58 protein-coding genes, 2 tRNA genes and 1 other RNA gene (2 of these 61 cut by a window edge) are annotated in these 57,671 nt (G+C 54.7%); 26 read left to right on the top strand and 35 right to left on the bottom strand.

The annotated features are described in order from the left end of the window. Positions 1 to 32: the 3' end of a hypothetical protein gene (locus UF64_RS09345; RefSeq protein ID WP_152630652.1), read on the top strand. 259 nt of this gene lie to the left of the window's left edge; 32 of the gene's 291 nt are visible here — the last part of the coding sequence; its start codon lies beyond the left edge, outside the window; the stop codon is at positions 30 to 32. A 131-nt stretch (positions 33 to 163) separates the two neighbouring features. Here UF64_RS09345 and UF64_RS09340 read toward each other — a convergent pair whose 3' ends face one another. The 5 genes from UF64_RS09340 to UF64_RS09320 form a co-directional block, all read right to left on the bottom strand. Then, on the bottom strand, positions 164 to 1,501 hold the full coding sequence (locus UF64_RS09340; protein WP_044828925.1) for an RsmB/NOP family class I SAM-dependent RNA methyltransferase: 1,338 nt from the start codon (positions 1,499 to 1,501) through the stop codon (positions 164 to 166). 466 nt (positions 1,502 to 1,967) lie between these two features. Then, complete coding sequence (gene guaB, locus UF64_RS09335; protein ID WP_044828353.1) at positions 1,968 to 3,434, bottom strand: IMP dehydrogenase; 1,467 nt, start codon at positions 3,432 to 3,434, stop codon at positions 1,968 to 1,970. Positions 3,435 to 3,641: 207 nt separating this feature from the next. Beyond that, positions 3,642 to 4,166: a PAS domain-containing protein gene (locus tag UF64_RS09330; RefSeq protein ID WP_044828924.1), complete on the bottom strand. Its 525-nt coding sequence runs from the start codon at positions 4,164 to 4,166 to the stop codon at positions 3,642 to 3,644. A 188-nt stretch (positions 4,167 to 4,354) separates the two neighbouring features. After that, positions 4,355 to 5,161, bottom strand: coding sequence for an RlmE family RNA methyltransferase (locus UF64_RS09325; RefSeq protein WP_044828352.1), 807 nt, complete (start codon positions 5,159 to 5,161; stop codon positions 4,355 to 4,357). Between the two features lie 60 nt (positions 5,162 to 5,221). Beyond that, positions 5,222 to 6,412 carry a Ppx/GppA phosphatase family protein gene (locus UF64_RS09320; protein WP_235285016.1) on the bottom strand — a complete coding sequence of 397 codons (1,191 nt, stop codon included), beginning with the start codon at positions 6,410 to 6,412 and terminating at the stop codon, positions 5,222 to 5,224. A 245-nt stretch (positions 6,413 to 6,657) separates the two neighbouring features. On the opposite strand from UF64_RS09320, the gene UF64_RS09315 reads away from it, so the two are divergent. The 5 genes from UF64_RS09315 to UF64_RS09295 all read left to right on the top strand — a co-directional run bounded on the left by UF64_RS09315 (position 6,658) and on the right by UF64_RS09295 (position 8,352). Continuing rightward, positions 6,658 to 6,731: transfer RNA gene (locus tag UF64_RS09315), tRNA-Gln, on the top strand. Between the two features lie 102 nt (positions 6,732 to 6,833). After that, a complete protein-coding gene (locus UF64_RS09310; RefSeq protein WP_200892662.1) occupies positions 6,834 to 7,094 on the top strand; it encodes a GIY-YIG nuclease family protein in 261 nt (86 codons plus the stop codon). A gap of 2 nt (positions 7,095 to 7,096) precedes the next feature. After that, on the top strand, positions 7,097 to 7,651 hold the full coding sequence (locus UF64_RS09305) for a hypothetical protein (protein WP_044828351.1): 555 nt from the start codon (positions 7,097 to 7,099) through the stop codon (positions 7,649 to 7,651). Positions 7,652 to 7,767: 116 nt separating this feature from the next. Beyond that, positions 7,768 to 7,841: transfer RNA gene (locus UF64_RS09300), tRNA-Gln, on the top strand. A gap of 118 nt (positions 7,842 to 7,959) precedes the next feature. Continuing rightward, complete coding sequence (locus UF64_RS09295) at positions 7,960 to 8,352, top strand: GFA family protein (protein WP_044828350.1); 393 nt, start codon at positions 7,960 to 7,962, stop codon at positions 8,350 to 8,352. On the opposite strand, the gene UF64_RS09290 is transcribed toward UF64_RS09295, so the two are convergent. From UF64_RS09290 to UF64_RS09270, 5 genes are all read right to left on the bottom strand, one after another. Further along, complete coding sequence (locus UF64_RS09290; protein WP_044828349.1) at positions 8,349 to 8,957, bottom strand: 5-formyltetrahydrofolate cyclo-ligase; 609 nt, start codon at positions 8,955 to 8,957, stop codon at positions 8,349 to 8,351. The two genes, UF64_RS09295 and UF64_RS09290, sit on opposite strands and share 4 nt — an antisense overlap. 142 nt (positions 8,958 to 9,099) lie before the next feature. Further along, complete coding sequence (locus UF64_RS09285) at positions 9,100 to 9,306, bottom strand: cold-shock protein (RefSeq protein ID WP_008892097.1); 207 nt, start codon at positions 9,304 to 9,306, stop codon at positions 9,100 to 9,102. 200 nt (positions 9,307 to 9,506) lie between these two features. Next, positions 9,507 to 10,178 (bottom strand): hypothetical protein, encoded by a 672-nt coding sequence (locus UF64_RS09280; protein ID WP_044828348.1) that lies wholly within the window; start codon positions 10,176 to 10,178, stop codon positions 9,507 to 9,509. Positions 10,179 to 10,408: 230 nt separating this feature from the next. Next, a complete protein-coding gene (locus UF64_RS09275; protein WP_044828347.1) occupies positions 10,409 to 10,639 on the bottom strand; it encodes a hypothetical protein in 231 nt (76 codons plus the stop codon). Continuing rightward, positions 10,636 to 11,115, bottom strand: a complete 480-nt coding sequence (locus UF64_RS09270) for a hypothetical protein (protein ID WP_044828346.1) — start codon at positions 11,113 to 11,115, stop codon at positions 10,636 to 10,638. The genes UF64_RS09275 and UF64_RS09270 overlap by 4 nt, the downstream gene beginning before the upstream one ends. 355 nt (positions 11,116 to 11,470) lie before the next feature. Here UF64_RS09270 and UF64_RS09265 point away from each other — a divergent pair, with 355 nt between their 5' ends. Next, a complete protein-coding gene (locus tag UF64_RS09265; RefSeq protein WP_044828345.1) occupies positions 11,471 to 12,496 on the top strand; it encodes a GGDEF domain-containing protein in 1,026 nt (341 codons plus the stop codon). Positions 12,497 to 12,715: 219 nt separating this feature from the next. Then, entirely contained in the window at positions 12,716 to 13,750 is a 1,035-nt protein-coding gene (locus tag UF64_RS09260; protein ID WP_044828344.1) for a hypothetical protein, read from the top strand. Between the two features lie 90 nt (positions 13,751 to 13,840). On the opposite strand, the gene UF64_RS09255 is transcribed toward UF64_RS09260, so the two are convergent. Together UF64_RS09255 and UF64_RS09250 are read right to left on the bottom strand one after the other, a co-directional pair. Further along, positions 13,841 to 14,173 carry a hypothetical protein gene (locus UF64_RS09255; RefSeq protein WP_044828343.1) on the bottom strand — a complete coding sequence of 111 codons (333 nt, stop codon included), beginning with the start codon at positions 14,171 to 14,173 and terminating at the stop codon, positions 13,841 to 13,843. Between the two features lie 131 nt (positions 14,174 to 14,304). Continuing rightward, entirely contained in the window at positions 14,305 to 14,928 is a 624-nt protein-coding gene (locus UF64_RS09250; RefSeq protein WP_044828342.1) for a LysE family translocator, read from the bottom strand. A 634-nt stretch (positions 14,929 to 15,562) separates the two neighbouring features. Here UF64_RS09250 and UF64_RS09245 point away from each other — a divergent pair. From UF64_RS09245 to rodA, 7 genes are all read left to right on the top strand, one after another. Further along, positions 15,563 to 17,113 (top strand): 2-isopropylmalate synthase, encoded by a 1,551-nt coding sequence (locus UF64_RS09245; protein WP_044828341.1) that lies wholly within the window; start codon positions 15,563 to 15,565, stop codon positions 17,111 to 17,113. 119 nt (positions 17,114 to 17,232) lie between these two features. Further along, entirely contained in the window at positions 17,233 to 18,138 is a 906-nt protein-coding gene (locus UF64_RS09240) for a dienelactone hydrolase family protein (protein ID WP_044828921.1), read from the top strand. A gap of 200 nt (positions 18,139 to 18,338) precedes the next feature. Continuing rightward, on the top strand, positions 18,339 to 19,379 hold the full coding sequence (locus UF64_RS09235; protein ID WP_008892088.1) for a rod shape-determining protein: 1,041 nt from the start codon (positions 18,339 to 18,341) through the stop codon (positions 19,377 to 19,379). A gap of 125 nt (positions 19,380 to 19,504) precedes the next feature. Beyond that, a complete protein-coding gene (mreC, locus tag UF64_RS09230) occupies positions 19,505 to 20,470 on the top strand; it encodes a rod shape-determining protein MreC (RefSeq protein WP_044828340.1) in 966 nt (321 codons plus the stop codon). Continuing rightward, entirely contained in the window at positions 20,467 to 20,982 is a 516-nt protein-coding gene (mreD, locus tag UF64_RS09225; protein WP_044828339.1) for a rod shape-determining protein MreD, read from the top strand. Before mreC ends, mreD begins: the two co-directional genes overlap by 4 nt. Before the next feature lie 165 nt (positions 20,983 to 21,147). Then, positions 21,148 to 23,064, top strand: coding sequence for a penicillin-binding protein 2 (gene mrdA, locus UF64_RS09220; RefSeq protein WP_044828338.1), 1,917 nt, complete (start codon positions 21,148 to 21,150; stop codon positions 23,062 to 23,064). Between the two features lie 3 nt (positions 23,065 to 23,067). Further along, positions 23,068 to 24,231 carry a rod shape-determining protein RodA gene (gene rodA, locus UF64_RS09215; RefSeq protein ID WP_044828337.1) on the top strand — a complete coding sequence of 388 codons (1,164 nt, stop codon included), beginning with the start codon at positions 23,068 to 23,070 and terminating at the stop codon, positions 24,229 to 24,231. Positions 24,232 to 24,269: 38 nt separating this feature from the next. On the opposite strand, the gene UF64_RS09210 is transcribed toward rodA, so the two are convergent. The 5 genes from UF64_RS09210 to UF64_RS09190 form a co-directional block, all read right to left on the bottom strand. Continuing rightward, the gene (locus UF64_RS09210; protein ID WP_044828336.1) at positions 24,270 to 25,736 is read right to left on the bottom strand and encodes a GGDEF domain-containing protein; all 1,467 of its coding nucleotides are present in this window, start codon (positions 25,734 to 25,736) and stop codon (positions 24,270 to 24,272) included. 46 nt (positions 25,737 to 25,782) lie between these two features. Next, complete coding sequence (locus tag UF64_RS09205) at positions 25,783 to 26,817, bottom strand: ABC transporter substrate-binding protein (protein WP_235285015.1); 1,035 nt, start codon at positions 26,815 to 26,817, stop codon at positions 25,783 to 25,785. 390 nt (positions 26,818 to 27,207) lie between these two features. Further along, positions 27,208 to 27,396, bottom strand: coding sequence for a hypothetical protein (locus UF64_RS09200; protein ID WP_044828335.1), 189 nt, complete (start codon positions 27,394 to 27,396; stop codon positions 27,208 to 27,210). Positions 27,397 to 27,646: 250 nt separating this feature from the next. Further along, the gene (locus tag UF64_RS09195; RefSeq protein WP_044828334.1) at positions 27,647 to 27,988 is read right to left on the bottom strand and encodes an Hpt domain-containing protein; all 342 of its coding nucleotides are present in this window, start codon (positions 27,986 to 27,988) and stop codon (positions 27,647 to 27,649) included. 77 nt (positions 27,989 to 28,065) lie between these two features. Continuing rightward, positions 28,066 to 28,971: a phytanoyl-CoA dioxygenase family protein gene (locus UF64_RS09190; protein ID WP_235285014.1), complete on the bottom strand. Its 906-nt coding sequence runs from the start codon at positions 28,969 to 28,971 to the stop codon at positions 28,066 to 28,068. Between the two features lie 127 nt (positions 28,972 to 29,098). Between UF64_RS09190 and cobD the strand changes: the two genes are divergently transcribed. Then, a complete protein-coding gene (gene cobD, locus UF64_RS09185; RefSeq protein ID WP_044828333.1) occupies positions 29,099 to 30,196 on the top strand; it encodes a threonine-phosphate decarboxylase CobD in 1,098 nt (365 codons plus the stop codon). 6 nt (positions 30,197 to 30,202) lie between these two features. Here cobD and UF64_RS09180 read toward each other — a convergent pair whose 3' ends face one another. Further along, positions 30,203 to 31,804, bottom strand: coding sequence for a sigma-54 dependent transcriptional regulator (locus UF64_RS09180; protein ID WP_044828332.1), 1,602 nt, complete (start codon positions 31,802 to 31,804; stop codon positions 30,203 to 30,205). Between the two features lie 182 nt (positions 31,805 to 31,986). Between UF64_RS09180 and UF64_RS09175 the strand changes: the two genes are divergently transcribed. Both UF64_RS09175 and UF64_RS19680 read left to right on the top strand, forming a co-directional pair. After that, a complete protein-coding gene (locus tag UF64_RS09175) occupies positions 31,987 to 32,292 on the top strand; it encodes an STAS domain-containing protein (RefSeq protein ID WP_044828331.1) in 306 nt (101 codons plus the stop codon). A 3-nt stretch (positions 32,293 to 32,295) separates the two neighbouring features. Next, a complete protein-coding gene (locus UF64_RS19680) occupies positions 32,296 to 34,383 on the top strand; it encodes a SpoIIE family protein phosphatase (protein WP_052657532.1) in 2,088 nt (695 codons plus the stop codon). Here UF64_RS19680 and UF64_RS09165 read toward each other — a convergent pair. The 4 genes from UF64_RS09165 to UF64_RS09150 all read right to left on the bottom strand — a co-directional run bounded on the left by UF64_RS09165 (position 34,371) and on the right by UF64_RS09150 (position 38,280). Beyond that, positions 34,371 to 34,982 (bottom strand): hypothetical protein, encoded by a 612-nt coding sequence (locus tag UF64_RS09165; RefSeq protein WP_044828330.1) that lies wholly within the window; start codon positions 34,980 to 34,982, stop codon positions 34,371 to 34,373. The genes UF64_RS19680 and UF64_RS09165 overlap by 13 nt on opposite strands. A 153-nt stretch (positions 34,983 to 35,135) precedes the next feature. Further along, on the bottom strand, positions 35,136 to 37,091 hold the full coding sequence (locus UF64_RS09160; protein ID WP_044828329.1) for a bifunctional diguanylate cyclase/phosphodiesterase: 1,956 nt from the start codon (positions 37,089 to 37,091) through the stop codon (positions 35,136 to 35,138). A 111-nt stretch (positions 37,092 to 37,202) separates the two neighbouring features. Continuing rightward, on the bottom strand, positions 37,203 to 37,592 hold the full coding sequence (locus tag UF64_RS09155; RefSeq protein ID WP_044828328.1) for a TfoX/Sxy family protein: 390 nt from the start codon (positions 37,590 to 37,592) through the stop codon (positions 37,203 to 37,205). Then, positions 37,576 to 38,280 (bottom strand): YafY family protein, encoded by a 705-nt coding sequence (locus tag UF64_RS09150; protein ID WP_044828327.1) that lies wholly within the window; start codon positions 38,278 to 38,280, stop codon positions 37,576 to 37,578. The genes UF64_RS09155 and UF64_RS09150 overlap by 17 nt, the downstream gene beginning before the upstream one ends. A 124-nt stretch (positions 38,281 to 38,404) precedes the next feature. Between UF64_RS09150 and UF64_RS09145 the strand changes: the two genes are divergently transcribed. Then, positions 38,405 to 38,842 carry a VOC family protein gene (locus tag UF64_RS09145; RefSeq protein WP_044828917.1) on the top strand — a complete coding sequence of 146 codons (438 nt, stop codon included), beginning with the start codon at positions 38,405 to 38,407 and terminating at the stop codon, positions 38,840 to 38,842. A gap of 67 nt (positions 38,843 to 38,909) precedes the next feature. Here the strand turns inward: UF64_RS09145 and UF64_RS09140 are convergent, their stop codons facing one another. After that, positions 38,910 to 39,542, bottom strand: a complete 633-nt coding sequence (locus tag UF64_RS09140; RefSeq protein WP_235285013.1) for an alpha/beta family hydrolase — start codon at positions 39,540 to 39,542, stop codon at positions 38,910 to 38,912. A gap of 231 nt (positions 39,543 to 39,773) precedes the next feature. Here UF64_RS09140 and UF64_RS09135 point away from each other — a divergent pair, with 231 nt between their 5' ends. Further along, positions 39,774 to 40,898, top strand: coding sequence for an AbrB family transcriptional regulator (locus tag UF64_RS09135; protein ID WP_044828326.1), 1,125 nt, complete (start codon positions 39,774 to 39,776; stop codon positions 40,896 to 40,898). A gap of 11 nt (positions 40,899 to 40,909) precedes the next feature. Here the strand turns inward: UF64_RS09135 and UF64_RS09130 are convergent, their stop codons facing one another. The 5 genes from UF64_RS09130 to UF64_RS09115 form a co-directional block, all read right to left on the bottom strand. Beyond that, positions 40,910 to 41,830, bottom strand: a complete 921-nt coding sequence (locus UF64_RS09130) for a DMT family transporter (RefSeq protein WP_044828325.1) — start codon at positions 41,828 to 41,830, stop codon at positions 40,910 to 40,912. Positions 41,831 to 41,982: 152 nt separating this feature from the next. After that, positions 41,983 to 43,599, bottom strand: a complete 1,617-nt coding sequence (locus UF64_RS09125; RefSeq protein ID WP_044828324.1) for a fumarate hydratase — start codon at positions 43,597 to 43,599, stop codon at positions 41,983 to 41,985. Between the two features lie 179 nt (positions 43,600 to 43,778). Beyond that, positions 43,779 to 44,318: an SspB family protein gene (locus tag UF64_RS09120; RefSeq protein WP_052657530.1), complete on the bottom strand. Its 540-nt coding sequence runs from the start codon at positions 44,316 to 44,318 to the stop codon at positions 43,779 to 43,781. Between the two features lie 139 nt (positions 44,319 to 44,457). After that, positions 44,458 to 44,824: a transfer-messenger RNA gene (gene ssrA, locus UF64_RS19915) on the bottom strand. A gap of 79 nt (positions 44,825 to 44,903) precedes the next feature. Beyond that, positions 44,904 to 45,464 (bottom strand): putative glycolipid-binding domain-containing protein, encoded by a 561-nt coding sequence (locus UF64_RS09115; RefSeq protein WP_052657629.1) that lies wholly within the window; start codon positions 45,462 to 45,464, stop codon positions 44,904 to 44,906. Between the two features lie 209 nt (positions 45,465 to 45,673). Here UF64_RS09115 and UF64_RS09110 point away from each other — a divergent pair, with 209 nt between their 5' ends. From UF64_RS09110 to UF64_RS09095, 4 genes are all read left to right on the top strand, one after another. After that, positions 45,674 to 46,468, top strand: a complete 795-nt coding sequence (locus UF64_RS09110; RefSeq protein ID WP_044828322.1) for a thymidylate synthase — start codon at positions 45,674 to 45,676, stop codon at positions 46,466 to 46,468. Beyond that, positions 46,468 to 46,995, top strand: a complete 528-nt coding sequence (locus UF64_RS09105) for a dihydrofolate reductase (protein ID WP_044828321.1) — start codon at positions 46,468 to 46,470, stop codon at positions 46,993 to 46,995. Before UF64_RS09110 ends, UF64_RS09105 begins: the two co-directional genes overlap by 1 nt. Positions 46,996 to 47,106: 111 nt before the next feature. Beyond that, positions 47,107 to 47,688: a TetR/AcrR family transcriptional regulator gene (locus UF64_RS09100; RefSeq protein WP_044828320.1), complete on the top strand. Its 582-nt coding sequence runs from the start codon at positions 47,107 to 47,109 to the stop codon at positions 47,686 to 47,688. Between the two features lie 127 nt (positions 47,689 to 47,815). Continuing rightward, positions 47,816 to 48,373, top strand: a complete 558-nt coding sequence (locus tag UF64_RS09095; RefSeq protein WP_044828319.1) for a peroxiredoxin-like family protein — start codon at positions 47,816 to 47,818, stop codon at positions 48,371 to 48,373. Between the two features lie 92 nt (positions 48,374 to 48,465). Here UF64_RS09095 and UF64_RS09090 read toward each other — a convergent pair whose 3' ends face one another. Then, positions 48,466 to 49,104 (bottom strand): glutathione S-transferase family protein, encoded by a 639-nt coding sequence (locus tag UF64_RS09090; RefSeq protein ID WP_044828318.1) that lies wholly within the window; start codon positions 49,102 to 49,104, stop codon positions 48,466 to 48,468. A 269-nt stretch (positions 49,105 to 49,373) separates the two neighbouring features. Between UF64_RS09090 and UF64_RS09085 the strand changes: the two genes are divergently transcribed. Beyond that, complete coding sequence (locus UF64_RS09085) at positions 49,374 to 50,627, top strand: DUF2235 domain-containing protein (RefSeq protein WP_044828317.1); 1,254 nt, start codon at positions 49,374 to 49,376, stop codon at positions 50,625 to 50,627. Between the two features lie 8 nt (positions 50,628 to 50,635). On the opposite strand, the gene UF64_RS09080 is transcribed toward UF64_RS09085, so the two are convergent. The 5 genes from UF64_RS09080 to cyoA all read right to left on the bottom strand — a co-directional run bounded on the left by UF64_RS09080 (position 50,636) and on the right by cyoA (position 55,752). Then, positions 50,636 to 51,415, bottom strand: a complete 780-nt coding sequence (locus UF64_RS09080; protein WP_044828316.1) for an SURF1 family protein — start codon at positions 51,413 to 51,415, stop codon at positions 50,636 to 50,638. A 95-nt stretch (positions 51,416 to 51,510) separates the two neighbouring features. Then, complete coding sequence (locus UF64_RS09075) at positions 51,511 to 51,894, bottom strand: cytochrome o ubiquinol oxidase subunit IV (protein ID WP_044828315.1); 384 nt, start codon at positions 51,892 to 51,894, stop codon at positions 51,511 to 51,513. Further along, positions 51,891 to 52,511, bottom strand: coding sequence for a cytochrome o ubiquinol oxidase subunit III (gene cyoC, locus UF64_RS09070; protein ID WP_044828314.1), 621 nt, complete (start codon positions 52,509 to 52,511; stop codon positions 51,891 to 51,893). Before cyoC ends, UF64_RS09075 begins: the two co-directional genes overlap by 4 nt. A 10-nt stretch (positions 52,512 to 52,521) precedes the next feature. Then, a complete protein-coding gene (cyoB, locus tag UF64_RS09065; protein WP_044828313.1) occupies positions 52,522 to 54,531 on the bottom strand; it encodes a cytochrome o ubiquinol oxidase subunit I in 2,010 nt (669 codons plus the stop codon). 90 nt (positions 54,532 to 54,621) lie between these two features. Continuing rightward, positions 54,622 to 55,752 carry a ubiquinol oxidase subunit II gene (cyoA, locus tag UF64_RS09060; RefSeq protein ID WP_044828914.1) on the bottom strand — a complete coding sequence of 377 codons (1,131 nt, stop codon included), beginning with the start codon at positions 55,750 to 55,752 and terminating at the stop codon, positions 54,622 to 54,624. A gap of 451 nt (positions 55,753 to 56,203) precedes the next feature. Here cyoA and UF64_RS09055 point away from each other — a divergent pair, with 451 nt between their 5' ends. Continuing rightward, on the top strand, positions 56,204 to 57,544 hold the full coding sequence (locus UF64_RS09055; protein WP_044828312.1) for an MFS transporter: 1,341 nt from the start codon (positions 56,204 to 56,206) through the stop codon (positions 57,542 to 57,544). An 80-nt stretch (positions 57,545 to 57,624) separates the two neighbouring features. Here UF64_RS09055 and UF64_RS09050 read toward each other — a convergent pair whose 3' ends face one another. Then, on the bottom strand, positions 57,625 to 57,671 hold the 3' portion of the coding sequence (locus UF64_RS09050; RefSeq protein WP_044828311.1) for a glutathione S-transferase family protein. The gene runs 646 nt beyond the window's last position; 47 of the gene's 693 nt are visible here — the last part of the coding sequence; its start codon lies beyond the right edge, outside the window; the stop codon is at positions 57,625 to 57,627.

Here is a 57,671-nt window from a genome sequence, read left to right as displayed (position 1 = left end):
TCTTTGATGAACCGGTACAGACCACCGAGTAACGCGCTCACGCGTTCAGGGTTAAACAAAATCGGCCCTGCGAGTGATGCTCGCAGGGCCTTTTTGTATGCAGGCAGAACAAGGGCTGCGTCAGGCTTGGCTTGGGTTCCATATGCCATGCGCGCCAGTGCCATTACTTTACCTTGCCTTTTGCGGTGCGTTCGAAAACCGCGACAAAGAAGCCATCCGTGCCATGGACATTCGGCGACAGACGCAGCCAAGGCTTGTCCTTACCACCCGGCACCGGCACCGATTTCGGCGCATCCGGCCAGATTTCATTGATCGGCACAGGTTTGAAATCCTTGCGATCACGCATGAAGGTTTCGATCAGACGTTCGTTTTCTTCCGGCATGATCGAACAGGTGGCATAAATCAGACGCCCGCCCTTGGTCACCTTGGCCGCACCGGCCTTAAGAATCTTGCTTTGCTCCGCCATCAAGCCACGCAGATCACGCTGACCAATACGCCAGCGCAGTGCCGGGTTACGACGCAGCGTCCCAAGACCAGAGCACGGCACATCAAGCAGTACCCGGTCAAAGAAACCCGACTTGTTGCGCAACCAGCTGTCGCGTTCATCAGCAATGATGCGCTGCTGAATGCAATCGCCTGCACCGGCACGACGTGCACGTTTACGCGCATTGTCCAGACGACCGCCATGGGTATCACAGGCAAGAATACGGCCCTTGCCGCGCATGTCTGCCGCCATGCCAAGCGTCTTGCCGCCACCGCCCGCACACATATCCAAAACCGTCATGCCGGGCTTCGCACCGACGAGGTTGACGCAAATCTGCGATGCCTCGTCCTGAATTTCGATCAGGCCGTCTTTGTATGCCGCCGTTACCAGCATATTGAGGCCAAGCGGCAGGCGCAGACCATTGGGTGCATACGGCGTGCGTTCGATATCCTTGATGCCATCGGCCTTCAGCGACTTGATGGCGTCTTCAACCGTGCCACGCAGGCGGTTGACGCGCAGATCCAGTTTAGCCGGCTGGTTATAGGCCGCCATTTCGGCCGGTAGATTTTCATGATGGAGCTTAAGCAGCTCCGCATAGAGCCATTTCGGCAGTTCGGTCTTGACCGCACCGGGCTGGGCATCATGATCAAGGCTGTTGCCAGCAAGCTTGTTGGCGAGATGCTTTTCATTCGGGCGCAGTTCATCGGGGCAGAACTGATCACCGTTAAACAGGCCTTCGATGGCGTCGCGGTCCATGCCGTCATGCAGAACCAGATCGGCAATCATGCGCGCACGACCGTCCTGGAACTGATAGTCGCATTCCGCCAGCCACCAGCCCAGACGGGCTTGATGACGGATCAGGTTATAGAACCGTTCGCTGATTTCACGACGATCCCCGCCGCCGATATACCGGCGTGATCCGAAATAGCCTGACACAACGCGGTCAGCGTCATCTCGGTTATGGGTCCAGCCATCGTAAAGTTCGATAACGGCTGCTATGCGGGCACCGGGTTTCAAAGCGAAAAATCCAACCTGTTTGCGGGTGAAGAACTGCTTCGCATATGGGAAGCGCGCCAACACCTTACGATAAAAATGTAGGACCAATACTCCCTAATCTGGTTGCAATGGCAGCTGTTATAGATAAGAAATACAAGGAAAATTCCGAAGTTCGGGTCGGCATCCCGGACGAGGAGTTTGACGCGGGAGTTCTTATCTATAACAGCTGTCCTCTGGATCGCTCAGGTTTGCGCCATCTACTTTGTCGCAAAACTTTGAAAGATACTGATCTTCCTGCAGTTTAGCTTCGCGTATCTGGGGCAAACCTGAGCGACCATTACAACCAGATTGGGGAGCATTGGTCCTAATGACGGCAGGAAGACCTGCCGTCATCGAAATTTGAATGCGCCTCATATCATGGCAGGGACCATTCGCCAACAGCGTCAAACGCAAGGCAGGTCCGCCAATCAGCAGGCGCAAAACCCAATCAGCCGCCCGGACGGTAGTTCGGTGCTTCACGGGTGATGGTCACGTCATGGGCGTGGCTCTCGCGCAGGCCCGCATTGGTGATACGTACGAACTCTGCACGTTCGCGGAAGTCCGCAAGGGTTGCCGAACCGGTATAGCCCATCGATGCCTTAAGACCGCCAACCAGCTGGTGAATGATCTGACCAGCCGGGCCTTTGTAAGGAACGCGGCCTTCGATGCCTTCGGGGACCAGTTTCAGGTTATCCTGAACGTCCTGCTGGAAATAACGGTCTGCCGAGCCACGTGCCATCGCACCGACCGAACCCATACCACGATAGGACTTATAGGAACGGCCCTGATACAGGATGACTTCACCGGGGGCTTCGTCCGTACCAGCCAGAAGCGATCCGACCATGCAGGTGCTTGCGCCCGCTGCCATCGCCTTGGCGATATCGCCAGAAAACTTGATCCCGCCATCGGCAATGATCGGCACACCAAGCTTGTGGGCCATTTCACCACATTCAAGAACAGCGGTCAGCTGCGGCACACCAACACCGGCAACAATACGGGTCGTACAGATCGAGCCCGGGCCGATACCAACCTTAACCGCATCGGCACCGGCTTCTGCCAATGCCTTGACGGCTTCGGCGGTTGCTACGTTACCGGCGATGATCTGGGTATCGCCAACCTGTGCCTTGATCTGCTCGACCGCCTTGATCACGCCAGCCGAGTGGCCGTGTGCGGTATCAATGACGAGAACATCCACGCCGGCTTCGACAAGGGCGGCAGCACGTTCGAAACCGGCTTCACCAACACCCGTTGCCGCCGCAACGCGCAGACGACCACTTTCGTCCTTACAGGCATTGGGGTGCAGCTTGGCTTTTTCGATGTCCTTGACCGTGATCAGGCCGGTGCAACGATAAGCTTCGTCAACGACAAGCAGCTTTTCAATGCGGTGTTGGTGGAGAAGCTTTTTGGCTTCGTCGGTATTCACATTCTCGGTCACCGTGACCAGACCTTCGTGGGTCATCAGTTCGGAAACCGGCTGTGCACGGTTGGAAGCAAAACGGACGTCACGGTTGGTCAGAATACCGACCAGCTTGTTCGACCCGCGTTCAACAACCGGAATACCGGAAATGTGGTTGGCATCCATCAGGTCGAGCGCATCGGCCAGCGTCTGATCGGGATGAATGGTGATCGGGTTAACGACCATACCCGATTCGAACTTTTTAACTCGGCGAACTTCTTCGGCCTGCTGTGCGATATCGAGGTTCTTGTGAATGACCCCCATGCCGCCATGCTGTGCCATGACAATCGCCATCGCGCTTTCGGTAACGGTATCCATTGCCGAGGAAAGCAGCGGGATTCTGAGTTCAATATTCTTGGTAATGCGGGTGTTGGTCTGCACCTGAGCAGGCAGCACTTCTGATGCTGCGGGTTTGATCAATACGTCGTCAAACGTCAGGGCTTCGGCAATGCGGGTCATCTGGCCACCTCGTTAATCTGAGTTGGCGCGGAATTTATACACGTTATGCCCCAAATGCCAAGTTTTGAGCGCCCATAACAGCCCTGTGATTTTATTGATGCTTTATTTTGCGCATTCCGTTAGAAACTGGTCGATGGGGCTGCCGTCAGGCGAGCCCCTTTTTCATTTCCGGAAATGCAGACCTTTGGACGCGCGCCAAACCAGCGCCTAAAGGCTAAAGACAAACTGGTCGTAATCCATGCCGGCATCATTAAGCAGGTCTGTGACCATCTTGATCCCGCGCGCCATGCCTTCCTTGCGATTGGCTTCTTTGGCTTCTTCCTCGCAAAGTGCCTTATAAAGCGGGATGACCTTTTCGACCGCATCACGGCGCGGCACACGGCGGTTGGAATGATATCCGATGATCTTGCCATCCGGGCCGAAAGTCGGCGTGACGTTGGCCAGAACCCAGTAATGGTCGCCATTGGCACTGCGGTTGATCACATAGGCAAAAATCTCGCGCCCGGCCTCGATGGTTTGCCACAGCAGGGCGAAAACACATCTGGGCATGTCGGGATGGCGGATGATGCTGTGAGGTTGGCCGAGGATATCGCGTTCCCGAAATCCGGCGACACGCAGGAACGTGTCATTGGCATATGTAATCCTGCCCTTGAGATCCGTCTTGGAGACAATGATCTCGTGCTCGTCAAAATGACGCTCCACACCTGTCAGGCTTAAGTTGTCCTGTTTCATCAGATAAATCCCACAAGCAATGGCCACCCCAAATGGCCCGTTCCACCCATTCTGCAAGGCCCCAACCTTGCCCCCTGATCTTTAAAGCCTGAAGCCCGATCCGGGTTTGATGTAACGCAACAATGCCTGAAGATTTATAACTATTCCAGCCTAGCCCTTTGTATGGACTGGGATAAAATTTCTAATGCCTATTCGACAGGCGACCAGCTGTCGTCTTCGCTAACCTCGGCATTCTTGATGTCGTCTTCGGCATTATTCTGCCCACGGAAGCCGGTGGCAATCAGATAGGCCTCGGGGCTTTCCGGGCGTGACGCTGGCGGTTTGGCGTGTTTGGTCACGCGGAAATTCTTCTTCACGCGATCAAGCAACTCGTTCTCGGTTCCGCCCTTGAACACCTTGGCAATGAAAATGCCGCCCGGTGCCAAAACTTCCTCGGCAAACAGCAGCGCATGTTCGACCAGATCGATAATGCGGATATGGTCAGTCTGACGATGGCCGGTGGTTTCCGGCGACATGTCAGAGATCACGGCATCGACCGGTCCCTGCAATTCGTGCTTGATCATGTCAGGCGCCTTGGGATCAAGGAAGTCGGCCTGCAAACAGGTAGCACCCGAAATGCCTTCCCATTCAAGGATATCAAGGCCGACAACCTGGCCCTTGCCATGTTTGGAGCCGACCATATCCACAGCCACCTGCGTCCAGCCGCCCGGTGCCGCACCAAGGTCAACAATGCGCATGCCGGGTTTAAGCAGATCAAACTGGTTGTTGATTTCAATCAGCTTGAAGGCCGCGCGGGAACGATAACCCAAGCGTTTGGCTTCCTGCACATAGGGATCATTGAGCTGCCGATCGAGCCAGCGCGTGGAGGAAAGCTTGCGCCCCTTGGCACTTTTCACCCGCGTGCGCAGGCCACGGCGTGCGCCGGTATCAATGGCTGCAATGGCCGAACCCTTGCGGCGGCGCTGCCCGCCTTTTCCGCTGCGATTGTCGCTCATGATCTATCCTGAACTGAATTCTGTTTTGGTCAAACCTGTCGGGACACAAACGTCAACCGATCAGGAGGAAGCCGGAATATGGGACACTGTATGACGGCGCGCGTCGCACGGGTCAATAGCGTGGCCGTCTGCACGCATCAAATCGACAAGAATGCCTTCACGCAAACCACGGTCGGCAACCTTAAGCGTCGCGAGCGGCCAGATATCGCGAATCGCGGCAAAGATCGCAGCACCCGCGTCCATCAGCTCGGCCCGCTGATTACCGATGCAGGGATGCCCCTTGCGCTTATCCGACCCCATGCGCAGCAACAATTCGGTGACGCGTTCCGCATCATCAAAGCGCAGGTCAGACCCATCAACCTTGTGACGTTCATAGCGTTCAAGGCCAAGGGCGATGCCGCAGAATGTAGTGACGGTTCCCGATGTACCAACCATCTGGACCTTGTCATCATCAAGCATGTCCGAGCAGCAATTACGCTTGGCGAATTCTTCAAGGCGCTCACGGATTTCGGTGCGCATGGCCTCAAACCGTTCGCGGCGTTCCTCAACCGTGGCATAGCGTTCGGTCAGGCACAGAACACCACATGGCATCGAAAGCGTTTCAATGCACTGGGTCTTGCCAGTTTTATCGACCTTGATCCAGCAAATCTCGGTACTGCCGCCGCCAATATCAAACACCACCGCGTAGGGACGTTCATCGAGAAGTGCCGAACAGGCCTGAAGGGCAAGGCGGCTTTCTTCATCCGGGTTGATGATATCAAGTGAGATAACGGTTTCATCAAACACGCGACGCACGAATTCTTCGCGGTTATCGGCACTGCGGCAGGCCTCTGTCGCAACCGCGCGCAGCTTTGCGCCGGGATGGCGGCGCAGTTTCTTGGCACAGACACGCAGCGCATCAATCGCGCGATCCATCGCTGCTTCACACAGATAGCCCTTTTCGCGAACACCTTCGCCAAGGCGCACGACGCGTGAAAAGGCATCAATCACCTTGAAACCATCATTGCAGGGACGGGCGACCAGAAGTCGGCAGTTCGAACTGCCAAGATCAATCGCGGCATAAATCGGTGCTGTGATGCAATCGACAATGCGCGAAGACTGTCCGCCACTGTCAGGGGCGTGCACGGCAGTGCCCGGTTTCGGCATAGCCGGTTTGTCGGGACCATCAAGCACGGCATGCCCGCCCATTGCAGCGCCGCCTGCCGGGCTGCTGGCCCTGTGCGAGTTGCTATGGGGGGAAACGTGCTTCACCTTTCGAAAACCTGCCTTATGTTACGCGCTCATATTCCTTGTCGCTGATCATCAAGACATTTATGTGACGATCTTGCGAATCAACTATATGAGTGTAACGACAATCCCCCGCAAGGCAAATCCCGTATGCGGTAATCGCATGGTTGAACAGATGGAAACAAAAAAGGGGTTGCCAAAACCGGGCGGGTTTTATACATAGCGGCCCACACCGCGACGCAAATCGCGCCCGGTGGACCAAGTTTTGTTGGGGAATAGGTTAACGGTAGACCTACGGACTCTGACTCCGTCAGTCCTGGTTCGAATCCAGGTTCCCCAGCCAGCCTTCGCCTACTAAAGTAGGCTACGGCTTGGCTAGCCAAGTAGTCGCCCCACATTCATGAATGGCGAAGGCTGACACGCCGAAGCTATGCGGAGGCGGTCCATGAAAGACATGCAATATGTCTATATTCTTCAGAGCCTTAAATTCCCAGAAAAGTACTATATAGGTTGCACCCACGATGTGGAAGCGCGCCTGAAACGCCATAACGATGAACCCAACAGTTCAGGCTCCAGACACACCGCGAACTATGGGCCTTGGAAAATTGTAAACGTCTTTGGCTTTGAAGATGCCGATAAGGCTTTTGCTTTTGAAAGATACCTCAAAACTGGCTCGGGCAGAGCTTTCTGCAAGAGGCATTTTTAGGGATGAACGAATTGCAGAGAGAATTCGAAGCTTTCCGGCCTGAGTGCATATGGCTCAAGCAATGCCATTATACCTTTCAACAATTATTTGAAAGCGGCCAAGAAACTGCTCAGCTGTTACACAACAGTGCTCCTTTGTTTTTCCGTGACCTCAACAACATTCTGATTGAGTACATTTTTCTCCAAGTTTGCAAAATAACCGACCCGGCAAAGACGGGAAAAAGAAGTAACCTCACCTTGGATTTTATAAACCTTGAGCTTGAGAAAAATCGTTTATTCAATCAGGAGCTAAAAGAGTATTCCGACGAAATCATGAGATACAGATCTCTTGTTCAAACTGCTCGCAACCGCCTGGTATCTCATTTGGATACGGATAGTGTTTTGGCCGGAGAGAGCTTAGGCCGTCACACGTCAGAAGATGTCGTTTCCTTCTTTGAATGCTTGCAGAACTATTGCGACACAGTCGGATGGCTAATCGGAGTTGGCCCTCTGGATTTCAGTCACCCGGGATCTTCCGGTGATGTGCTCGATCTGATATCGAAACTTAAATCAAATTAACAAAGCTGCTGGTACTGGTGGTGATTTGAAGCCTCCCGCAACAGCTTGACAAGTACATTCTGATCCATTAGGTAACTGCTCCGCAGCGCCGAACACCGGCGTACGCAAAGTCCTGCTGGGGAATAGGTTAACGGTAGACCTACGGACTCTGACTCCGTCAGTCCTGGTTCGAATCCAGGTTCCCCAGCCACTTTGCCATCCCCCTCTCCCTCACAAATCGCCACATCGCATGTCAGACAGCAGCATAATTGCCGCCTGTCCCGCTTCGTTTTAGAGTGCCTGATTATCTAAGTTGATTGGGGATTGAGATGAAAACCGCGACCGGTGGCTGCTTGTGCGGCAAGATCCGCTTCGAAACAAAGGGCGAACCCTATCGGGTTGGGCTGTGCCATTGCCTTGATTGCCGCAAGCATCACGGCGCGCTGTTTCATGCCTCTGCGGTTTTTCAAAACAGCGCTGTCACGGTTGCAGGGGAAACACGCGATTATCAGGGGCGGCATTTTTGCCCGGACTGCGGATCATCGGTGTTTTCCTGCAGCGACGATGAGACCGAGGTTCATCTGGGTGCGTTTGATGCCCCCGATCAGTTCATCCCGACCTATGAGCTTTGGACAATCCGGCGTGAAGCATGGCTGCCGGAACTTCCGCTGAAACATCACTATGAACGGGATCGCACATCCAATCGCCGGAATGAGGATTAAGCGATCTTTGTCATCCCCTGATCGGTGATCAGGACATCGACTGGCACATCATATTGGTGCGGCAGGATATCTTTAAGTCGGGTGGCCTCAAACCCAATGCCGATCACAAGCGGCTTCGGCTCACACGCAGCCAATGTCCGGTCAAAGAACCCGCCGCCATACCCCAGTCGATAGCCCTGCCCGTCAAACCCGACCAGGGGGGCGAGCAGAATATCAACCGCGACCAACTCCGTTCCCGTGGGTTCCGGGATACGAGCAAAGCCTGGCACCATTTCGGTATCGGGTGTCCATGCATGAAAGACCATCGGTTGATCCTTGCCCGGCACGACTGGCAACGCTGCACCGCCCCCGGATGCGATATGTGCTTCGATCACCGGACGAACATCAATCTCGTTCTGGATTGGCCAGTAAAAACCGACCGTCGCCTTGGGGTGATCAGCCAGAAAGCGCGTGAAGTGATCGCGGATCTTGCCCGATAGATGATGATGGGTTGCGGCATCAAGGCCGGCGCGCCAACCAAGAAGCGCGCGTCTGACGGCATGGCGCCATTCCGACTGGCTGTTTGCATCGCAATTAACGGGTGCGGCAGGAAGATCAAGGATCATGAATACCCGGGGATTTTGTTGGTTTTAAGTAAGGTCACGCAATGAGGCTACACCAACAAGACGGCCCCTGAAACGCATAACGCGCCGGAAATCCGGCGCGTTAACGGTTGTCAGCAAAGAAAGCTGCAAGCCAGATAGAAATTTAGAGAATGGCGAGTTCTTCTGCCGACATGCGGCCATTGCGACCTTCAATCAGCTCAAACTGAATTTTCTGCCCTTCATCAAGTCCCTGCAGACCAGCACGCTGAACAGCGGTGATGTGCACGAATGCATCTTTACCGCCCTCGTCCGGGGTGATGAAGCCATAACCCTTGGTCGCATTGAACCACTTAACCGTTCCGGTAGCCATATCCGTAGTCGTCCTTAGTTTAGTATGCGCATTTCCAAAGTCAGAAATGCTTGAAAACAGTCCCTGCAAAACACCGCAAATGTGCAAAGCCACCATCAACCAGAAAGCAACCACACACATGAAAGATGCACTGCATCGTTTCAATCATTACCGAATTTTTGGCTTAGTGCAATGGATTCATGCATTAAGTTCTTTTTTCACTACCACGCATAATGAACCATATGATGTCCATCACCGCGCTGCAAATGCCCGGAACCCGACACACCCATAGATAAATCAAACCCGGAAATGAATTCCCGCAAGGGTTCTGTATCACGACAAATCAACGACAGATCGACGACAATCACCGGCGGCAGATCGGCCTCAACCACGTCGTTTCGGCCAAACATGCGGATATTGGTGCTATCACCGATGATCCCGGTCAGAAGATCCACCGCCTGCTCAAGGCTGCTGAGGTCATGCCAGACGACCTGTCCGCGCAACAACAGGTCGGGCCGGGGCAAGTTGGCAAGAATTCCAATATCGACCTGGGGTAAAGCCCGAATATCGGTTCCGGCCCGTTGGAAGACCTTGAGCTCAAACCGCACCTTGCTTTTTGACGCAATGGAATCGCCAAACTTTTGTGGATGCGAAGCCAGAATGCAGTCGGTCAATTCACCATCCATCGCCTCGCCAAAGCGATTGTAGGGAAACACCTCAAACGCAACCGGACGTGTCTGCGCAGCAAGTCGGGTGATGAACTTTCTTTGATCCGGTTGGGCGTACTGAGTCCATTTTGCGTCAAAGACGATATTGCTCGCCACGCGGACAGAATCACTTGCCAATGCCTGGGACGGACCAAACCCGGCCCCGAGAAGACAGACGGCAAGCAAAACAACCCGCCTTGGTATTTGACTGATTTTCCTGAACACTTGAACGCCCTGATTTTGGTTATTTGGGCGACCGAAGTGACCAAAACTGCCCCACACCGATCTGCCATTAATAGGCATATGGGATTACTTGGCGGGAATACCAGATAGTTTGCATAAACGCGGTTATCGGCCATACACGGTGTTGCTTGCCGTGCTGTGAATAGCCGCACTCAATAAACGTCACAGAATGCCTAGTGGACATAAACCTTCGGGGTCAGCTGACCAGGCCGGCTGTCATCGTTGCGCAGGTGGTGAATACGCTGATCAAAGGCCGTGACGAATTCGCGATTGAGCTGTGTGTCATGGCACTGCAGGGTCAAATCAACCACATGAACCGGTGGAAACGGTGCGGTTTGCAGTTCCAGATCATTGTCGAACAACCCGCCATGGGCAATGAACACATCAATGCGTCCGATTTTCACCAGATCCGCCCCCTGATTGATTGTGCGCAACCCGACCCATTCGACCGGCTGCTCAAACGGCAGCGGGAACTTTGGCAAGGTTGCCAGATAACCACAGAAACGATATTGCGGTTAAACAGGTTTTCGCCGCGACGGCCATAGATCACCATTTCAAACCGGATGTCATAGTTGGAATGAATGGCACCGGGGATCGGCCTTAGCGATTCGCCGACGATACAATCGAATTCGCCACTGTCATATAGCCCCATCAGCCGATCAAACGGCACGCCATCATTCCAGATCATGTTGGGAGCTGATATCAGGGCGTCGTAGAAACTGCGCTGGTTGGAATCAAGTGTGGAAAGCCATTTGGGCGTGACAACGGCAACATTCCCGACCGAAACCCGGTCATAGGGTGACACCAATGTATTTTGGCTGTCATCAGCCCGCGCATTGGTTGCGATCACGACAAACAACAGTGCAACAGGCAGCAGCAATCGTAACGTCCTGTCTATCAGATACGAAACCACCATTTCGTTGCCCCCCCTGTTGCCCTTTGCAAACTTTCGATCGGCGCCCTTTCGGAGTTTTCAGAAGCCCCTCAATAACTTCTTGTTCTCAGACACTTATGACCCCACATATTCAAAATGACTGATTTTGTCATTTTGTACGAGGTAGATTTGCGTGACAAAGCCCTATGCTTTAGACGATGATAGTATAAAGCATATGAAAAACGTATAATTTGCACCTAAGCGTGCACGAGCAACCTAAAGCATCGGTTAACAACGGTGCGGGTCGTAAATGGGACACCGTCAACTGAATGGGTATGGAATTCGGATCGGATAACAGGCAGTGACAGCGACAACCAAGATCGCGAACCCGCGCGACATTGCTCATAACGTTATGGCGCTCATTAACGAGCTTAACCTGCAGCCGACGCCACAGGTTTATCATGTATTTTACAGCTATCTTACGGATGAAGTTCCGGAACTCAGCCAGCTGATCAAAGTCCTGATCCGCAATACGCAGGATCTCGACGAAGAAACAGTCTTTCGGATTTACCACAAATACCTTGGCACCCATGCGATGCAGCAGCACCTTAAACAAGGTGTTGAGGGGCTTCAGTCCGCGGTCGAGCGGGTCGAACAGGCCGTTACATCGGTGATGCGCGATACCGACACTTTTTGTGGCGAGATTGATGTGGCATCCCAGCAACTGCTTGCTGAAGACATCACCTTGCAGGAAGCACGTTCGGTCAGCCGAGACCTTTCGGAAAAATCGACCAAGGCGCGCGATACCTATAGCTCGTTTAATGGCAGTCTCGAGGAATATCACAAGGAAGTCCTGCGGGTCCGTACAGAGCTTGAGCTTGTACGTCGTGATGCCTTGACCGATACACTGACCGGGATTGCCAACCGCAAGAACTTTGACACGTCATTGCGTGATGCGGTGACGACAACAATGGAATCCGGTGCGCCATTGTCGCTTTTGATGATCGACATTGATCACTTCAAGGATTTCAACGACAATTTCGGTCATCGCGCAGGCGACGGGGTTCTAAAGGCTGTCGCCCGTGTATTGGTCAGTTCGACCAAGGGTGCTGATACCGTTGCCAGATATGGTGGCGAGGAGTTCGCGATCATTCTGCCCGACACGTCAGCCGAGAACGCGGAGAAACTGGCAAACAAGCTGCGACAAAACGTTTCCAACCAACATATTGTCAACAAGAAAACCGGCAAGGATTTCGGCAAGTTAACCGTTTCTATTGGCTTGACGGCCTACCAACTTGGAGAGAATATACTGGAGTTTGTGGACCGCGCAGACAAAGCCCTTTACATCGCAAAGCAGAATGGGCGAAACACCTGCATCGCAGAGTAAAGATGGCACCCGCGGAACTCAATAAAACAGGGCATGACTGAATATATCTCTGAAAACAGAGAGATCGACGATAAAAACAAGACCAAAAACCACCCAAGACACCGAGCTAACACACGTGTCCGAATAGGCCGAAAAGAACAGAACCGATGACCTAACAATCGGGCCTGTCATGTACAACATAGTTATGTGGTGCAGTGGCTTTGCAGGGCGGAGAAGCAGATGAAGACACCGAACAGCGAACGTAAAATCGAGCTAGAACACAAGATTTTCAAAACGTTCGAGGAATGCCACTTTCAGAAGTCTGATATCTCAGACGAAGCTCTTTTTGTCCTGAAAATGGCAGAAGGATCGGTCGTGTCTTTGCCGCTCAAAGCGATTTGCCGTGAATTCGATATTGACCCGGAATCCAAGGATGGCGATCTGATCGGCCTGATCGACAAGGCGCTGAACTTCGTCAACGTGCTGCGCCCGGGCGACGACTTGCCGCGCGAAGTTTTGACCGGCGAAGCATCCTGGGCCGTTGATGAAGACCACAAGGCGATCGCCTATAACCGTATTACCATGCAATTGGTGACCTGGATGTCGGGGAGCGAGGAGCTCATTACCGACCCGGACGAACTGATGCAAATCGCCGAAGATCCGAACACCAAGAAAAAGATCAACCAGGCCTTTGACGAAGTTGCCGAGAAGCTTGGTTTTGGTAAGGAAAACCGTGAAGAAGTCGTCAATCTCGTGCATCAGGTTGCTGATGAGCTGTCCTATATCGAGACGCTGCGCGTGAAATACCGCAAGATCCTGATGGTGGATCGCAAGATGCAGGAACTGCGGCGCATCTATGCCCATGAAAAAGGCGTTCTTGAAACCGTTACGCAAGCCATTCGCCTGCTGGATGACGCCAAGAAGAAGTTCGAAAACACGTTTGATGAACTGGATGCAAACACTGGCGAGATCATGTCGGTTCTGCGTAACTTCACATCCCAGCGCCAGTATATCAGAAGCCAGCGTGATGACCTTTATAAACGCTTGCGCGCCTGGCAGCCGCTGATTGAACAGTGGGAAGAACTGGAACTGGAACGCGGCCCCAAGGCCGTCAATCTGGTCAAGCAGACCTATCAGTTCCTTGCCCCACGCTTCATGAAGGTCAAGGAGTGGTTGCTGATGACCAAAGTGCAGGATGGCGTTTCCGAGCAGCACAGCTTCAAAAACGAAGACGAACGCATGGGCAAGCTCAAAGGCAAGATGATGCAGTGGTAACCCCTGCCCGGCCGTTCTCGGAAAAGACAAAAGGCGCGCTGATCAGCGCGCCTTTTTACATTTGCGATCTATGACCGCACCCAACGGATCTTAGCGGGCCTGTTCACCGGTCATGGTGATCTTGAGCGCCACGTGATCATCAAGCAACGCAATTGATTTGGACGCATTCGCCGGAACCGGAACCTTGCGATCAATGCAATAGGCAATCATCGCGGCCGCCAGTTCAGCCCCCGCGGTCGGCACGATGGCCTGCTGACCATCATCGGATGTGACTGTCATGCGTGCGATGACTTCCGGCTTACGGTCGATCTGAAAGCTGCTGATTTGGCCTGCCGGCAGTGTCTTACCGGTCCGTCGACCATGGGCCAAAATAGCCTTGATCAGTTCGCCGTCTTCAAAAACGATGCAGCGTATTTCACGCATGGTCGAAAGCCCTCAAACAGTTGTTTGATTACATATTGTTATAATGAAACGACAAAACAAACACCAATTGCCGAAATCACATTAGACATAGGACTGAAAGCGATGTCGGAAGGAAGTTCGGAAGGACGGTATTAGCTGCTTGCCAGCCAGATACCAACCCCGATCATCAGCGTACCCGCAACCCGGTTTAGGATGCGCACATTACCACTTTTCTCAAGGAATTTGCGCAGGGATCGGCCACCAGTCGCATAGAGCGTCATGCAAATCAGCTCAGTCACCAGAATGATGGCAACCAGCACGGATAGCTGCGGCGCAATGGCATGCTGCAGACTGATGAATGGTGGCAGCAGTGAAATCATGAAGGCCCAGCCCTTCGGGTTGGCAATCGCCGTAATAAAGCCCTGGGCCGCCAATCCACCGGCTGTGGCTGTCTTGGCACTTTCGACCTCGGCCGTGATCGCCATGCGGCCACGCGAACGCCACAGCTGAATGCCAAGCCACGCAAGGTACGCCCCGCCGATATATTTGAAGACGGCGAAGACAGCCGGGTACTGCAGCATCACCGCAGCCACACCAAGTGCCGAGGCAACGACGACGATGCCGACACCGATCAACTCACCTACCATCATCCAGAGTGTGCGTTTAAGGCCGATTGTCATGCCAAGGGTCAGCGCAAGTGTCATGCACATGCCCGGCGTAATAGAGACAAAAAAGGCCGTGGGGATAAAGGCCCCGATCAACGACAAACTCAGCATAATGGTTCCTGTGGCTTGGATGGCGCCCGACCCTGACCGTCATCGTTGGGGGCATGACATCGTCAGGGCGGAAATCACTACCTGATTAGTCAAATTCCGACCAGCATCTTTTTGGAATGGCCGTAATGACATTCCTGTTATCTTGCCTGCCACGCCTTAAAACCAAGACCGTAGGCCGGGGAAATGACGAAGCAGACCAACGCGCGAAACACAGAGTCGCTAAATTCCACTCAAAAAACCGACCAAAAGGTACAAAAATTACTTGACCTAAAGAGGCCCGCCGACGAAATTGGGGGCGTCGCCAGCAAAGACTGGCATCCTAAGCCAATTGATGAAGACCGATGACCGCAGACATTTGCAACATTGATGCATATGCCGACCGTGCCGAAGCCTCCGCTTCGCGCGCTTTCGTGCTGTCTGCCCTCAACCTACTTTCCGGTCTCCTTGGTCTAGCAGAGCTAGGCGCGCTACGACTTACTCGCCCCTGAGCGAACCATGCCGGTCTGGATCACACGCAAAACATGTCGATCCATTAACCGCAGCTCAGGGGAAAAAGTCGCGCCAGACGGCCCGCACTCCTTCCAGACAGAACTTACATACCGGGCACAGACCCGAATGATCAGGAAACAAGACAATGGCTAGTGCAAACGACAATCGCGTCATCATTTTCGACACCACCTTGCGTGATGGGGAACAGTCCCCGGGTGCTTCGATGACGCTCGATGAAAAGCTGCGCGTGGCGCAGGCACTGGCGGAACTGAAGGTTGATGTCATCGAAGCGGGCTTTGCCATTGCATCGAACGGCGACTTCCAGTCCGTCAATGAAATCGCAAAACAGATTAAAGGCCCGACCATCTGCTCGCTGGCGCGCGCGGCCAAAGGTGACATCGAACGTGCCGCCGAGGCACTGGAACCCGCCGAAAACAAGCGCATTCACACCTTCATTTCCACAAGCCCGCTGCATATGAAATACAAATTGCAGATGGAGCCGGAACGCGTTCTGGAAAAGGTGATCGAAAGCGTGACCCTGGCGCGCAACTTCACCGATGATGTCGAATGGTCGGCAGAAGACGGCTCACGTACCGAGCACGACTTCCTGTGCCGCTGTGTCGAAGCCGCAATTGATGCCGGTGCCACCACGATCAACATCCCGGACACGGTTGGCTACACGACCCCGACCGAATATGCCGATCTGATGACCATGCTGTTTAACCGTGTGCCGAACATCGACAAGGCAATCCTGTCGGTTCACTGCCACAACGATCTGGGGATGGCCGTTGCCAACTCGATCTCGGCAGTTAACGCCGGTGCACGTCAGATCGAATGCACGATCAACGGTTTGGGTGAGCGTGCCGGTAACGCCGCACTCGAAGAAATCGTTATGGCGATCAACACCCGTAACGATGCCTTCCCGTTCACCAATGGCATCGACAGCACCAAGATCATGAACGCCTCGCGTCTGGTTTCGGCTGTTTCTGGCTTTGTCGTCCAGCCGAACAAGGCAATTGTTGGCGCCAATGCATTCGCCCATGAAAGCGGCATTCACCAGGATGGTTTCCTGAAGAATTCCGAAACCTATGAAATCATGAAGCCGGAATCGATTGGCCTGAACAAATCGAGCCTGGTGATGGGCAAGCATTCTGGTCGTCACGCGTTCAAGGAAAAGCTCAAGGAATTGGGCTTTGCCGAATTGGGTGACAACGCGATCGAAGACGCGTTTGCACGCTTCAAGGACCTGGCTGACAAGAAAAAAGAAGTCTATGACGACGATATCGTCGCACTGGTCGATGACGGCATGCGCGACAACGAACATATCAAGTTTGTCGGCCTGACCGTAACTTGTGGCTCCAAAGGCCCGCAGACGGCGGAACTGGAATTGACCGTGGATGGTGAAACCCGCTCGGCCAAAACCACCGGTGACGGCCCGATTGATGCGACCTTTAACGCGATCAAGGAAATCTATCCGCATGACTGGCGCCTGAAGCTCTATCAGGTGCATGCCGTGACCGAGGGCACCGACGCCCAGGGCACCGTCACGGTCAAGCTCGACGGCGAAGATCGCACGGTTGTTGGCAATGCATCTGATACTGACACGGTTGTTGCATCCTGCCTTGCTTATGTGACGGCGGTGAACAAGCTGATTGAGAAAAGCAAGAAAACTGCACCGGATGCCATGGCTTCTTGAGCAACTTCTTAGCAAACACCAGACGAAGAAAAGGGTGGCAGATTTGCCGCCCTTTTTTGTTCGAATGGCTGTTTGACGGGCAATGCGATAGGGTTGAGCACCCGCGAAAGGAGTTGCTCATGGCCCAGCCACGCAAACCTCTACGTGCCCTTCGACATTTTCTGATACCCCTTATTGCCGCGTATATAACCGTCGCGGCAACCGCAATAGTTTTGCTTGCACCGGCATCTGCGCAGTCAGAGCCGACCGGCCAATCTTTCACAATCCCATCCCTGCCCTACCCGGTTAGCGGATTAAGGCAAAGATTGATCGCCGAGGGAAAGTCACCCCCTAACGTCGATGAAAGTCTTCAGACCGGCATTCCCGCTCTCTATTTTGAACCAAACGCAGACGCCGGAGTATTCAAGGCGCCCTACCCGGCCATCGTTGCCTTGCCTGACTGCGACAACCACTTTCCTGCGCAGTGGATTACAATCCTGCACGAAGCCGGTTACGCCATCTTGCTGATTTCACCGCCAAAAGCACATCCGGCGCAGGACTATTGTGGCGGCGGCAAACTTCAAGCACCGAAGCACGGCTTATCCTATTGGGCGTTCGACGCCATAAGCGCACTTCATTTCCTGACCGAACAAACATCCGTCGATGGGCAAAACATTGCTGTCTTCGGATATGGGTACGGTGCAGGTGCCGCCCAGCTTGCGATTTACCGCGATGGTCACGCCAAACATTACAAACATCGTTTCAAAGCACTTGTTGGCTTGCGCCCACAATGCATGTCGGAGATGGACAATTTTGCACCCAGCATGCTGGTTGGCATCGAAAAGGATCCTTTCAACCCGCCAGCATGGTGTCACTGGCGGCTTGACCGGGACCTGCGTCCTGGCCGTACACCAGTCGAGTTCAAGACCATCGAAAGCGCGCAACCTTTGGAAAACCAAACGACTCGCACCCAACTGAGTGTTGAGACAAACGCCTCGACAGTTGACCTGATCATCGATTTTCTATCGGAAGCGTTATCAGGGTGAGAAGACGCTGCAATTTGAATTTATCTGCCAAGACCATAATCCTGATCATGTTTTTGATGCCTTATTTCAGGAAAATTGCGCGCCTTAATTATTCCTCAATCCCCTGAGCAGATTATTCGTGCATCGGCTTATTCCTTGCGCTATCAAAGCCGGTACATTCGAATTCAAGATTTTACTATTAACCGGGGCATAGGGCAGGAATGTTTTCCAAGCTTCTTGGGGTTTTATCCTCCGACATGGCGGTGGATTTGGGCACCGCAAACACACTGGTTTACGTCAAGGGACGTGGCATCGTCCTGAACGAACCTTCCGTGGTGGCCATTACCGACGAAAAAGGCAAGAAACAGGTCCTTGCCGTTGGTGAAGAAGCCAAACAAATGCTCGGTCGTACCCCGGGGTACATTCAGGCGATCCGCCCGCTGCGTGACGGCGTTATTGCGGAATTCCACATCGCCGAAGAAATGATCAAGCACTTCATCCGCAAGGTTCACAACCGCCGCAACTTCGCGAGCCCGGAAGTGATCATCTGCGTACCGTCCGGTTCGACCGCTGTTGAACGCCGCGCCATTCAGGAAAGTGCTGAAAGTGCTGGTGCTCGCAAGGTCTGGCTGATCGACGAACCGATGGCTGCTGCAATCGGTGCCGGCCTTCCGGTGACCGAGCCGACCGGCTCCATGGTTGTTGATATCGGCGGCGGCACTACCGAGGTTGCCGTCCTGTCGCTGGGCGGTATCGTCTATGCACGTTCGGTTCGCGTTGGTGGTGACAAGATGGACGAAGCGATCATCGCGTATATCCGTCGCACCCATAACCTTCTGGTTGGTGAAAGCACCGCGGAACGCATCAAGAAAGAAATCGGCTCGGCCTGCGCCCCGGATGACGGTGATGGCGCAACGGTTGAAATTCGTGGCCGTGACCTGATGAATGGTGTTCCGAAAGAACTTCTGATTTCTGAACGCCAGATCGCAGAAAGCCTTGCAGAACCGGTATCGGCTATCATCGAGGCGGTGAAAGTCGCCCTTGAACAGACCCCGCCGGAACTGGCTGCTGACATCGTTGACAAGGGCATTGTCCTGACCGGCGGCGGCGCGATGCTTGGTAACCTTGATTATGTCCTGCGTCATGCGACCGGCCTTCCGGTTTCGATCGCAGACGATCCTCTTTCCTGTGTTGCACTGGGTACCGGTCGCGCACTCGAAGAGAAGAAAATGCTGCGTAACGTTCTGCACACAGCATACTAAACAAGGTCGGCTTGAATTTTTATCACCGGGTCGTATCCTTACTGGACGCGACTCGGTGATTTCGTTATGGTTGAATATCCCACACGGGATGAAGAACAACCTTTTGGGAATTCGCGGGGAATACATTGGCACAGCATGGTGGTCCGCAGCAGCGTATCTTTTCGCCGTTACGCACGGCCCTTCACCGCTTCGCTTTCATACTGCTGATTTTTTCGGCCTTTGGCCTGATGCTTCTGGGCAAGGCCGATACCGTTCTGATCGAACGCATTCGTGCGGCGTCGGCCGATCTCGTATCCCCGGTCATGAATATCGTTTCCCGCCCTGCGGCCAGCATCAATGAGCTGACCGACAAGATTTACAACCTCGCCCATCTTTACGAAGAGAACGAGCGCCTGCGCCGTGAAAACCAGCATCTGCTGGCCTGGCAGCAAGCTGCGCGCAATCTGTCGCATGAAAACGCCCGCCTGCGCGATCTAGCTGGGTACACCTCCCCGCCTGCACTGCATTTGGTGACGTCGCGCGTGATTGCAGATATGGGCGGCGCCTATGCCCACAGTGTGATGATTTCGGCGGGATCACGTGATGGTGTTTCCAAGGGTCAGGCTGTGATTTCCGATGAAGGGCTGGTTGGCCGCGTTGCCGAGGCTGGCTATCAGGCGTCGCGTGTTCTGCTGATCACTGACATCAACTCGCGCGTACCGGTCGTGGTTGAAAACTCACGCGACCGTGCATTCCTGTCGGGTGATAACACCAACCGTCCGCTCCTGACCTTCCTGACGGCGGACGCCGCTGTCGCCCCGGGCGATCGCATTCTGACATCCGGTCATGGCGGTGCCTTCCCGCCGGGTATTCCGATCGGGGTCGTGTCATCGGTTTCGGAAAATGCGGTTCGGGTTGCGCCGATGTTCCGCCGCCATCAGCTTGAATATCTGCGCGTTGCCGATTACGACCTGCACGGTATTCTCAGCAACGAGCGCATCCAGCAAAGCCAATCGGCGAATAATGAAAACACCGTCGACGTGTCACCAGACATTCCTGACGGTGTCGGCATTGTTCCCGCCACACCGGATCCGGCAGGGGAAGCCCAGTGAAACCCGGCGTCTGGCAACGACTGGACATTATTGCGCGTGGCCTTTTTCCTGCCTTCAGTGTTTTTGTCCTTCTGCTGATAAACCTTCTGCCGATTAGCGTGCCGCTTTTATCAACGGCATCACCCGCACTGGCCCTGATGGCCGTGTTTTACTGGTCGGTGAACCGTCCGGACCTTCTGACCGGGGTTACCGCCTTTCTGCTTGGGCTTTTGCAGGACCTTTTGATGGGTTTGCCGCTTGGTGTCAGTTCGCTTGTTCTGTTGCTGGTCCAGACCGGGTCGGCAAGCCAGGGGCGTTTTTTCCATAACAAGCCGTTCAGCGTGATGTGGTGGGGCTTTGCCCTTGTTGCGATCCCGGCCCTTCTTGTTCAATGGCTTTTGAGCTCCGCCCTGATTGGCGCACTTTTGCCCATCAAGGCAACCCTGATCAGCTATGTTCTGACCGCTGTGTTGTTCCCGACAGTCGCCTGGGTTCTGGCTCGTGCGCAGAACAGCCTGCTACGTTATGTGTAAGGCCACTTGCGCTGGCGGAAAACTGCGCGATATTGATGTTTTGGCAACGGCTATTGGCTATGCTGGGACAAGGCGGTTTTAATCCCCTAGCAATCGGGATAAAACGGGCTCGAATTTGAACACCCTGCCTTCGGGCCAGCGACGAAATACAGGTATCCATCGCCCATGTGGCATCGTGACTCAGACCGGTTCAGACTATTTACCCGACGCGCCCTGATGCTTGGCGCGGGCAAGGGTGTTTTGCTGACGGGTCTTGCGGCACGCATGTATTACCTGCAGGTGCTTGAAAGCGACCGCTATCAGACACTGGCCGATGAAAACCGTATTTCCCACCGCCTGTTACCGCCGCCGCGCGGACTGGTCACCGACAGGTTTGGCGCGCCGCTTGCGGTAAACCGGCAGAACTATCACATCATGATCGTGCGCGAACAAACACCAGATGTTCGCCGCACATTGGAAATCCTTGATCAAATCATCGAACTTGGCCCCGACACCATTGAACGGGTCGAACGTGATGTTGAACGCAGACGTTCGTTCGTTCCGGTCACGGTACGCGACAACCTGACATGGGATGAAGTTGCCCGCGTTGGGGTGAATGCGCCGGACCTTCCCGGCCTGATCATTGATGCCGGCCGGTCGCGCGACTATCCCGAAGGCCCGCACCTTGCCCATACGCTGGGTTATGTAGCAGCGGTGTCGGAAAAGGAACTGACGGGCGACCCGCTTCTGGAGCTGCCGGGCTTTACCATTGGCAAAAGCGGCGTTGAAAAGGTATATGACCTTGCCCTGCGTGGCACGGCAGGCACCAGTCAGGTGGAAGTCAACGCGCTAGGTCGTGTTATTCGCGAACTTGAACGCGAAGAAGGTGACAGCGGCAACACGGTTGTCATGACCCTTGATCTTGAATTGCAGCGCTTTGCCAACCAGCGACTGTCGGATCAGGAAAGTGCCTCTGCCGTTGTTATGGACATCCATAATGGTGAGGTACTCGCCCTTTCGTCGCACCCGACCTATGACCCGAATGCCTTTACCAACGGCATTTCGCACAGGCTTTGGAACAGTCTGGTCAACAACCCCTATGCGCCGCTATCGAACAAGGCGGTCAACGGTACCTATGCGCCGGGATCGACCTTCAAGATGTGTGTCGCCCTTGCCGGGTTGGAAGCAGGGATCATTACCCCCAACCAGCGTTTCTTCTGCAACGGTCATCTTGATCTTGGCAATGCACGCTTCCACTGCTGGAAACGTGGCGGTCATGGCTGGATGAACATGCATGATTCCATCAAGCATTCCTGCGACGTCTATTATTACGAAATCTCGCAAAAAATCGGCATCGACCGGATTGCCGCCATGGCGCACAAACTGGGTCTTGGTGAAGATACCGGCATTGACCTGCCCAATGAGCGTAGCGGCCTGATCCCGACCAAGGACTGGAAGGAAGTCCAGCTTGGCAAACGCTGGCAGGGTGGTGAAACGCTGATTGCCTCTATCGGACAGGGATACGTGCTGGCAACCCCGTTGCAGCTTTGCACCATGACCGCGCGCCTGGCATCGGGCAAGGCTGTACGCCCGCACCTGACGCGCGACAATGTCACGCCCGAAGGTGTCACCAGCCGCGAAGCCGAAGAATTCCCCGAACTTCAGGTCAGTCGCGCCAACCTTGCGCGCGTGCGCGACGCCATGAACGGGGTGACCAACGAATTGCGTGGTACGGGTCATCGTGCACGCATTGACATCAAGGGCATGGAAATGGCCGGCAAAAGTGGCACCAGTCAGGTCCGCCGTATCACCATGCGTGAACGTCAGACGACCGGTGTGCTTGATAACGATGAATTGCCGTGGAAGTACCGCGACCACGCCTTGTTTGTCGCCTTTGCGCCGGTAGATAATCCGCGCTATGCCTGCGCTGTGGTGGTGGAACACGGTGGTGGGGGCTCAAGCGTTGCCGGACCGATTGTCCGCGACCTTTTGCAAAAGGCCCAGGAGCTTCAATCCGCACGTCAGGGCATCTCGGCTGCTGACCTTCCAAACAGTGCGAACCTGCGCCGCAACCCGGCCCAAACCAATCAGGACGAGGGCTAAGCCATGGCATCAGGTAAATTTCGTATTGGTGAAGATCCCGATTACGTGCCGATTGGCCGCCGGTTGCTGTTGCTGAACTGGACGCTGGTGCTGTTGATTGCCGCCCTGTCGGGGATCGGCTTTGCCATGCTCTATTCCGCGGCCAACGGTTCACTGCAACCATGGGCGGAACGCCAGATGATGCGTTTTGCCGTGGGTGCGGCACTTATGATCGTTATTGCGGTCACCGACATACGCATATGGCTGAGGCTTGCCTATTTCTCATACTTCGTAGCACTGGTGCTGCTGATCGGGGTGGAGATCAAGGGCGATATCGGCATGGGCGCACAGCGCTGGATTAACCTCGGTTTCTTCCAGTTACAGCCGTCTGAATTGATGAAAATCTCGCTGGTGCTGGCCCTTGCCCGCTATTTCCATGGCCTGACGCCAGAGGATGTCGGACGTATCCCGCTTTTGATCCCGCCCATTCTGATGGTTCTCGCCCCGTCCGCACTTGTGTTGCGCCAGCCTGACCTTGGCACCACCCTGCTTCTGATTGCCGGTGGTGGCGTTATTTTCTGGCTGGCTGGCGTGCGCATTTGGAAGTTTGCGCTTGTTCTGGGCAGTGCACTTGCCGCGATCCCGATTGGCTGGCAATTCCTGCGCGAATATCAAAAGAACCGCGTGCTGACCTTCCTCAACCCGGAAAATGATCCGCTGGGGGCTGGCTATCACATCACCCAGTCCAAGATCGCGCTGGGGTCTGGCGGATTGTTTGGCAAGGGCTTCATGCTGGGCTCACAAAGCCATTTGAACTTCCTGCCCGAAAAGCAGACCGACTTTATCTTTACCATGCTGGGCGAAGAATTTGGTCTGGTGGGCGGCATGGCATTGCTGGGACTTTATGCGCTGGTGATCACCTATGGCTATGTCATTGCGCTGCGCTGCCAGAACCAGTTCGGGCGCCTGGTCGCGATTGGTGTGACCTCGACCTTCTTCCTTTATGTCTTTATCAACATTGCGATGGTGATGGGCCTGATCCCGGTGGTCGGCGTGCCGCTGCCGCTGGTATCCTATGGCGGGACGGTGATGATGACCATTCTGGTCAGCTTCGGCCTGTTGATGAGCGTCTCAATCCACCGCGACATCCGGATTTCCCGACAGGGCAATGACGACGGGCGAAACTGACCCCTCCCCCGCGATCCTTTGTCCGCAAAGGATATAGGTCAGACGTCGAAGGGAAAGACTTCCTTGAATTCGGAAAGTGACTTGAAATCGGCCAATCGGCATCGATTGCGGCCTTCTTCCTTGGCCTTGTAAAGCGCCTGATCGGCAAGCGAATAGAGAATGCCCGAGATATCGGCACGCTCCGCTTTGCGTAAGGCATCAAACTGTTTGGCGACTTCCGGCTCCAATGCGGCCATCCCACCAGAGGACGGCAAACCGGACACACCGAAGCTCGACGTGAAATTCAGTTTGCTGCCGCCAAAATCGACGCTGCTCTTCTCAAGTTCCTTACGCAGACGTTCGGCTAAGATCATGGCACCTTCGAGTTCCTCACCAGGAAGAAGAACAGCAAACTCTTCTCCGCCCATGCGCGCCGGAAGGTCGATTGCGCGCAAAGCCTTTGTCAGCATCTTGGCCAGCGCGACCAGCACAGCATCCCCCGCCTGATGTCCATAGGTATCGTTCAAGGCCTTGAACCGGTCGATATCAAGCAGGATGACGGATACAGGCGTATCACGTCGACGCCAGATCGAAATGGCTTCATCCAGACGCGCAAGATAGGCACGCCTGTTCGGCAATTCGGTCAATGGATCGGTGGACGCAAGCACTTCGAGCTTGCTCATTGCCTCGTTAAGTTCGCGGGTGCGTTGTTCTACGCGTTCTTCCAAGGTGATGTTCGCGTGCTGCAACTCGTCACGGGCTTTACGCAGTTCGCCCACTTGCCTGCGGATCATGCCGAATAGTCCGATTGTCACCGAACCAAGCAATTGTACTTCGTCGTCATACCGATGGTGAGGCGGCATATCGAGCGGACGCTTGTCATCTGTGGGGTCGGCCTTAACCATATAGTTTCCCAACTCGACGATCGGTCGCGAAAAAATGAAGTAACTTGTCGCTGCAAAGCAAATAGCCGTCAAAATCGCCAGACACATCGTCGCAAGAAATGTCCAGGACAAGCGCGAAATATATGCATCGACATAGACCTGAGGATTTAAGTCGACGATCATTTCACCAATGGTCACGACTGGTTTGCGGTCGGGATCACGTACGGGCACTGCAATGGTCTGGTGACCACCGAACATCTTTTCCGACCAGAGCGAATTCGGTATTTCATCGGCCGGCCGTTCTAATTCATAGAATATGCCGTCTTCGGCGGTGTTGAGGCTTACCCGCGCGATGGAGCGATTATTAAGCATCCCGCGCGCCATAACTTCGGCGAGATCTTCGTCATGCTCGACCAAAACTTGCGTTGCGACAGGTACACTTGATGAGATGATGCGCTGATTGCCCTGACGATACACGCCATCAAGCCAGTGGTAATCCTGATACCCCCGGACTACGACAATCAAAAGCCCCAGCCCCACGGCAAGCAAAAGCGTATATTTCAACTGCCGAGCTGCAATGGTACTGCCCAGCTTCAGGCTGGCAAGCACGTTGTCATGCTTTTCTGATGGCTTTCCTGCCAAACACTGTTACCCCGGTTTATGTTCCAGCTCCCCAGAACACCTTGCTTTACTCGGACTGCGCGACGCCGCCGCGCAACCCAAAGTTATATTCCGTTCCTGATGGCGAATTGGCAATACTGAACTGATGAAAGTCCAGACTATTCCAATTCCTGCTGCCCAGAATATCAACGAAATAAGAGATGTTCTCGCGTGTAATCGCTTCCATCCTGAATGTGATTTCGGGATGTTTGGACAGGAATTCAACACCTTGGATGTAATCATGGAGCAATACCATTACCCAGGCACCAGCAAAGAAGTGCCCGCCGTGGGTCATGGTCATCTTGCCATCCGCGACCTTGCGCAAGCCATCAGGTGACCAGTTCAAGCCGCCTACAAACACATCCTTCCCAGGCTCACGCCCGGCCTTTTCAAGGGCCGCAATGGCCCCCAGTGCTATATCATCATTTGCTGCCCAGATGGCATCGACACACCCATCGCGATCCAACCAGTTTTCTGTCTGCCGATAAGCTTCATCATAGGACCAGTTCGCGACAAGGCGACGTTGTTCACGAAGCAATGAAAAACGGCTTAGGGCGTGATCAAGACCGTCCAAACGCTGCAAGGACGCCGGCGTATTGCGGTCACCCGCGATCGACAGAAGGCAAAGTGGTCCCGGCTGCTGATTGTCGACTTCAAGGCGTGCACCATCAATCAGGGACTTGGCGATGTCATATCCGGCCCGCTCATTATCAGGGGTTAGCGACAGGATCCAGTTCTTGATATCCTTGCCGGGATACCCGTAATTTTCTTTCTGCTCGTCGGTCAGATCATTGAGCAACATGATCACGGGAATACCGCGCTCTTCGGCTTCCAGAACGATGCGCGTGCCTTGCTGATGCTCGTTAACAGCAATGATGTAATCGGGCGCAGGTTCAAGGGCGAAGACATTCTGCGCACTTTCGATCATCATTTTGCTGTCGCGGTTGCTATCAAAAACCAGCAGATCATAGCCAAACTGATCGGCTGCGGCCTGCATGGTATCGCGCACGTCTTTCCAGAACCCTCGGTCACCATAACCGGGATTGATAAAGGCGACACGCACGGGTGAACCGCTAGGATTCAGCTCTATCGTATGGGCGTTTGCTTGATATGCCGGATTGACCAGCACCAGCAGCAGGGCGAAAAGAAAAAGCACGGCGTGGGGCTTCAAACCAGTTTCCTGTTTTTTGTTCTTGTGACTGCTCACCGCAGCAAACAGTCAGATCAGCCAATCGGGCGGATCTTGATTTACAACCATTCTACAAAACCGCCAAAGCCGGGGCATTTCAAGCGCGACGTTAGTCGCGTAGCACCCGATGCGGTTCCCCGCTCATTAGATCAGATCACCACGATTGGCGAGTTTCAATATACCACTGTATACGAATTCAGCAGCAGGAATGAAACCGGTACTTCACAACATCAAGATAAAATAACAGGCCTGTCACGCACTGCCCTAGTGCGCGCGTTTCAGGGCATCCACCAATTCCTCGTTGGACATCTTTGCCCGGTCCTTGATCCCCTTCTGCGCGGCCAGATGATAAAGGTCATCACGACGCCACTTATCATAGGTCAGCGCCCCGTTCAGACGACGTGCAGAAGTTTCCTGATCGGAATTTCCAGAGAGTTTCTTATAGCTCGCCACTCTTGCCTCCTTTTTTGGACGGTCATAAGCAGTCTCGGCACTGTATTTGGTTCAGTGTTGTGTGCTGATAAATTGGAGCACTTCCATATTTCATGTAGTGGGATTTGACGCGTTTTCTATTCCCCAAAGCCATTTTTTGCCGACTTCAAGCCTAACGATTTGAGCTGCAATCAAAAAATCTGACGCAAAAGGGCAGACCTGACAGGTCCGCCCTTTTAGTATTTTCGCACTGACCATGACGGGATGGTAGTTATCTGGCGGCAAGGGATGCCTGCATGGCAGCAACCGTATCGCTGACCAGCAGATCAAGCATTGCGATCTGCGCCAAAAGCGGATCACCAAAATCACCGTCAAAGCTTTCAAGGGCGAGTGCTGCCTCGGCAAGTTGGCCTGCGGCCATGTTTCTGGCCATGCCCTTGATCGCATGGGCAGATCGATGAATGGCCCCAGCATCCTTACTGCCAGCAGCCTCCATCAGGCGCACGCGTTCTTCCTCGTAAGAAGCCGGAAGCAAATTCACCAACATCAATACCTGTTCTGCACCAAGAGCTTGGCACAGTTCGTCAAACCGGGCGGTCTCAATCAATTCCATCTGCACACCTTGTTTCGTGCTGTTGATGCCAGTATCCCATCAGCCATCATCTTTCTCAACCACGACCAATGACGGTGTCAGGACGGCACCTGTTTCATATGGCCCTTGGCTGCACATGCGTCCACAACCGCGCGGGCCCATTCCAGCGTATCTGCATCCATCGATTGCATATGACGATATTTGTCAAACTGAATGGCGATCAAGGCCAGGCGCTTCAAAAATGCCGGTGGATGATCAAGCCGCAACGATTCATCAGCAAGCGGATCAAAGGCGGCATTCTGAAATTCAAGCGACAGGCTGATCCGTGGTTCTTCGGCATGCGGGCTTGCGTGTCCACCCCAATGATAAAGATCCTGACGCCATCCCATCACGGCACCGGGTTTGGCCGGAAGGGCGCGGATATCCTGCAAATGGACCTCGCCCGGCTCTGTCACGGGTACCGGGTATCGCTTTTCAAAATTGCGCGGCAAAACATGCATGCAGCCATTGTCCGGTGTCGCATCGCTGAGCGGCACCCAAAGCGAAAGGCTGATCAGCATATCATCGCCAATCGCACTTTCACCCTGATAATCACGATGTGGCGGCCAGCCGCTGCCATCGGCGCGCGGGTCGACATGCCATGCCCAGAAATGCGGCAAAAGCGCGATCCGATCACCAAGAAAATGCGTCAGAAGCGGGCGCAAACGGCGAAACACATCCCACGCTTCGTCATAAAGATATATCAGCGACGGCGACAGACCATTGGCTACAAGTGTCTCGATCCCGGTGCGCAGCTTCGCCAGCTCGTTGATCGGCAAGACATCACGGATCAGAAAATACCCCTCATCCCAGAACCGGTCCGAAAGCGCGCCACCGTCAAAACCACCGCGATGCGCACCAATTTCGGCAATATCAGCACGCGGCATAACATCGTTCGAAATCGAAAGCTGCGGATTAAGCTTCTGCCAGACCTCTATGTCGGTGGCATTTTGGGGTGTGATCATGGGAAAATGTCCGGTATTGAGGATGGCCGGACGATACGCAGCACATCCGGCAATGGCAAGCGCGGAAAATCGATCAATCCGCGCAGTGCCCAATTACAAACGCATTCAAATCAGGTTTGCTTAAGCCATGACAAAAAGCCTTATCCCGTCACAGGAACAATCACCAATCAATCACGGTGGTGCGGTTGATCGGGCGGCAAACCGATACGGCATTCCTGCGCAGGACTGGCTGGACTTATCGACCGGCATCAACCCGATCGCCTATCCGGTCCCAAAGATCGACAGCACCTATTGGCAACGCCTGCCCCTGACCTCAGAGCTTGAGGATTTAAAAGCCGCAGCGAAGCAATATTACGGCCTGCCAACGACCGCGCATCTGGTGGCAGCCCCCGGCACGCAGGCCCTGATCCAGACGATCCCATTCTGGCTCAAAGGCCGATCAGGTGGGCAGGCAGTACCTGTACATGTGATGGGCCCGACATATGGCGAGCATGAACGCTGCTGGCGCCGTGCGGGGTATGCCTGCGACATCCATCAAACGGACCCCGCAGACCGGATCGCGCACGCATCAAGCATTTTGTGGGCAGCAACATCTGGGACCGTTGTCATTCTGGTCAATCCCAACAACCCGGATGGCGCATTGTTTGCCCCATCTGACATTGTCGTACTTGGCAAGCTGGCCCACGCCCGAAACTGCTGGCTCGTGGTGGATGAGGCCTTTATGGATTGCCAACCCGACCAGTCGGTATGTTCCGAGATTGATCAGATGCCAAGCACCATCATTCTGCGCTCCTTCGGCAAGTTCTTTGGCTTGGCCGGCGCACGACTGGGCTGTGCGGTGATGGCAGTTGATCTTGCCGCAGACCTTGAAAACCGCATTGGTCCGTGGGCGATCCCCGGCCCCACCCTTGTGGTCGGCATCAAGGCCCTACTGGATCAAGACTGGCAAGAAGACGCCCGTGCGCGCCTCAGTTCAGATGCAGAACGCCTTGATCGATTAATCTCGGAAAGCAGCCAACTCTTTCTGACTGGCGGCACCAGCCTGTTTCGTTACTACGAAGGATCTGAATGTGCCGCAGTTGCCGATCACTTAGGCAAGCAGGGCATTTTGGTGCGGCTGTTTGATCATGATGCGAACAAGGTCCGCTTTGGCCTGCCCGGCTATGAACGCGATTGGGATCGTCTTGAAAAGGCAATGATCGACTGGAAACAGGCAGGTCGATAAGACGACCTAATTACCGCTCTCTTCCCAGGATTGTTTTTTGCGATAAATGGTCGATGGGCTGACCCCAAGCGCATCGGCGGCACGCGGGATAGAACCGCCGCAGCGTTCAATCGCCTCCTCAATCGCCTGCTTCTCGACCTGCCAGAGTGGTTTGATCTCGCCAAATCCAAGTCCGCCAGAACGCGGCAAGGCCGATGGTGACAGTTGGGAACTGTCGTCCGAGCCCACACTGGCGCCAAGAAGATGGCTGTTGCGTTCGGAGTGATGGTTTTCGACCACCTTGCGCATCTGGCGCGCCCCGGCAAGGAACGCCAGTGCTTCGGGGTCGCCTTCCCACAGGCGACCGGGACCGCCCGCCTCGTTTGAAACAACCGGATGGGGTGGCGGGGCCTCGATCGTGCCCGATCCGAACTGATCGCCTTCTGAACCGCTATTGACCGGACGCGGCACCATCGAAAGCGTCACCTCGGTGCCGTTATTCAGGACAACGATGTTACGGATGATGTTTTGCAACTGGCGAATATTGCCCGGCCAAGAGTAGCGGGCAAACAGGGCGGAGACTTCGGGGCTAAAGCGTTCAAAGTCGCGGCCTTCTTCGCGCGTGAAGCGCTGAAGATAGAAATTGGCGATCTGTAGGATGTCATTGTCGCGATCACGAAGCGGCGGCATATGCAGCGGAATAACGTGCAGGCGATAATAAAGGTCTTCGCGGAACCGGCCTGAGCGGACTTCTTCAAGCGGATCACGGTTGGTCGCACAGACAAAGCGCACATCAACCTTTTCAATCGAACTGCCACCGACTTTCTGGAAGGACCCGGTCTGAATAAACCGCAGAAGCTTGGTCTGCAGATCAAGGTCCATTTCACAAATTTCATCAAGGAACAGCGTGCCGCCTGCTGCGCGGTGCGCCGCACCCTCACGGTCGGAAACCGCACCGGTAAACGCCCCTTTGACGTGACCGAAAATCTCGCTTTCCATCAGGTCTTTGGGAATGGCGCCGCAGTTCAACGGAATGAAGGGTTCCTTGGATCGTTCCGAGCGACGGTGGATCGCCTCGGCTGCGAGTTCCTTACCCGTACCGGATTCACCGGTGATAAAGACGGTCGCACGGCTGGGTGCCGCATTTTCAATGATGCGATAGATATCGCGCATATTTTCCGACCCGCCGATGATGTCAAAATACATCTCGTCGGTATCGGCAAGTTCCGGAACGGCATCGGGCGCATTCTGAAGTGCTGGCGCACCTTTGACGGCCTTTGCCACGGTGTCGCGCAATTTATCTGCAGTGAAGGGCTTCAGAAGGAAATCCCAAGCCCCTTCGCGCATTGCCTCGACCGCGACATTGATCGATCCATGTGCGGTGATGACAACGATTTTGCAGTCCGGTGCAATCTGTGAAGCAGCCCTGAGAACTTCGCGCCCGTCCATGTCAGGTAAAATAAGATCAAGAACAAGGACATCGGGCGGGTCATGGCGCAATCGTTCGATGGCGTTTGTGCCGCTAACCACATGATCAACAAGGTGACCATCCGCACGCAGGTAATCCTGATACACGCGCGCGAGCGACAGTGTATCTTCAACAATTACAATGCGTGCCTGCTCTGGCATTTTCTTGTTCGTATCCCGATATACCAATGTGGGTCAGCATACCGACAGTGTTGCTCTTCCCACAACTACTAACATGTATTGCAGTCACTACCCAAACCATACACAATCAGATTAACGTTAAGAAAAGCATAGTCTTGGCCGGGATTTCGTCCCGGATCACACGCTTTGAGGAGAGTCCGGACTTGAACTACAAGACAGAAATCGCAGATGGTACAACCACCGTCGAAGTGACCGGTCGCTTCACATTTGGGGATCATTCGAGTTTTCGCAAACTGATCGAGGAAGTCCGCGGTCACGATTCATCCACGCTTGTTCTCAACATTGCAGGCGTCGATTTCATTGATTCCGCCGGTCTTGGCATGTTGCTTCTGGCACGCGATGAAGGTGAAAAGACCAACACAACGGTCGTTCTGCGCGGTGCACAAGGGCAGGTCAAGCGCATGCTTGAAGTCGCCCGGTTTGATACGTTGTTCAAGCTGGAAGACTAACCAATGCCTGTCGGCAATGATCAACGCCCAAGACATCTGATTGCCGTCGCACAATCTGTCGCGCAAGAAGACATTGCCGACCTTATTGCCAGTGGCGCCATCTGGAAAAATCCCGAGGAGGTATCTTTCAGATACGCCCCGGGACAAACGCCCGAGGATTTTTCCAGCCAGCGGCGTTTTTCCGTCTGCATGATGCCCCAACAGATCGGGCGCGACTGGCTTGGCGCCCTGACCCGGCTTAACTGCGACACCTTTGTCGAATGCTTTCCGGAAATGGGCCTTGGCGATCTTGCCCCGCTCACGGGTCGAAAATCACTGCCAAAGCTTGATCTTCTGGTCTGTCTTTCGACACGCAGTGCCTATCACCTTCCAGTCGCGCGCAAATTCGTAACAAGCCTGCGCCATCGCGGACTGATCGGGGATGCAATCGCCCCGTCCGTCGAAATGGCCGTGCAAGAAGCCTTCGCCAATTCGCTGGTACACGGAAATCTTGAGCTTGATACTGGTGGGCATCTGTCCATGGACCGTTTCAAGGAGCTTGGCGACGAAACCGAACGCCGCCTTGCATCAAGCACCCATGGAACGCGTGCAATTATCCTGACCGCGCGCCGCAGAAAGAATGGCCAGGTCCTGATTACGATCAATGATCAGGGAACCGGCTTTACCCCACCAGACGAAAAGGCAACGCTCGACATCACGCGCAAGGACAGCACCTTTGGCCGTGGCCTGCCGCTGATCCGAAGCATCTGCCAGTCGGTCACATTCCAGCGCGGCGGGCGTACCATTGAACTGACATTTGATGACGAGCAAGGCGTACTTATTGCGCCAGAAGCCGCTTATATTGCGAACATCGAACATCGCCTGACCGCCTCCCGGGAAGCGGGGCTTCGCATTCCGCAGAATGCAAAAATTCTGATTGCTGACGACACCATGTTGTCGCGCGAGATCATTGCATCCTATTTGCGTGCGGACGGGTTCAGCAATCTGGTCTTTGCCAAGGATGGCGAAGATGCACTTGCCCAAGTCAAGGCACACAATCCCGACCTGATCATTCTTGATATCATCATGCCGAAGCTGGACGGCTATTCGGTTTGCAAGGCTTTGCGTGCTGATCCGACCTATGCGAAAACACCAATCATTGCCCAGACCGCACTGGAAGAAAACGAAGGCCGGACACGTATTTTCGATGACGGGGCGACCGACCTTATCCTTAAGCCGCTCAATAAGGCCGAACTGATCGCGCGCACCAAGATCCATCTTGAAAACCGGCTTCTTGTTCAGCAACTTCAGGCCTATCAGGAACGCACACAGTCGGAACTCGAACTTGCGCGCAACATGCAGGAAAACCTCAACCCGGCCGCAGAACATTATCGCGGTGTTGGCCACGATTACGGCATGCGGATCAGTGCGACCTTCCAGATGTCTTCCGAACTGGGTGGTGATATGTGGGGGCTGGTGCCGATCGATGCGCATCGACTGGGCGTTTATATCGTTGATTTCGCAGGTCACGGGTTGGGTGCGGCGTTAAACACGTTCCGCCTGCATTCCCTTATCTGGTCGGAACAGCTCCATGATCAAATGCCCGGTGAATATCTTGAGGTGCTTAACCGCCACCTGAAGGGACTTTTGCCGGTCGGGCAATATGCGACCATGCTGTATGGCATCGTTGATCGACAAAAGAATGTCTTTTCCTATGCCAGTGCAGCCTGCACAGCCCCACTTCTAGGCAACAGCATCACGGGTGATGCCCGATATCTTGATGGATCTGGTGTACCGCTTGGCGTTATTCGCGATGCCCGTTACGAAACCCGTGAAGTACCTTTCAACAAAGACAGCTTCCTGCTGCTTTACAGCGATGCGCTGATCGAAACCACGCTTGATGACGGCCAGTTCCTGAGCGAGGAACGCCTTCTTTCGATGTTACAGGATACGGTGCTTGAAGGTGGGGCGGATATTGATTTGGCAGCACAGATCGCCGATCAGTTCATGGACCGTGCACCGGCAAAGCTTGGCGATGATTTTACGATTGTCTCATTGCAATCGGCACAAATCCCGGCCGCCCTTTCGGGTCAACCCGATCAGGAAACGTAACGTCCCCGACCGACACTGGATTGCACAAGGTCGCCAAACGGCTCGACATCACCCCAGATCACCTGTCGATGATCTGAAACCATTTCCGGATGAACGGTTGCAGTTTGCTGTGGGCCGGCCTGGATCCGGCTTGCGATGACAGTTCGTACCAGATTGGCAAGGCCCTTGCGCGCGCCTGCGTGATCCGGCTCGGCGGCAAGGACGCTGCCCAACTGATCAAGGGCACGCATCTTGTCCCGGCATCCCAGAAGATCAGCGGCAAGAACCCGCAGTTCCCGGGCATCAGGACGCAGGCTGATCGCAATTTCAAGATGTTCAAGACCAAGATCGCGGCGACCGGACTGGATATAGACCCGTGTCAGGCCAAGATGGGTCGCCCCATCAAGATCATCAATCAGAAGCGCGCGACCAAAGGCATTAAGCGCGAGTTCCGAAAGACCAAGATCAAGCAGAACATGGCCCAGCACCCGAAGGCGGGCCGGTTGATCGGGAAGACTGTCAATCAGATCGCGCAGACGGGTACGGATTTCCGGGGCAAGATCAATCTCGCCGGTGATGGCCATTGCGGAATTTTGCAAAATCTCTGTCTGCGACGACATCGTGATGGGCCCCGTTCCCGCCTGAATTCGGGACTGGTGGCTGTGCAAAATCATCCAGATACCGTTCCCGCTTTGAACAGAGTAACGCCATCTGGTTGCGGGAATATTAACCGAGTCGCACCTTGGCGCATTTCATTTTGTGGCTATTTGGGATCAGGAGGGCTTTGTCCCCTCGCCCAGCGCATCAAGCTTCACTTCACGCTGCGGCATGGCAAAGAAATAGCCCTGCATCAACCGGCCGCCCAACGTGATCAGGGTGTCGCGCTGGCTTTCGTTTTCTATGCCTTCAAGTACGCAATCAATGCCAAGGTTCTGGCACATATCAATCACAGTCTTGACGATACGGCGGCTGCGCTCGTTGTGGGAAAGCGGGGCGACGAAACTGCGATCGACCTTGAGCACATCAAATTCAAGCTCGTGCACATATCTGAGGCTGGAATAACCAATCCCGAAATCATCAAGGGCAATGCGTGCACCATGTTCGCGCAAATAACGGATGCTGGTCCGTGCAGCTTCAAAATCGCGCAGGAATGCGGTTTCCGTTACCTCAAAGGTCAGGCGTCCGGGATCGATATTATGCGTTTTGATCTCGTCAATCAGCCACTCCACCGTGTCTGACAAAACGATATCGCGGGCTGATAAGTTAAACGACACCGGCAGCTTTTCCGGCCAATCCTGCATATCGACCATCAGCTTTTCAAACAACACCCGGGTCAGGAAACTGACCTGCCCGGTTTTTTCGGCAACCGGGAAAAACGTCCCCGGCGATACCTGCCCCATCAGGACACTGCCCCACCGTGCCAAGGCCTCAAGCGAGCTGACCTCACCTGATTGAATGTCAAAAATCGGTTGATAATGCAGACTAAGTTCAGATGACAAATCCGCCTTGCGAAGCGCCTGTTCAATCTGGGAATCATGACGGATCAGGGTTTCATGGTGTGCCGCAAACAAAACCGCCTCGCCGCGGGCGTTTTTCTTGGCGTGATAAAGCGCAAAGTCCGCACGCTCGAACAAGCCATTCGGGCTGCGTGCCACCGCAGGATAGGTCGCAAAACCAAGTGATGCGGACACCTGTACCGTCACACCATTCAACATGAACGGACGATTAAGGTCATCACACAGCTTCTTGCCCAGCGCCATCAGCTTAAGCGCATCGTCATAGCCCTTAAGCAACAAGCCGAACTCATCCCCGCCCAAGCGCGCCAGAAGTGTATCGGGACCAACGATCTTGCGAAGCCGCTTGCCGGCCTGCTCCAGCAATTCATCACCTGACGGATGACCATGCACGTCATTAACCGGCTTGAACCCGTCCAGATCGATCATCGCAACGGCGAATGTCTCTTTTTCCTTGGCGGCGTTCACCGTGTCTTCCAGAACCGCAAAGAAAGCACGTCGGTTGGATAGTCCGGTCAGCGGGTCGACAAGTGCCAGCGCCTCGTTCTGGCGCGACAGTTCGATCATTGCTTTGTGTTGAACTTCAAGGTCATTCTGGGTTTCGATCAGGCCGGAGAAATTGGCATAGAAGCTTCGGATGATCTGAATGATCATCACCGAAACCAGCGCCATATTCACCGCAATCGCAACATAGACCTCGTTCCCGCTTGATCCGAAAAAGACAACGAAAGTGCCCAGCACAATCGCCACCACAAGCATGGCCGCAGGCGGGAAGTTCACCAGACAGAAAATACAGCCGACAACCGTGATCGAGATGAAATAGGCAACATGGCCGCGCTGAAAGGCATCGCCATAGCCAAACATCGTGATCGCCCAAGCGGTAAACAGCACCGCGATCATCACGGCCAGAACCCGGATCCGCTTGAGATGCCTTATGCAGGCCTCGACATTATCGACATCAACCTTTGCACGGTCCCAAGCAATGGCTCGAAAAATGCAAATCGCGCCAAGGACAATCACCGAATGGATCGTCATCCAGTCCGGGGCGGAGCCATAATGGGTGTAGGCAAGCGCGACCGCATTGGCCAGAAGCAGCATGTAAAGAACGGGGATCTGACGCGACAGCGCACTGACCTGCGCGCGAACCAGTTCCGGCTTGTCTGTGCGAATTTTAAGCGTATCGGCAAAACCTTGCCAGAAACTACCGGCTGCCACGTGTCAGAGACCTAATGCGTTCTTTATCCTTCAAAAATACTACACAGAAAATGTGCGCGGGAACATCCCTGATTGTGCAGGGCACATAGAGATCGACCGAACGCGTAAAACCTATGGCGTTTCGCCATCAGGGGTCTTTTTTCTTTTGGCTTTCTTCGACTTGTTTTTCGCTGCTTGCGCCCGATGCGCCGCCCCAAGCGCCATATGGGCAAATTCAAGCAGCTGATCCTCGTCATCAAGCCAATCACCGGGTACTTCGAAGTAAGACAGCGTCATCGGCCGCCCCGACGGCACGGCAAACGGCGACATCCCCATCGCATCAAAGCGATCCTTGGTCTCTGCATCGCCCTTCAGATACAGGACATCATCATAAATGATCGCAAAGAACATCCCGTCGCAATAAAGCCCGAAGCCGCCAAACATCCGCCGTGATCGGATCACGCCCAACGGGCCGAGCAGTTCGGCAACCATCAGAACAAATTCGTTATCGACCGATGCCATTGAGTATCTCGCCCTCGACACCTTCAGAGATCAGATAATCACGAAGCGAACGTCCCGGAACCGGTCTGAAGCGTGAAGTGGATATATCCATCGCGGCAATCCGGTCGGCGCGAAAAACGCGAAAGGCTTCGCGCAACTCGCACCAGCAGGCCAGAAGCCACGTGCTACCAAAAAACAACATGCCCAGCGGCCAGACCCGGCGGCGGGTATTGGCACCCTTGGCATCGGTGTAATCGATATCGATCAGAAACCGTTCGCGAATGGCCCGTCTGAGGTCGGGCATCGAAATGGCAATCGGTTCCTGCGCGATTTCGGCCACCGCAATCGGAACACCGCCAACAAGGCCGCGGATTTTCTCGGGCAGGACCGCCTCTATCTTGGTCAGGGCATCACCCGCCGCACGCGCCATTTGCGGGTCGGTCCAGCTTTGAACCATGCGCGCGGCAACGACAAGTGCCTCGATCTCGTCGGCATCAAACATCAATGGCGGCAGGTCATAGCCATCACGCAGGATATATCCAACACCCGCCTCCCCCTCGACCGGGACACCCGATGCGGCAAGGTCGCGAATATCGCGGTAAATGGTGCGTTCGGAAACTTCAAGTTCCTCAGCCAGGTCACATGCGCGGCACAATTTCCGGCGGCGCAAGATTTGCACAAGGCGAAATAGTCGGTCGGCCCGTCTCATGATCACTCCTTCGTCATCTTGCCCCGAAAATTATCATACCGCTCCTGACAGGCTCCTGTCAGGAGGGATGTGCAACCATAGAGAAATCGGGACAGGAATTACCCCCAACGTCAGGAGCATGACGATGAAAGTGACCAACGCCTTTCAGATTATCATCACTGAAAAATTCACCCAAAGCCGCGCCTTCTATAAGAAGCTTGGCTTTACCCCCATCTTTGACGGTGACTGGTACTGCCAGCTTGTCTGGTCGACCGCACCATCGGTTCAGCTTGGCCTGATGAAACCTGGCCACGAAACCCAACCGCCCATCTTCCAGTCCGCCACCATCGGCGAGGGTACCGTTCTGACACTCGAAGTCGAAGAAGCCCGAGACGCAGCCGATGAATTAAGCAAAGCCGGGTTCGAATTCGCCGTCGATCTGCGTGATGAACCATGGGGGCAGCGCCACTTTGCCCTGCTTGACCCCAATGGCGTGCGTATCGATATCGCAAGCCCAACCGCCGAGCTTTCCCCCGAATTTGCCCAGCAGTTCAAGGAAACCGGCCAAGGCGTCATGGCCTGATCCCCCCTCGCGCCCCAAAGCCCCACGCACCTTAAATCAACGGCCCGTCACGATGCGGGCCGTTTTTTTATGCAAGCGTCTTTGCAAACAGTGAAATCGCCGCCGCCGCATCCGCAATGTCCTGGCTTTGGGTTCGCCCGGAGCTTTTACGCGGCTTGAAGTCATGCTCGCCGTCTTCAACCCAATGCAGCGTGATGCGATCCGATAACTCATACCCCGCAATCTCGTCAGGTTTACCAAACGGATCACGCGTGCCATGGCAAATCAGGCTTGGCGTTTTAAGGGACTTGAGATGGTCCGTGCGCAGGTTTTCAGGCTTGCCGGGCGGATGGAACGGATAGCCAAGGCAGACAAGCCCGGCAACACCCAGATCATCTGCAACCATGCTGGCGATCCGCCCGCCCATGGACTTGCCCCCGATGATCAACTTTTCGGGCCCGCCAAGTTGACGAACCACCTCGCCATAATACTCGATCAATACCGGTGCACGGTCCGGGCCGCGCTTTTTACCATCGATCCTGCGTTTGGCCATATAGGGAAATTCAAACCGTGCAACGCGCAGGCCCGCCTTGGCCAATTCACCCACCATCTCATTCATGAACGGGCTGTCCATTGCCGCCCCGGCCCCATGGGCCAGAACGATGGTGTGATCGGCCTTGTCATCGCCATCAAACTGGAAGGTGATTGGATCGGTGCTCACAACAGGGTCCCTTTTGACTGCCGGATGTTTCCATCCGTCATACAGAACCTGCCGGGCCAGTCCAAGTTCGATATGCCCTTAATTACTTGGAACCATGCAAATACTCGCATCCAGCGCGCGACGCGGCTATACTGGCATCCCCCACCATGGCGCGCCCCAAACGTGCCAAACGAATATCCAGTCGCGCCACCCGCGATCAGATGCCTGACATTCACGACAAAGGCCCCAATCGTGTCCTCAGAACAAGACCCGTTACCAACAAATCCGCCCAAAGAACGGCTTGGCCGTCTTCCAAAACCGGTTCAGTGGTTGTTGCTGATTTCGGTTTCGCTGGTGTTTTCCGTACTCCTGCATCACTGGCAGGTTCCGGCGTCCCTTCTGGTCGGGCCGATGATCATTGGCATCCTGATGGGAACGAATGGTGCGACGATTGCCGCCCCCAAGCCACTTTATCTTGGCGCGCAGGCGGTACTCGGCGTGATGATTGGCGGGTCGATGACCGTTGGCATCCTGACATCCTTTGCCACCGACTGGCCGATGATCCTTGGCATTACCGGCGTCACCCTTCTTGCCAGCAGTTTTCTGGGCTGGGTCCTGTGCATCAAACAGGTCCTGCCGGGCACTGCAGGCATCTGGGGATCAACACCGGGGGCTGCGTCCGCCATGGTGATCATGGCCGATGCCTTTGGCGCCGATGCCAGGCTTGTCGCCTTCATGCAATATGTCCGCGTGGTGATCGTGGTCGGTGTGGCATCAAGTGTCGCCAATTTCTGGGTCGATCCAGAAATGCTGGCTGCCATGGGGCCGCATGACTGGTTCCCGGCCTTTGACGGGTGGGGTTTTGCCATCACGCTTGGGCTGGCGGTGGTCTGTTGTTATGTCGGGCAGATATCGCGTCTGCCATCCGGGCCACTTTTGGTGCCGATCATTGTCACCATGATCCTGCATGTCAGCGGGGTTTTGGATGTGGTGTTGCCGGAATGGTTTCTGGGGCTGACCTACGCCATGATCGGCTGGGTGATCGGGTTGAAATTCACCCCGCCGGTTCTGCGCCATGCCGCACATGCGCTGCCCAAAATCTTGCTCTCGATCTTTGTTCTGATCGGGTTCTGTGCTGGAATTTCAGCGCTGCTGGTGGTGTTTATGGGTGTCGATCCACTTACCGCCTATCTAGCAACCAGCCCCGGCGGACTTGATTCGGTGGCGATTATCGCCGCCAGCACGAATGTCGATCTGTCCTTCATCCTTGTGTTACAGGCGACACGCTTTTTCATGGTGCTGGCCTTTGGGCCACCGCTTGCAAGGATGGTCGCCCGGCGCACCGCCCATTTGACGGGACAGAACGCCGGGCAATAGGAAGTTTCGGCTTAGACCCGAATGCGGCGAAATACACCTGATGCGGTCATCACGCCAAGGATCACCAGAACCACGGCCAAAACCAGCGCAAGATTGCCCGGCTCCGACAGCAGCATCACTCCGCCAAGCGCGGTCAGGGCCGGTGTCATCGCGCCAAAGGCAGATGCACCGGTCGATCCGATATGACGCACGGCAAGGCCATAGGTAATCACGGCAACGCAGCCCGCAAGCAACCCTTGGGCGGTGAGCAGCATCATGATGTCGCCCACCGGGGCATCGCCAATCGTGGTGCCGGTAAACAGTGCAATGATTGCCATCGCGACAAACGACCAGAACCCGACAAAGGATGCGGCTTCAAGCGCACCAAGACCGCTTTGACGCATTGCATGGGTGTAACACGCCCACATGAAGGCCCCGGCCGATACAAGGCCGTAACCCATCAACATGTCATCACTGATCACACCAGCCGGTTTAAGGGCCACCAGCGAAGCCACGCCAATCACAACGGCAGCATAGCCGATCATGCGGACCTTGCCCGGACGTTCCCCAAACAGAAGAATCGCAATCAGAACCGCCCAAACCGCCATAACACCGGGCAGAAGAATGCCAACATGGCTTGCCGGGACGAACTGCAGGGCACTTGCAACCATCAGGGTATAGAACGCGCCGGACCCGACGATCATCAAAAGGCCGTTGGCCAATGAAAGGCCCTTGGGCCAGATGCCTTTTCTGATCCAGATCGGGGCAAGCAGGACAAAAGGCACAACAAAACGCATCAGGCCAATATCAACAGCGGTAAAGCTTGATGTCATGGCATAGCGGGTGGCAATCAGCCAACCGGCCCAGATGCAAACCGTCGCAAGGGCAGCGGTCACACCAACCAGTCGGCTTTCCGTCGCACCGGTGGCAGAGAGCGCGGAAGTTTCAGACATAACAGGGGATCCAGTAAGGGGTTGATTTTGACCAAATCAGACCATTTCTTGCGCAGCGCAGCAAGTCCTTTGACCTGAGGTCAGCTATGCGCAACAAAAAACGGCGCAAGGTTGCCCCTGCGCCGTTTCGGTTTAATGGTTTTGATTTCTGATCAGATGCCGAATTCGGCGAAGAAATCATTGCCCTTGTCATCAATGACGATGAAGGCCGGGAAGTCTTCGACTTCGATCTTCCAGACGGCTTCCATGCCAAGTTCCGGATATTCGTGAACTTCGACCTTCTTGATGCAATCCTGCGCCAGACGGGCTGCCGGACCACCGATGGAGCCAAGATAGAAACCGCCATATTTCTGGCAGGCATCCTTGACCGCCTTGGAACGGTTACCCTTGGCCAGCATGACAAACGAACCGCCTGCTGCCTGGAACTGTTCGACATAGGCATCCATACGACCAGCCGTGGTCGGGCCGAACGAGCCGGACGGCATGCCTTCGGGCGTTTTGGCCGGGCCGGCATAATAAACCGGATGGTTTTTCAGGTATTCCGGCATCTCTTCGCCGGCATCAAGGCGTTCCTTGATCTTGGCATGCGCGATGTCACGCGCCACGATCACGGTGCCGGTCAGCGACAGGCGGGTCTTGACCGGGTATTGCGACAGCTGCTTGCGGATTTCATCCATCGGACGGTTGAGGTCAACCTTGACCACTTCGTCATCAAGATGCTCGTCTGTGACATGCGGAAGGTATTTCGCCGGATCATGTTCGAGATCCTCGATGAAGATACCGTCCTTGTTGATCTTGCCGAGAATCTGACGGTCGGCAGAGCACGACACCCCCAGACCAACCGGACAGCTTGCACCGTGACGCGGCAGACGGATCACACGCACATCGTGGCAGAAATACTTGCCACCGAACTGCGCGCCGATGCCCATTTCACGGGTCATCTCAAGGATCTTTTGTTCCCATTCAAGATCGCGATAGGCCTGACCATGATCACCACCTTCGGTCGGAAGGTTATCGTAATAACGGGCTGATGCCATTTTCACAGTCTTGAGGCACGCTTCTGCCGACGTACCACCAATGACAACCGCCAGATGGTAGGGCGGGCATGCCGAGGTGCCGAGCGTGCGGATTTTCTCGTCGAGAAACTTGCGCAGGCTTTCCGGGTTCAAAAGCGCCTTGGTCTGCTGGAACAGGAAGGTCTTGTTGGCCGACCCGCCGCCCTTGGCCATGAACATGAACTTGTATTCATCGCCCTTGGTCGCATAAAGATCAATCTGTGCCGGAAGGTTCGAGCCGGTGTTCTTTTCTTCGAACATGTTTTTCGGCGAGACCTGCGAGAAGCGCAGATTGTGCTTCTGATAGGCCTGCCAGACGCCCTTGGACAGGGCTTCTTCATCGGAACCATCGGTGATGACCTTGCCACCACGTTTGCCCATGATGATCGCAGTCCCCGTATCCTGACACATTGGCAAAACGCCGCCCGATGCGATAGATGCGTTTTTCAAAAGATCCATCGCCACGAACTTGTCGTTGGCGGTCGCTTCTTCGTCATCAAGGATTTTGCGCAGCTGTTCGAGATGCCCCGGACGCAGCAAATGCGAGCAATCAAAGAAAGCCTGAAGGGTCAGCTTTTCGATCGCTTCGGGTTCGACTTTCAAATAGGTCTCGCCATTGACGTCAACGGTCGAAACACCCTCGTCCCCGATCTTGCGGTAAGGGGTCGTGTCCTTACCCTGATCAAACATGGGTTTATAGACAAAATCACTCATGGGAAGGTTCTCGTCTCTCTCAAAAACAAGGTGGGTTTGTTCTTTATGTGGCTGGTTTTAGCGCCAATTGTACCAAATTGCCACGATACATTAGCGTAATACGCCTTGCCCCGGACGCGGGAAACATTAACGGGTTCGGGCAAAGAAAAAGGGCGGATTAAACCCGCCCTTTAAACAACTTATTTCTTTCGGAACGCATCAAGTGCGATGACCTCGCCGGTTTCATTGGCATCCGGCTTGGGCTTTTTGCGCGCCTTGGACGGTTCGGCGACCAGCGTCGGTGCGCCCTCTTCGTCTTCGGTCAGATCGGCATCAAGATCGTCATCTTCATCATAGTCGAAATCTTCGTCATCCATTTCTTCTTCGACGCTGAAGGTCAGCATGAAGTTGGCAGACGGATCGACAAAGGCCAGCATTGCATCAAACGGCACGACAACCGTGGTCGGCATGCCATCAAAGCTCATACCCACCGAGAAGTGATCATCTTCGGATTTCAGATCCCAGAACCGATGCTGCAGGACAACAGTGATGTTGTCGGGATGCGCCTTGCGCTGACTTTCAGGCAGGGCCACACCGGGATGGTTGGTCTGGAAGGTGATGTAATAGTGATGCTCTCCGAAAAGGCCCTCTTCGGCAACGCGCGCGAGGATGTCTTTCACCACACCGCGCAGCGCCTGGTCGACCATAAGATCGTAACGGAATTCTTCCGGTTCTTGCATCAGTAATCCTGTGTCTGGCGAAACCACCGGGGATCTCCGGCGCGTTCCGTCATTGTCATATGGCATCTTAGCGCACCAATTACATCTTGGCGCGTTTGATAATGACTCTATTCATAACGAAGCGTGAAAGAAATACAAGAGTGGGGCGTTCTGTTGCTAGGTGCCCCGTCCCCCACCAAATTACCGCTCCCGGCAACCGGAATTTCGCTTTGGTGCTAGTACCGCTTAGGCGGCAGCAGCAACCGGAGCATTGTTGTCGTTTGCATTTACAAACATTGGCCCGATGCGGTGGTACCATGCCGAGCGCCCACATTGACTTTTACTGCTCACGTCGATCCTATTTCGGCCCCACGAAGATTGTCTGAGTCGGACAACCGATAAATTTGGTGGAGCCGCCGGGTACCGCCCCCGGGTCCGTAAAGCCTATTCTGTCACGCAGTTTAGCGCCGTAGTCGGGTTACCCCGACAGCCCCTATATAGGTCAAATGCCCCCCGTTTCACAAGGGGAATCGGGAAATCTTTTTTGGATTTTCGATGGAACATTTCGCAATCAGGGCAAGCGACCATCACCCGTCTTGCGGGAAATCACGCGCGACGGAAGGTGTCCGGGTAGTCGATGACAAGACCAATGTCATCGATCTCAAGCTCCGCCGAGAAATTGCGAAACAGCCCTTCATAGCGATAGCGGTGATCAGGCATCAAACAGGTGTAACGCTGTGGCGCGCTACGTGGCAGGAAATCGTCCTCGATCTGGCTTGGCAACGGAACATAAGCCGCTGAAATCTCGCGCGCCTCGCCCTCAGCCAGTTTCAATCGCTTGATCGGAAGCATGTTTGTCGCAGGCGTGATGCCGATATCAACATCAAGGCACCCAGCCAAAGACGGCAGGTCGCGCTTTGCGATGCAATCAAACCAGCTTCCCTTGCCGTCTGACGTCACATGCATTTCTGCACCGCCGACATAGCTTACCTTGACCTCGCGGGTGGCGAGCGCGGCATCCGTCACCACAAGATAAGACCCGCCATAGTGGCCGTGACGCGTCCCGACCACGACTCCTTCAAGCTCTATCCCGTCCGGACCAGACTGACAGAAACAGTATTCAAGGCCATTTCCATTCCAATCGACCCACTGAACAGTCTTTTGCAAAACCAACACTCCCATGTGGCAAATGCACCCAAATCCCTGAAAGCTGACTATACCCAACATTCACGATTTTGCCTGACCTGTCCTGACAGGATGTGTCAGTAGAGGCTGCGTAATAATGGGCATGACAAAGATCGGATGGCGTCGCTTGCCCGTGCCCGTCGACCTGACTATGCTGCGACAAAAGCGATTCCAAAAATGCAAGGAACAGCATGCAGCAATATCTCGATCTGATGCGTCTGGTGCGTGACACCGGCACGCGCAAGGAAGACCGGACCGGCACCGGGACTGTCTCGATCTTTGGTCACCAGATGCGTTTTGACCTTTCCGAAGGCTTCCCGCTGGTCACCACCAAAAAGCTGCATCTGAAATCGATCATTCACGAATTGCTGTGGTTCCTTGACGGCGACACCAACGTCAAATATCTGCAGGATAATGGCGTACGCATCTGGAACGAATGGGCCGATGAAAACGGCGACCTTGGCCCGGTTTATGGTGGCCAGTGGCGCTCCTGGCGCGGGGCGAATGGCGAAACCATTGACCAGATCACCGGCCTGATTGACCAGATCAAAAACAATCCCGATTCCCGCCGCCTGATCGTTTCGGCCTGGAACGTTGCCGATGTGCCCAACATGGCACTTCCGCCATGCCACTGCCTGTTCCAGTTCTATGTTGCCGATGGCAAGCTGTCCTGTCAGCTTTATCAGCGCAGTGCCGATATCTTCCTTGGCGTGCCGTTCAACATTGCATCCTATGCGCTGCTGACCATGATGATCGCGCAGGTTTGTGATCTGGGTGTGGGTGATTTTGTCCATACCCTTGGGGACGCACATCTTTACACCAACCATCTTGATCAGGTCGAAGAGCAGCTTGCGCGTGATACCCGCCCGCTTCCGACCATGAAGATCAACCCGGCGGTCAAATCGATCTTTGATTTCAAGTATGATGATTTCGAACTGACCGGCTATGACCCGCATCCGCATATTGCCGGCAAGGTTGCTGTTTGATGGCAGATCCCAGGATTGAACGGGTTGCCGTTGTTGCCGCCGCCGCAAACGGCGCGATTGGCAAGGATGGCTGGATGCCGTGGGAATTGCCCGAAGACCTGAAACGGTTTAAGGCACTCACCCTTGGCAAGCCGATGATTATCGGGCGCGTAACGTTCGAGGCCATCGGGCGTCCGCTTCCCAAACGCACATCGATTGTTGTCACCCGCGACACCGACTGGTCGTACGCGCATGAAAATGTCCGGGTTTGCCATACCATGGAAGACGCCATCGCCCTGGCCGATGAAATTGCCGCAAGGGATGGCATCAATGAAGTCATCATTGGCGGCGGCGCACAGATTTATCATCTCGCCCTCCCCTACACGACGCGTTATGAACTGACCGAAGTCCATGCCGAGATCGAAGGCGATACCTTTCTTGATCCCCTGCCCGCCAATCAGTGGTGTGAAACAGCACGCCAAAAGGTCGATAACCCTGATGGGCCGGATTACAGCTTTGTCACGCTCGATCGGATCGTAAAATCCTGATTTGTCAGTGGGCTATAAGCTGCTGGTTGATTTTCCGTTTCAGACGGCCCATCTTGTTCTGAATTATAGAACACTCGTTCCAGAGTTTGGAACTGATCAAAGGATCTGCTGATGCCGCGGCCACGTGCGTTTGACGAAGAAAGCGTTCTTGATAACGCCATGAACATTTTCTGGAGCAAGGGGTTTGAAGCGACCTCTATTCAGGATCTGGTTGATGAAACCGGCCTGAACCGCGCCAGCATGTATGCAAGCTTCGGCGACAAGAAGGCGCTGTTCCTGCGTGTCCTTGATCATTACAGCCAGAAAATCAGTGCGCAGCGTTTTGCCGATCTGCGCAATATCGAAGACGGCCGCGCGGCAATTGAAAAGACGTTCCGCGACACGGCCAAAACCGGCTGCGCCGAAGGCCGCCACAAAGGTTGCCTGATGGTCAATTCCGGTATGGAACTGGCCCCGCACGACCCGGAAACGGCGGCCATCGCCCATCAGGCTTTCCGCCGGGCCGAGGATACCTTTGCCGCCGCCCTTAAACACGCCATGGATCAGGGCACGATTTCCAAAACCAAGAATGTCCGGGCGCTCGCACGTTTCCTGACCGGATCATTCCAGGGGGTTCAATTGATGTCGCGCCGTGGTGCGGATCAGGAAACCCTGCAGGATTACACCGACACCATTCTGGCCGCACTCGACTAGACTTCCCCGAACCTGTTTCTCGTTTCACGCATCACAGTTCGGTGATGCCTGATCTTTGTTGTTGATTTATGGAATGATCATTCCATAATAGGTGCAACAAAACACAGCCCAAGTCATGAGGAACGAAATGTCTGCAATTACCCCGCTTATGCCGCGCCAGAAGGTGCCATCGCTTTCCGTCCCGCTTGTTGGCGGCGGCACATGGTCGCTTGCCGATCAGAAACCGGAAAACTTCACCATGGTTGTTTTCTATCGCGGCCTGCATTGCCCGATCTGCGGCAAATACCTCAAGGATCTGGATACCAAGCTTGAAGACTTCGCCAAGCGCGGCGTCAATGTTGTCGTGGTGTCGTCCGACGGTGAAGACCGCGCGACCGAGGCCAAGTCGAAATGGGGCCTCGAGAATGTCGACCTTGGTTATGGCCTGTCACTTGAGAACGCGCGTGAGTGGGGACTTTATATCTCGACCTCGAACGGTGTAACCTCAAGCGGTTATGAAGAGCCGGCCATCTTTTCTGAGCCCGGTCTGTTTCTGGTGCGCCCGGATGGCACGCTTTATTTCGGCACGGTTCAGACCATGCCATTTGCCCGTCCGGCCTTTGACCAGATCCTTGGCGCCCTTGATTTCGTCATTGCCAAAAACTATCCGGCACGCGGCGAAGTGATTGATCATACCAATCCCTAAGCGCGCCTTTTAAAGCCGATAAAATGCCAAAGGGCCGGTTCCAAAGCGCAGGAACCGGCCCTTTTATTCTTCATACCATTACAGCCGCCGGGTTAACCCGCCATCGCAGCGGCAAAATGCGGCGCATCGAGTTCCTGCGCGCGCTGATAGGCCGGGCGGGCATCGATCCGGGCGATATAGGCCTCGAACTCCGGATATTTCGGCAGAATGCCAAACATGCAGCCAAACCGGATCGTCGAGCCAAACACCACATCAACCGTAGTGAAGTTTTCCCCCATCAACCACGGGTCCGCCTTGCCCACAAAATCGACCAGGATCGGCACCAGCGTCTCCCAATCGCGATAGGAATTCTGGCTGCTGTCTTCTGCCGTGTACTGACGCACCCGGTCGATCATGGCCGGTTCGATGGTGGACGGCGAAAAGAACAACCAGCGCAGATATTCGCCACGTTTCGGATCATCGAGTTTTGGTGCCAATCCGGCCTCGGGATACAAATCCGCCAGATAGCAGCAAATGGCGGCCGCCTCGGTCACGACCGTGTCGCCATGCACGATGGTCGGCACCTTGCCAAGCGGATTAAGTGCAAGGAATTCTGGCGTTTGCCCTTCCCCACCGCGAATGTCGAGAAGTTTGACATCAAACGGAATGCCCAGTTCTTGCAGCATCCAATGGACAGTACCGCTGCGTGACGGGATCGCGTGATAAAAGGTCAAATTCCGATCTGATGACATTAAAAGTGCTCCTGCGTTTGCGCGTGTCATTATGTGCGTTATCAGCGGCAATTTCCCCTTGTTTCCCAATAATGTAAATCGCACCACACGCAGGTTCCTGACAGCTGTATGGCAGGAGGATGTCAGGCGCCCGATAATGGTGACCGCATACGCGCAGCCTTTCATTATATGCAATAGCCCTTAATAAAATCGCCTCTGAGTTGTATAATGCCACCCAAAGCGACCTTAAAAAGATCGCAGGGCATCACATCACAAACAGGGGACTTCACATGACCAAGCGCAGACTGATCGTGTTTTTCGACGGCACCTGGCAGGAACCGGCCAACACGCCCCAACCCACCAATGTCGTCAAACTTCTGCGTGCTGTCCCCAGCAGTGCCGGGGATATCTCGCAGATCGTGTTTTATGATCGCGGGGTTGGTACCGGCGATTTGTTCGACAAGGTCCGTGGCGGTGCGTTTGGCAATGGGTTGCTCGAAAACGTCGTTAATGGCTATCGCTTCCTTGGCAACAACTATCAGCCCGGCGACGAGATCTTCATTTTCGGCTTTTCACGCGGCGCCTTTACCGCGCGCAGTCTGGCCGGGTTGATCGGCCTGTGTGGTATTTTAAAACCGCCCTATCTTGGCCATCCGCTTCAGGATGATATCGCAAAAATTGCCAGCTCCAATTTATCGACAGAGGCAAAACGCACCAAGATTTCGACCCTTGATATCGAAGCCCATCAGGACGTGCCGATTGAATGCGTTGGCGTCTGGGATACGGTCGGATCGCTTGGCATTCCGGGCGACCTTGGGCGGCGCCTGATCCCGGCCAAGTATCATTTTCATGATGTCCAGCTTGGCGCCAACGTCCGAGTTGCCCTACATGCCATGGCGATTGATGAGAAACGCAGTGCCTTCTCGCCAACGCTGTGGGTCAATAAAAAGGGCAGTAAATTGCCAAAAGATCAGATCGTCGAGCAGGTCTGGTTCCCCGGCGTTCATAGCAATGTCGGCGGCTCTTATGATGAATGCGGGCTTTCGGATATCACGCTTGATTGGATGATCAAGCGGGTCAAGAAACACACCAAACTCAAGATCGATGAGACGGATCTGAAAACCAAGCTGGCCCCGTCCGCCGACGGGCGCGGTTATGAAAGCCGCACGGCCCTTTATGTGGACTCCCGCCTGTATCCTTATCAGCGCCTGATCGAGCAAATCGCGCCCGCGACAAAGACCTTCTGGGATAAGCTGCGCCTTAAATGCCCGGACTATGATCGCCGCAACATCATCCCCGCGGGGCTCGAGACGATCAATGAAGCCATCCATGTCAGCGCACTGGAACGCTGGAACATCAGCACGGGCGTCTTGCATGACAACTCAACCGAAGGATCGCTTGAGCGTGTGCTTTATCGCCCCCCCAATCTGAATGCTGTGCTCCATGCCCACCATGCGGGCAAATACACACCCAGCATCATCAATTGGACCGGGGCCACCATGCGCAAGGACATTCCCTGGCCCGATCAATCAACGCTGGAATAAAGGCCAGATCAATCGTCGTTGTTTGACGGCTTGCGCGGGCGCAGAACAATCCACGCCGCCACAAGTGTCAGCAACGCCATACCAAACCATGTCAGGGCATAGGACATGTGGTTATTGGGGAACCGAATTTTGGTCAGGCCACCGAGTGGCAATTTGGCCGGGTTTTCCGCCCCGTCCCCATCAATGAAGTATGGTGCGACGTTTGAGGCATCAAGGCCCCGCTTGGTGGCCATCGCATGCACATCACGTGAATACCAGCGTTCCTCGGATGGGACGTTATCACGCATGAAGGTGCCAACCGGTTCGTTGATGCGAAGCAGGCCGGTTACGGTAACTTCACCCTCGACCATGCCCTCCGCCCTCGTATTGGGATGGCGTTTTTCGGTGGGAACGAAACCGCGATTGATCATGACGATGGTGCCGTCATTCCGCATCAACGGCGTCAGGACCCAATAGCCCGCACCGTAATCGGTCGCGGTATAGACCTGACTTTCAAGATCGTTGCGATAGGTACCCGTCACACTGACCTTGCGGTATTCATCGCGCGCCCGGCTGACATTTTCCCAGTCATCGCGTTTGGGGGCCGCTACCGCATCACCATGAACGCGTGCATCCACCCGTTCGATCAGATCAAGCTTCCACGCCCGACGTTCAACCTGCCAGTAGCCAAGGGCGCAAAACCCGGAAAACAGGATGGCCGCCAAAAACACGACAACAATCCTTGTTGTCATGGACGGGCCCTTTTTCGGGGCATCAGTTGCGGGGCTGGAAAGCTGGTCGTCAGACATGCCGGGTTCTTTCAAATGGCAGTAAGCGGATGTTTAAACAAAAAGGGCGCGATCCCCATACAGGTATCGCGCCCCCTTTAAATATCAAGCAGTGCCTAGCCGAAGCTCGGGATCATGTCGTGATCCATCTGCGGCATCATGTTGGTGTTGAGGTGATACATCACCCACAGCGAACCGGCGATGGCAATCGCTACGATCACGATGGTGAAGATCAGCGCCAGGAAGTTCCAGCCACCTTCGGATTTGGTGTTCATGTGCAGGAAATAGACCATGTGAACAATGATCTGAATAACCCCAAGGCCCATGACCCAAAGGGCTGTTGCAACTTTGCTGTCAAGAACACCGTCCATGACAAGCCAGAACGGGATCGCGGTCAGGATGACCGACAGGACGAACCCGATTACATAGCTTTTGTAAGTACCGTGAGACGCTCCACCATCGCTGTGATGGTCATCATGTGCGTGTGAATGTGCGCTCATCCCAGAACTCCCAGCAGATAAACAACGGAGAAGACACCGATCCAGACGACGTCAAGGAAGTGCCAGAACATCGACAGGCACATCAGACGACGCTTGTTCTCGACGATCAGGCCGCGCTGGGCAACCTGAACCATCAGGGTAACAAGCCAGATGATGCCAAAGGTCACGTGCAGGCCGTGGGTCGCCACCAGCGTATAGAACGCGGAGAGGAAACCACTACGCATCGGCGTCGCACCCAGATGCCAAAGGTGATGGAACTCATAAAGTTCCAGACCGACGAAGGCGATACCAAACAGGCCGGTAATCGCCAGCCAAAGCTGGGTTCCTGCAACATTGCCCTTTTCCATCGCCAGCATGGCAAAGCCATAGGTGATGGACGAGAACAGCAGCATGGACGTGTTGATCGCCACCAGTTCAAGGTCGAACAGGTCAGCTGGTGCGGGACCCGCTGCATAGTTCTGACCAAGAACGGCATAGGTTGCAAACAGGATCGCAAAGATGAGGCAATCGCTCATCAGATAGATCCAGAATCCGAGCATCGTACCCGTTTCCGGGTGATGCTCTTCTTTCAGGTAGAAGACCGGCGCTTCGGTCTGAGAGGCAGTTGTATTCGCCATTGTCATTCCCTTACGCCTGCTGTTTTGCCAGAAGGGCGGTACGTTCTTCTTCGGTCGCCACAACTTCTGATGCCGGGATGTGATAATCACGGTCATAGTTGAAGGTGTGGGCAATTGCACCAGCGACCAGCACGATGAAGCTTGCCGCAACAAGCCACCAGATGTGCCAGACAAGGGCAAAGCCAAGAACGAGCGAGATCGCAGCCAGGATAAAGCCAGCGCCGGTATTTTTCGGCATGTGGATATCCAGGAAGCCCGAGGTCGGACGGACGAACCCACGTTTCTTCATGTCATCCCAGGCGTCCAGTTCATGAACAACCGGGGTGAAGGCGAAGTTGTAGGCCGGGGGCGGCGAAGAGGTCGACCATTCCAGCGTACGACCACCCCACGGGTCACCGGTTTCATCACGCAGTTTGTCGCGTTTGATCACCGCAACAACGATCGACATGATGAACGAACCGATACCACCGGCAATCAGAAGCGCACCAAAGGCCGCAATGATGAACCAGATCTGCAACGACGGATCGTCAAACTGGCTCATACGGCGGGTGACACCCATCAGGCCGAGAACATAAAGCGGCATGAAGGCAAAGTAGAAACCAATGGTCCACAGCCAGAAGGACATCTTGCCCCAGAACTCATCCAGCTTGAAGCCGAACGCTTTCGGGAACCAGTAGACAATCCCGGCAAACATCCCGAAGACCACACCACCGATAATCACGTTATGGAAGTGGGCAATCAGGAACAGGCTGTTATGCAGGACAAAGTCGGCCGGCGGGACAGCAAGCATCACGCCCGACATGCCACCAATCACGAAGGTCAGCATGAAACCGATAGTCCAGAGCATGGGCACATCGTATTTGATGCGGCCCTTATACATGGTGAACAGCCAGTTGAAGACCTTCGCACCGGTCGGGATCGAGATGATCATGGTGGTGATGCCAAAGAAGGCGTTCACACTTGCACCCGAACCCATGGTGAAGAAGTGGTGCAGCCAGACGATGTAGGACAGGATGGTAATAACCACCGTCGCATAGACCATCGAGCTGTAACCAAACAGACGCTTGCGGCAGAAGGTCGACACAACTTCGGAGAACACACCAAACGCCGGCAGGATCAGGATGTAGACCTCAGGGTGGCCCCAGATCCAGATCAGGTTAATGTACATCATGGCGTTACCGCCAAGATCGTTGGTGAAGAAGTTGGTGCCCGCATAGCGGTCAAGACCAAGCAGAACCAGAACAGCGGTCAGAACCGGGAAGGCTGCAACAATCAGAATGTTGGTGCAAAGCGAGGTCCAGGTAAAGACCGGCATTTTCATCATGGACATGCCCGGTGCGCGCATCTTTACGATGGTGACAATCAGGTTCACACCCGAAAGCAACGTCCCCACACCGGCAATCTGCAAGGCCCAGATATAGTAATCAACCCCGACCCCCGGACTGTAGACAATGTCAGACAGCGGCGGATAGGCCAGCCAACCGGTCATTGCGAATTCGCCAACAAATAGCGACGCCATGATCAGCGCGGCACCACAGGTGGTCATCCAGAAGCTGAAATTGTTCAGGAACGGGAAGGCAACGTCGCGCGCGCCGATCTGCAGCGGCACAACGAAGTTCATCAGACCGGTCACCAGCGGCATCGCAACGAAGAAGATCATGATCACGCCGTGGGCGGTGAAGATCTGATCGTAGTGGTGCGGCGGAAGGAAACCTTCGGCACCATTGAAAGCGATGGCTTGCTGGGCACGCATCATGAGCGCATCGGCAAAGCCACGCAGAAGCATGATGATTGCCAGGATGATATACATGATGCCGATCTTTTTGTGATCGATCGACGTGATCCACTCGCGCCAGAGGTATCCCCACAGACGGAAGTAGGTCAGACCACCGACAACGGCGATGCCACCCACGACCACACCAAGAAACGTCACAAGAATGATCGGATCATGGAGAAACGGGAAGGAGTCGAGGGACAGCCGGCCAAATATAAAATGTAAAAGGTCCGGATTGGAGAACATCGGATTACTCTTCTTTCAAATGCAGAATGGCACCGTAACCGATGCCAGAACTGCGAAGGGCCGGTTGGCATTCACCAACCGGCACTGCATTTAAAACCCTGCCGAAACACCTGTGGGTGCAACACTCATCGCGCGCGAGACCGGCTCGTTGCCAAACAACGGAAGGTTCGCGATTTCGCCTGACAAGCCACCTTCCGGGGTGGTGCAAAGCGTTGCGACGAAGGACTTGCTATCAGGCAACGGCTTGCTGCCGCGCATCTGCGGAACGTCATAGGTCAGCGACATGACGTTATAGATACCGGCAAGACCGCCACCGCCGTTTTTGTCGATATGCATCATCTCGTTCATGCACATCTTCGACTGATCGACGCACATGTTGAGAATGGCCTGATAAAGTTCCGGATCCACCGAGCTATAATAGTGGACCGGTTCCTTCACACTCGGCTTTTCGAGTTCGAGATACTGCGAACGGCCAAGGAAGTTCTCATCAGACTTCACATCGTTCACCCAGGCGTCAAAGCCCTCTTCGCTCAGGCCGTGGAACTTGAAGCGCATGTGAGAGAAGCCCTCACCGCTATAGTTCCCGGAGAAGCCATCAAACACGCCTTCTTCGTTGATCACGGCATGGAGTTTGGTTTCCATACCCGCCATCGAATAGATCTGACCCGCAAGGGCCGGAATGAAGAAGGAGTTCATGATACCTGAAGAGGTAATCTTGAATTCAATCGGCGTATCGATCGGAGCTGCGAGCTCGTTAACGGTCGCAATGCCCTGTTCCGGATACAGGAACAGCCATTTCCAATCGAGGGAAACAACTTCGATCACCATGTGCTCGGCCTCATCGTCAAGCGGACGCTCGGCATCGATACGGTCAAGCGGGCGATACGGGTCAAGCGTATGGGTGGTGACCCAGGTAATCGCGCCAAGAGCAATAATGATCACCAGCGGAGCCGCCCAGATGACGACTTCAAGCTTGGTGGAATGGTGCCATTCGGGATCGTATTCGGCATTCTTGTTACCCTGGCGGTATTTCCAGGCAAAGAACACGGTCAGTGCCATCACCGGAACGATGATCAGCAACATCAGAATGGTCGAAACGATAATCAGGTCGGACTGCTGGGACGCGATATCACCGGCCGGGTCGATTACAACAAGGTTGCAACCGGCAACAAGCGGCAAAATCGAGGCCAAGGCTGCGCCACGTACAAGTTTTGAAAGCATGTGCTTCATACTTCCTCAGTCTCTGGAAGATGTTCTCAAAGACAACCATATGCCAATGAGTCGCATAAGCGATCTACCAAAGACCGCTACGCGCCGTACCCCGCCGCAACCGCATATAGGAATTACAATTCCAAACATCCACGGAAAGGGCACAAAGAAAGCAATTTTTTTTCAAAAAAATGCCGGATCGGAAAGTTGGCGAGATTGCTATAGCTGCATCGCAGCAATGTCAAGCTACCCGCGGCGCATAGCAGGGTCTTAATGACAATTATCATTCCAATGTAAACCGGACGTTGTGCGGTGCAGAACGATAATTGACACTGACGTTTGCAATTCACATGTCTATACTTAGACTCGATCCAAAGTCGTATCGTTCATTCATCCGAATTTGTGATCCAATCAAAAGCAGTTAGGACCAAAATGGTCCGACCAGTGATTTAGGGAGAACGGCGTGAACCAAACGACAGAAAACTACGCGACCGCCACCTCTTCAGGTTTGGAACGCGATGCGCGGCATCACAACGCCGACGCCACCAATGATCCGGGCCAGATCGCGCTTGGCGTGATTATCGGCCGGACGTCCGAGTTTTTCGATTTCTTCGTCTACTGCATCGCATCGGTACTGGTCTTCCCGCAATTGCTGTTTCCAGGTGAAACGGCGCTTGTCGGCACCATGTATTCCTTTGCCATCTTCTCTCTGGCCTTTGTCGCCCGCCCTGTCGGATCCCTCGTCTTCATGACGGTGGACCGCCAATATGGACGGGGTGTGAAACTCACCATCGCCATGTTCCTGCTGGGTGGCTCCACCGCGGCCATGGCTTTCCTGCCAAGCTTTGCCTCGGCAGGGGTGCTTGCGATCTATCTTCTGTGTGCTTTCCGCTTCCTGCAGGGTCTTGCATGGGGCGGCGCATGGGACGGGCTTGCATCGCTTCTGGCGCTTAATGCGCCCGACAACCGCAAGGGTTGGTATGCGATGATCCCGCAGCTGGGCGCACCGCTTGGCTTCATGCTGGCCGCATCACTGTTTGCCTATCTTCTGCTGACCCTGCATCCGGATGACTTCCTTGCCTTTGGCTGGCGCTATGCGTTCTTCGTCGCCTTTGCCATTAACGTGGTCGCGCTGTTCGCCCGCCTGCGTCTGGTGGCAACATCGGAATTCGGCCATCTTCTGGAAAAGAATGAGCTTGAAGCCGCCCGCGTCATGGATACGCTCAAACATAACGGGCGTACTGTTGTGCTGGGCGCGCTGGTGCCGATGGTCAGCTACGCACTGTTCCATCTGGTCACTGTCTTTGCGCTAAGCTGGGTGTTCCTCTATGCCAACGGCAATCCGGGGCAATTCCTGCTGACCCAGGGTGTTGGTGCGGTTCTCTGTGCCTTCGGGATTGTGGCATCGGGCTTTATTGCCGACCAGCTCGGCCGTCGTCGCCTGCTCGGCTACAGTGCCGGGATCATCCTGCTGGGGGCTGTTCTGACCCCGCTGCTTTACACCTATAACATCATCAATGAAGGCATGATTGTTCTGGGCGGCTTTGCGGTACTGGGCCTGTGCTTTGGTCAGGCGGCCGGCACGCTGGCATCGAACTTCAAGCGCGAATACCGCTATACCGGTTCGGCCCTGACATCCGACCTTGCATGGTTGCTGGGTGCTGGCTTCGCACCGCTGATCGCACTTTACCTGTGTGACAAGTTCGGTCTGCCCGGTGTGGGTGCCTACCTGCTGTCCGGGGCTGTGGTGACCCTTCTGGTCCTGCAATTCAACAAGCAGTTCGGCGCCAAAACCAGCGACTGATTAACCAGATACTCCATACAATAATAAAACACCCCGGCCAGATTGGTCGGGGTGTTTTCGTTTTAAAGCCGTGATCAGGCTTAGGAGTAGTTCGACGGGAACATCGCGCGTTTTGCTTCTTCGTCCA

The sequence above is a fragment of the Thalassospira sp. HJ genome (assembly GCF_000948415.1).
Lineage (GTDB): Bacteria > Pseudomonadota > Alphaproteobacteria > Rhodospirillales > Thalassospiraceae > Thalassospira.
Note: the sequence above shows the minus strand (reverse complement) of the source record. Positions and strands in the feature narration are given on the sequence as shown.

What these genes read in the sequence shown, in the direction of transcription:
- UF64_RS19680 (WP_052657532.1), top strand. Translation starts at nt 32,296, where the DNA reads ATGCCTGTCGGCAATGATCAACGCCCAAGACATCTGATTGCCGTCGCA.
- UF64_RS09125 (WP_044828324.1), bottom strand. Translation starts at nt 43,599, where the DNA reads ATGAGTGATTTTGTCTATAAACCCATGTTTGATCAGGGTAAGGACACG.
- UF64_RS09305 (WP_044828351.1), top strand. Translation starts at nt 7,097, where the DNA reads ATGAACGAATTGCAGAGAGAATTCGAAGCTTTCCGGCCTGAGTGCATA.
- UF64_RS09310 (WP_200892662.1), top strand. Translation starts at nt 6,834, where the DNA reads ATGAAAGACATGCAATATGTCTATATTCTTCAGAGCCTTAAATTCCCA.
- UF64_RS09190 (WP_235285014.1), bottom strand. Translation starts at nt 28,971, where the DNA reads ATGATCACACCCCAAAATGCCACCGACATAGAGGTCTGGCAGAAGCTT.
- UF64_RS09145 (WP_044828917.1), top strand. Translation starts at nt 38,405, where the DNA reads ATGAAAGTGACCAACGCCTTTCAGATTATCATCACTGAAAAATTCACC.
- UF64_RS09295 (WP_044828350.1), top strand. Translation starts at nt 7,960, where the DNA reads ATGAAAACCGCGACCGGTGGCTGCTTGTGCGGCAAGATCCGCTTCGAA.
- UF64_RS09105 (WP_044828321.1), top strand. Translation starts at nt 46,468, where the DNA reads ATGGCAGATCCCAGGATTGAACGGGTTGCCGTTGTTGCCGCCGCCGCA.
- UF64_RS09260 (WP_044828344.1), top strand. Translation starts at nt 12,716, where the DNA reads ATGAAGACACCGAACAGCGAACGTAAAATCGAGCTAGAACACAAGATT.
- UF64_RS09195 (WP_044828334.1), bottom strand. Translation starts at nt 27,988, where the DNA reads ATGGAATTGATTGAGACCGCCCGGTTTGACGAACTGTGCCAAGCTCTT.
- UF64_RS09090 (WP_044828318.1), bottom strand. Translation starts at nt 49,104, where the DNA reads ATGTCATCAGATCGGAATTTGACCTTTTATCACGCGATCCCGTCACGC.
- UF64_RS09130 (WP_044828325.1), bottom strand. Translation starts at nt 41,830, where the DNA reads ATGTCTGAAACTTCCGCGCTCTCTGCCACCGGTGCGACGGAAAGCCGA.
- rodA (WP_044828337.1), top strand. Translation starts at nt 23,068, where the DNA reads ATGGCATCAGGTAAATTTCGTATTGGTGAAGATCCCGATTACGTGCCG.
- UF64_RS09080 (WP_044828316.1), bottom strand. Translation starts at nt 51,415, where the DNA reads ATGTCTGACGACCAGCTTTCCAGCCCCGCAACTGATGCCCCGAAAAAG.
- UF64_RS09100 (WP_044828320.1), top strand. Translation starts at nt 47,107, where the DNA reads ATGCCGCGGCCACGTGCGTTTGACGAAGAAAGCGTTCTTGATAACGCC.
- cyoA (WP_044828914.1), bottom strand. Translation starts at nt 55,752, where the DNA reads ATGCTTTCAAAACTTGTACGTGGCGCAGCCTTGGCCTCGATTTTGCCG.
- UF64_RS09095 (WP_044828319.1), top strand. Translation starts at nt 47,816, where the DNA reads ATGTCTGCAATTACCCCGCTTATGCCGCGCCAGAAGGTGCCATCGCTT.
- UF64_RS09235 (WP_008892088.1), top strand. Translation starts at nt 18,339, where the DNA reads ATGTTTTCCAAGCTTCTTGGGGTTTTATCCTCCGACATGGCGGTGGAT.
- UF64_RS09285 (WP_008892097.1), bottom strand. Translation starts at nt 9,306, where the DNA reads ATGGCTACCGGAACGGTTAAGTGGTTCAATGCGACCAAGGGTTATGGC.
- cyoC (WP_044828314.1), bottom strand. Translation starts at nt 52,511, where the DNA reads ATGGCGAATACAACTGCCTCTCAGACCGAAGCGCCGGTCTTCTACCTG.
- UF64_RS09290 (WP_044828349.1), bottom strand. Translation starts at nt 8,957, where the DNA reads ATGATCCTTGATCTTCCTGCCGCACCCGTTAATTGCGATGCAAACAGC.
- UF64_RS09165 (WP_044828330.1), bottom strand. Translation starts at nt 34,982, where the DNA reads ATGTCGTCGCAGACAGAGATTTTGCAAAATTCCGCAATGGCCATCACC.
- UF64_RS09245 (WP_044828341.1), top strand. Translation starts at nt 15,563, where the DNA reads ATGGCTAGTGCAAACGACAATCGCGTCATCATTTTCGACACCACCTTG.
- UF64_RS09120 (WP_052657530.1), bottom strand. Translation starts at nt 44,318, where the DNA reads ATGCAAGAACCGGAAGAATTCCGTTACGATCTTATGGTCGACCAGGCG.
- cyoB (WP_044828313.1), bottom strand. Translation starts at nt 54,531, where the DNA reads ATGTTCTCCAATCCGGACCTTTTACATTTTATATTTGGCCGGCTGTCC.
- UF64_RS09240 (WP_044828921.1), top strand. Translation starts at nt 17,233, where the DNA reads ATGGCCCAGCCACGCAAACCTCTACGTGCCCTTCGACATTTTCTGATA.
- cobD (WP_044828333.1), top strand. Translation starts at nt 29,099, where the DNA reads ATGACAAAAAGCCTTATCCCGTCACAGGAACAATCACCAATCAATCAC.
- UF64_RS09150 (WP_044828327.1), bottom strand. Translation starts at nt 38,280, where the DNA reads ATGAGACGGGCCGACCGACTATTTCGCCTTGTGCAAATCTTGCGCCGC.
- guaB (WP_044828353.1), bottom strand. Translation starts at nt 3,434, where the DNA reads ATGACCCGCATTGCCGAAGCCCTGACGTTTGACGACGTATTGATCAAA.
- UF64_RS09250 (WP_044828342.1), bottom strand. Translation starts at nt 14,928, where the DNA reads ATGCTGAGTTTGTCGTTGATCGGGGCCTTTATCCCCACGGCCTTTTTT.
- UF64_RS09255 (WP_044828343.1), bottom strand. Translation starts at nt 14,173, where the DNA reads ATGCGTGAAATACGCTGCATCGTTTTTGAAGACGGCGAACTGATCAAG.
- UF64_RS09325 (WP_044828352.1), bottom strand. Translation starts at nt 5,161, where the DNA reads ATGAGCGACAATCGCAGCGGAAAAGGCGGGCAGCGCCGCCGCAAGGGT.
- UF64_RS09110 (WP_044828322.1), top strand. Translation starts at nt 45,674, where the DNA reads ATGCAGCAATATCTCGATCTGATGCGTCTGGTGCGTGACACCGGCACG.
- UF64_RS09155 (WP_044828328.1), bottom strand. Translation starts at nt 37,592, where the DNA reads ATGGCATCGGTCGATAACGAATTTGTTCTGATGGTTGCCGAACTGCTC.
- UF64_RS09085 (WP_044828317.1), top strand. Translation starts at nt 49,374, where the DNA reads ATGACCAAGCGCAGACTGATCGTGTTTTTCGACGGCACCTGGCAGGAA.
- UF64_RS09180 (WP_044828332.1), bottom strand. Translation starts at nt 31,804, where the DNA reads ATGCCAGAGCAGGCACGCATTGTAATTGTTGAAGATACACTGTCGCTC.
- UF64_RS09330 (WP_044828924.1), bottom strand. Translation starts at nt 4,166, where the DNA reads ATGAAACAGGACAACTTAAGCCTGACAGGTGTGGAGCGTCATTTTGAC.
- UF64_RS09075 (WP_044828315.1), bottom strand. Translation starts at nt 51,894, where the DNA reads ATGAGCGCACATTCACACGCACATGATGACCATCACAGCGATGGTGGA.
- mrdA (WP_044828338.1), top strand. Translation starts at nt 21,148, where the DNA reads ATGTGGCATCGTGACTCAGACCGGTTCAGACTATTTACCCGACGCGCC.